This is a genomic window from Pseudomonas sp. CFBP 8770 (assembly GCF_014841705.1).
Taxonomy (GTDB): Bacteria; Pseudomonadota; Gammaproteobacteria; order Pseudomonadales; family Pseudomonadaceae; genus Aquipseudomonas.
On sequence record NZ_JACYUL010000010.1, the window covers coordinates 1 to 57,671 of the forward strand.

The 57,671-nt window shown below is 61.3% G+C and carries 47 protein-coding genes, 2 tRNA genes and 1 pseudogene (1 of these 50 running past the window's edge); 17 read left to right on the forward strand and 33 right to left on the reverse strand.

Annotation, left to right across the window (positions count from 1 at the left end; genetic code table 11):
* Positions 1 to 174: 174 nt before the first annotated feature.
* The 6 genes from msrQ to IFT98_RS19495 all read right to left on the reverse strand — a co-directional run bounded on the left by msrQ (position 175) and on the right by IFT98_RS19495 (position 6,152).
* Positions 175 to 795 (reverse strand): protein-methionine-sulfoxide reductase heme-binding subunit MsrQ, encoded by a 621-nt coding sequence (msrQ, locus tag IFT98_RS19470; protein WP_192051209.1) that lies wholly within the window; start codon positions 793 to 795, stop codon positions 175 to 177.
* Positions 795 to 1,808: a protein-methionine-sulfoxide reductase catalytic subunit MsrP gene (gene msrP / locus IFT98_RS19475; RefSeq protein ID WP_192051211.1), complete on the reverse strand. Its 1,014-nt coding sequence runs from the start codon at positions 1,806 to 1,808 to the stop codon at positions 795 to 797. The genes msrQ and msrP overlap by 1 nt, the downstream gene beginning before the upstream one ends.
* 66 nt (positions 1,809 to 1,874) lie before the next feature.
* Positions 1,875 to 2,723: a CDP-diacylglycerol--serine O-phosphatidyltransferase gene (gene pssA / locus IFT98_RS19480; RefSeq protein ID WP_192051213.1), complete on the reverse strand. Its 849-nt coding sequence runs from the start codon at positions 2,721 to 2,723 to the stop codon at positions 1,875 to 1,877.
* Positions 2,724 to 2,869: 146 nt separating this feature from the next.
* Positions 2,870 to 3,886, reverse strand: a complete 1,017-nt coding sequence (ilvC, locus tag IFT98_RS19485; RefSeq protein WP_043190697.1) for a ketol-acid reductoisomerase — start codon at positions 3,884 to 3,886, stop codon at positions 2,870 to 2,872.
* Between the two features lie 47 nt (positions 3,887 to 3,933).
* A complete protein-coding gene (ilvN, locus tag IFT98_RS19490; RefSeq protein ID WP_043190700.1) occupies positions 3,934 to 4,425 on the reverse strand; it encodes an acetolactate synthase small subunit in 492 nt (163 codons plus the stop codon).
* Between the two features lie 2 nt (positions 4,426 to 4,427).
* On the reverse strand, positions 4,428 to 6,152 hold the full coding sequence (locus IFT98_RS19495; protein ID WP_192051214.1) for an acetolactate synthase 3 large subunit: 1,725 nt from the start codon (positions 6,150 to 6,152) through the stop codon (positions 4,428 to 4,430).
* A 396-nt stretch (positions 6,153 to 6,548) separates the two neighbouring features.
* Between IFT98_RS19495 and IFT98_RS19500 the strand changes: the two genes are divergently transcribed.
* Entirely contained in the window at positions 6,549 to 6,983 is a 435-nt protein-coding gene (locus IFT98_RS19500; RefSeq protein WP_192051216.1) for a DUF4124 domain-containing protein, read from the forward strand.
* Positions 6,984 to 6,987: 4 nt separating this feature from the next.
* Here the strand turns inward: IFT98_RS19500 and IFT98_RS19505 are convergent, their stop codons facing one another.
* The 3 genes from IFT98_RS19505 to mrcB are packed head-to-tail and all read right to left on the reverse strand — an operon-like array spanning position 6,988 to position 10,424.
* On the reverse strand, positions 6,988 to 7,317 hold the full coding sequence (locus IFT98_RS19505; RefSeq protein ID WP_192051218.1) for a YqcC family protein: 330 nt from the start codon (positions 7,315 to 7,317) through the stop codon (positions 6,988 to 6,990).
* Entirely contained in the window at positions 7,317 to 8,084 is a 768-nt protein-coding gene (locus IFT98_RS19510) for a hypothetical protein (protein WP_192051220.1), read from the reverse strand. Before IFT98_RS19510 ends, IFT98_RS19505 begins: the two co-directional genes overlap by 1 nt.
* A 15-nt stretch (positions 8,085 to 8,099) precedes the next feature.
* Positions 8,100 to 10,424 carry a penicillin-binding protein 1B gene (gene mrcB / locus IFT98_RS19515; protein ID WP_122480163.1) on the reverse strand — a complete coding sequence of 775 codons (2,325 nt, stop codon included), beginning with the start codon at positions 10,422 to 10,424 and terminating at the stop codon, positions 8,100 to 8,102.
* Between the two features lie 119 nt (positions 10,425 to 10,543).
* On the opposite strand from mrcB, the gene IFT98_RS19520 reads away from it, so the two are divergent.
* Together IFT98_RS19520 and IFT98_RS19525 are read left to right on the forward strand one after the other, a co-directional pair.
* Positions 10,544 to 12,088 (forward strand): AAA family ATPase, encoded by a 1,545-nt coding sequence (locus IFT98_RS19520; RefSeq protein WP_192051222.1) that lies wholly within the window; start codon positions 10,544 to 10,546, stop codon positions 12,086 to 12,088.
* Between the two features lie 125 nt (positions 12,089 to 12,213).
* The gene (locus IFT98_RS19525; RefSeq protein WP_192051223.1) at positions 12,214 to 12,486 is read left to right on the forward strand and encodes a TfoX/Sxy family protein; all 273 of its coding nucleotides are present in this window, start codon (positions 12,214 to 12,216) and stop codon (positions 12,484 to 12,486) included.
* Positions 12,487 to 12,700: 214 nt separating this feature from the next.
* Here the strand turns inward: IFT98_RS19525 and sfsA are convergent, their stop codons facing one another.
* Positions 12,701 to 13,414, reverse strand: a complete 714-nt coding sequence (sfsA, locus tag IFT98_RS19530) for a DNA/RNA nuclease SfsA (protein ID WP_192051225.1) — start codon at positions 13,412 to 13,414, stop codon at positions 12,701 to 12,703.
* Complete coding sequence (locus tag IFT98_RS19535) at positions 13,411 to 14,586, reverse strand: pyridoxal phosphate-dependent aminotransferase (RefSeq protein WP_192051226.1); 1,176 nt, start codon at positions 14,584 to 14,586, stop codon at positions 13,411 to 13,413. The genes sfsA and IFT98_RS19535 overlap by 4 nt, the downstream gene beginning before the upstream one ends.
* A gap of 242 nt (positions 14,587 to 14,828) precedes the next feature.
* Between IFT98_RS19535 and dksA the strand changes: the two genes are divergently transcribed.
* The 13 genes from dksA (at position 14,829) to IFT98_RS19600 (ending at position 31,739) form a co-directional block, all read left to right on the forward strand.
* Positions 14,829 to 15,272 (forward strand): RNA polymerase-binding protein DksA, encoded by a 444-nt coding sequence (gene dksA, locus IFT98_RS19540; protein ID WP_122480168.1) that lies wholly within the window; start codon positions 14,829 to 14,831, stop codon positions 15,270 to 15,272.
* Between the two features lie 64 nt (positions 15,273 to 15,336).
* Entirely contained in the window at positions 15,337 to 16,224 is an 888-nt protein-coding gene (gene gluQRS / locus IFT98_RS19545; RefSeq protein WP_192051228.1) for a tRNA glutamyl-Q(34) synthetase GluQRS, read from the forward strand.
* Between the two features lie 92 nt (positions 16,225 to 16,316).
* On the forward strand, positions 16,317 to 16,493 hold the full coding sequence (locus IFT98_RS19550; protein WP_003250005.1) for a hypothetical protein: 177 nt from the start codon (positions 16,317 to 16,319) through the stop codon (positions 16,491 to 16,493).
* Positions 16,483 to 19,431 (forward strand): sensor histidine kinase, encoded by a 2,949-nt coding sequence (locus tag IFT98_RS19555; protein ID WP_192051230.1) that lies wholly within the window; start codon positions 16,483 to 16,485, stop codon positions 19,429 to 19,431. Before IFT98_RS19550 ends, IFT98_RS19555 begins: the two co-directional genes overlap by 11 nt.
* Before the next feature lie 22 nt (positions 19,432 to 19,453).
* Positions 19,454 to 20,887: a sigma-54-dependent transcriptional regulator gene (locus IFT98_RS19560; RefSeq protein ID WP_122800109.1), complete on the forward strand. Its 1,434-nt coding sequence runs from the start codon at positions 19,454 to 19,456 to the stop codon at positions 20,885 to 20,887.
* Positions 20,888 to 21,594: 707 nt separating this feature from the next.
* Positions 21,595 to 22,974 (forward strand): polynucleotide adenylyltransferase PcnB, encoded by a 1,380-nt coding sequence (locus tag IFT98_RS19565; protein ID WP_192051231.1) that lies wholly within the window; start codon positions 21,595 to 21,597, stop codon positions 22,972 to 22,974.
* A 1-nt stretch (position 22,975) separates the two neighbouring features.
* Positions 22,976 to 23,452 (forward strand): 2-amino-4-hydroxy-6-hydroxymethyldihydropteridine diphosphokinase, encoded by a 477-nt coding sequence (gene folK / locus IFT98_RS19570; RefSeq protein WP_192051233.1) that lies wholly within the window; start codon positions 22,976 to 22,978, stop codon positions 23,450 to 23,452.
* A gap of 284 nt (positions 23,453 to 23,736) precedes the next feature.
* A complete protein-coding gene (panB, locus tag IFT98_RS19575; RefSeq protein WP_122796331.1) occupies positions 23,737 to 24,537 on the forward strand; it encodes a 3-methyl-2-oxobutanoate hydroxymethyltransferase in 801 nt (266 codons plus the stop codon).
* The gene (panC, locus tag IFT98_RS19580) at positions 24,534 to 25,403 is read left to right on the forward strand and encodes a pantoate--beta-alanine ligase (RefSeq protein WP_192051235.1); all 870 of its coding nucleotides are present in this window, start codon (positions 24,534 to 24,536) and stop codon (positions 25,401 to 25,403) included. Before panB ends, panC begins: the two co-directional genes overlap by 4 nt.
* A gap of 219 nt (positions 25,404 to 25,622) precedes the next feature.
* Positions 25,623 to 27,287 (forward strand): glucose-6-phosphate isomerase, encoded by a 1,665-nt coding sequence (gene pgi / locus IFT98_RS19585; RefSeq protein WP_122796332.1) that lies wholly within the window; start codon positions 25,623 to 25,625, stop codon positions 27,285 to 27,287.
* 110 nt (positions 27,288 to 27,397) lie between these two features.
* On the forward strand, positions 27,398 to 28,414 hold the full coding sequence (locus tag IFT98_RS19590) for a class I SAM-dependent rRNA methyltransferase (protein ID WP_192051237.1): 1,017 nt from the start codon (positions 27,398 to 27,400) through the stop codon (positions 28,412 to 28,414).
* Positions 28,415 to 28,527: 113 nt separating this feature from the next.
* Positions 28,528 to 31,437: a DUF748 domain-containing protein gene (locus IFT98_RS19595; protein ID WP_192051239.1), complete on the forward strand. Its 2,910-nt coding sequence runs from the start codon at positions 28,528 to 28,530 to the stop codon at positions 31,435 to 31,437.
* Positions 31,434 to 31,739: a DUF2845 domain-containing protein gene (locus IFT98_RS19600; RefSeq protein WP_192051241.1), complete on the forward strand. Its 306-nt coding sequence runs from the start codon at positions 31,434 to 31,436 to the stop codon at positions 31,737 to 31,739. Before IFT98_RS19595 ends, IFT98_RS19600 begins: the two co-directional genes overlap by 4 nt.
* Positions 31,740 to 31,840: 101 nt before the next feature.
* On the opposite strand, the gene IFT98_RS19605 is transcribed toward IFT98_RS19600, so the two are convergent.
* From IFT98_RS19605 to rlmE, 16 genes are all read right to left on the reverse strand, one after another.
* Positions 31,841 to 32,191: a BON domain-containing protein gene (locus IFT98_RS19605; protein WP_122714829.1), complete on the reverse strand. Its 351-nt coding sequence runs from the start codon at positions 32,189 to 32,191 to the stop codon at positions 31,841 to 31,843.
* Between the two features lie 319 nt (positions 32,192 to 32,510).
* On the reverse strand, positions 32,511 to 34,616 hold the full coding sequence (gene pnp / locus IFT98_RS19610; protein WP_192051243.1) for a polyribonucleotide nucleotidyltransferase: 2,106 nt from the start codon (positions 34,614 to 34,616) through the stop codon (positions 32,511 to 32,513).
* A gap of 251 nt (positions 34,617 to 34,867) precedes the next feature.
* On the reverse strand, positions 34,868 to 35,137 hold the full coding sequence (rpsO, locus tag IFT98_RS19615; protein ID WP_043190760.1) for a 30S ribosomal protein S15: 270 nt from the start codon (positions 35,135 to 35,137) through the stop codon (positions 34,868 to 34,870).
* Between the two features lie 143 nt (positions 35,138 to 35,280).
* A complete protein-coding gene (gene truB, locus IFT98_RS19620) occupies positions 35,281 to 36,198 on the reverse strand; it encodes a tRNA pseudouridine(55) synthase TruB (RefSeq protein ID WP_122480181.1) in 918 nt (305 codons plus the stop codon).
* 5 nt (positions 36,199 to 36,203) lie between these two features.
* Positions 36,204 to 36,605, reverse strand: a complete 402-nt coding sequence (gene rbfA / locus IFT98_RS19625; RefSeq protein WP_122714827.1) for a 30S ribosome-binding factor RbfA — start codon at positions 36,603 to 36,605, stop codon at positions 36,204 to 36,206.
* 111 nt (positions 36,606 to 36,716) lie between these two features.
* Positions 36,717 to 39,233 (reverse strand): translation initiation factor IF-2, encoded by a 2,517-nt coding sequence (infB, locus tag IFT98_RS19630; RefSeq protein WP_192051245.1) that lies wholly within the window; start codon positions 39,231 to 39,233, stop codon positions 36,717 to 36,719.
* Between the two features lie 26 nt (positions 39,234 to 39,259).
* On the reverse strand, positions 39,260 to 40,741 hold the full coding sequence (nusA, locus tag IFT98_RS19635; RefSeq protein WP_122480184.1) for a transcription termination factor NusA: 1,482 nt from the start codon (positions 40,739 to 40,741) through the stop codon (positions 39,260 to 39,262).
* Positions 40,742 to 40,800: 59 nt separating this feature from the next.
* A complete protein-coding gene (gene rimP, locus IFT98_RS19640; protein WP_049858705.1) occupies positions 40,801 to 41,259 on the reverse strand; it encodes a ribosome maturation factor RimP in 459 nt (152 codons plus the stop codon).
* 131 nt (positions 41,260 to 41,390) lie between these two features.
* Positions 41,391 to 41,467: transfer RNA gene (locus IFT98_RS19645), tRNA-Met, on the reverse strand.
* A gap of 96 nt (positions 41,468 to 41,563) precedes the next feature.
* Positions 41,564 to 41,649, reverse strand: a tRNA-Leu gene (locus IFT98_RS19650).
* A 54-nt stretch (positions 41,650 to 41,703) separates the two neighbouring features.
* Positions 41,704 to 42,090, reverse strand: coding sequence for a preprotein translocase subunit SecG (gene secG, locus IFT98_RS19655; protein ID WP_122480186.1), 387 nt, complete (start codon positions 42,088 to 42,090; stop codon positions 41,704 to 41,706).
* Positions 42,091 to 42,094: 4 nt separating this feature from the next.
* Positions 42,095 to 42,850 carry a triose-phosphate isomerase gene (tpiA, locus tag IFT98_RS19660; RefSeq protein ID WP_122796339.1) on the reverse strand — a complete coding sequence of 252 codons (756 nt, stop codon included), beginning with the start codon at positions 42,848 to 42,850 and terminating at the stop codon, positions 42,095 to 42,097.
* Positions 42,851 to 42,916: 66 nt separating this feature from the next.
* On the reverse strand, positions 42,917 to 44,257 hold the full coding sequence (glmM, locus tag IFT98_RS19665; RefSeq protein ID WP_192051247.1) for a phosphoglucosamine mutase: 1,341 nt from the start codon (positions 44,255 to 44,257) through the stop codon (positions 42,917 to 42,919).
* Positions 44,258 to 44,273: 16 nt separating this feature from the next.
* Positions 44,274 to 45,125, reverse strand: coding sequence for a dihydropteroate synthase (gene folP, locus IFT98_RS19670; RefSeq protein ID WP_122480189.1), 852 nt, complete (start codon positions 45,123 to 45,125; stop codon positions 44,274 to 44,276).
* A 36-nt stretch (positions 45,126 to 45,161) separates the two neighbouring features.
* Positions 45,162 to 47,072 carry an ATP-dependent zinc metalloprotease FtsH gene (gene ftsH / locus IFT98_RS19675; RefSeq protein ID WP_122714824.1) on the reverse strand — a complete coding sequence of 637 codons (1,911 nt, stop codon included), beginning with the start codon at positions 47,070 to 47,072 and terminating at the stop codon, positions 45,162 to 45,164.
* Between the two features lie 197 nt (positions 47,073 to 47,269).
* Complete coding sequence (gene rlmE, locus IFT98_RS19680) at positions 47,270 to 47,914, reverse strand: 23S rRNA (uridine(2552)-2'-O)-methyltransferase RlmE (protein WP_192051249.1); 645 nt, start codon at positions 47,912 to 47,914, stop codon at positions 47,270 to 47,272.
* A 100-nt stretch (positions 47,915 to 48,014) separates the two neighbouring features.
* On the opposite strand from rlmE, the gene IFT98_RS19685 reads away from it, so the two are divergent.
* Positions 48,015 to 48,323: a YhbY family RNA-binding protein gene (locus tag IFT98_RS19685; RefSeq protein WP_049858703.1), complete on the forward strand. Its 309-nt coding sequence runs from the start codon at positions 48,015 to 48,017 to the stop codon at positions 48,321 to 48,323.
* A gap of 142 nt (positions 48,324 to 48,465) precedes the next feature.
* On the opposite strand, the gene greA is transcribed toward IFT98_RS19685, so the two are convergent.
* The 6 genes and pseudogenes from greA to dnaK all read right to left on the reverse strand — a co-directional run.
* A complete protein-coding gene (gene greA / locus IFT98_RS19690) occupies positions 48,466 to 48,942 on the reverse strand; it encodes a transcription elongation factor GreA (protein WP_122480192.1) in 477 nt (158 codons plus the stop codon).
* Positions 48,939 to 52,160: a carbamoyl-phosphate synthase large subunit gene (carB, locus tag IFT98_RS19695; protein ID WP_122714823.1), complete on the reverse strand. Its 3,222-nt coding sequence runs from the start codon at positions 52,158 to 52,160 to the stop codon at positions 48,939 to 48,941. Before carB ends, greA begins: the two co-directional genes overlap by 4 nt.
* Before the next feature lie 125 nt (positions 52,161 to 52,285).
* Positions 52,286 to 53,422, reverse strand: a complete 1,137-nt coding sequence (carA, locus tag IFT98_RS19700) for a glutamine-hydrolyzing carbamoyl-phosphate synthase small subunit (protein WP_122480194.1) — start codon at positions 53,420 to 53,422, stop codon at positions 52,286 to 52,288.
* A 349-nt stretch (positions 53,423 to 53,771) separates the two neighbouring features.
* Positions 53,772 to 54,494: pseudogene (gene dapB, locus IFT98_RS19705) on the reverse strand (4-hydroxy-tetrahydrodipicolinate reductase); the annotation flags it as partial.
* Between the two features lie 17 nt (positions 54,495 to 54,511).
* Positions 54,512 to 55,639 (reverse strand): molecular chaperone DnaJ, encoded by a 1,128-nt coding sequence (gene dnaJ / locus IFT98_RS19710; RefSeq protein ID WP_122480196.1) that lies wholly within the window; start codon positions 55,637 to 55,639, stop codon positions 54,512 to 54,514.
* A gap of 187 nt (positions 55,640 to 55,826) precedes the next feature.
* On the reverse strand, positions 55,827 to 57,671 hold the 3' portion of the coding sequence (dnaK, locus tag IFT98_RS19715) for a molecular chaperone DnaK (RefSeq protein WP_192051252.1). The gene runs 75 nt beyond the window's last position; only the last 1,845 of its 1,920 coding nucleotides appear in the window; its start codon lies off the right edge, out of view — the gene reads right to left on this strand; it ends in the stop codon at positions 55,827 to 55,829.

A 57,671-nucleotide genomic window follows, 5' to 3' on the forward strand; every position in this document is an offset into this window, starting at 1 on the left:
AGCGTTTCAAACCGCTGTCAACTGCCTTTTTCACCGCTTCCGACCTTGAAGATCGAAACCCTTCCGAGCTTTCTGAAACGGCCAACTTATTGATTAACAAAGAGTTTATCGTTTCGGCTGCGCCGGAAGTGGGGCGAATTATAGACAGATTGAGCGGGGCGTCAACAGGTAATTTCAGGTCTTTTTGGCAACAGGTGGTTTTCGCCCCATTACTCGGGGAATCCGCCTGGCCACAGCAGGTATGCGAAGCAACATGAGCAGAGCACCGGCTGCGGCATAGATAGACCACTCTTCCAAGTCGGCGCGGACGATCCAGAGGAAGTGCAACAGTCCCAGGCCCAGCACCACATAGATGAGGCGGTGCAGCTGTTTCCAGCGTCGACCCAGCCGACGCTGGCTGTACCGGTTGGACGTCACGGCCAACGCCAGCAGGCAAAGGAATGCAAGGCTGCCGACGATGATGTAGGGACGCTTGATCAGCTCGACCCCAAGCTGACTCCAATCCAGCCCGAGAACAAAGAACAGATAGGACGCCAGGTGCAGGCATACGTAGGCAAAACACCACAAGCCCAACTGCCGGCGCACCGCTATCCAGCCCGCCCAGCCAGACAACTTCTGCAGAGGCGTCATGCACAGCGTGATCATCACCAGTATCAGAGTGCCCAGACCCAGCCGATCGACCAGCACCTTGCCTGGATCAGGGCCCAAGGCAAATATCCAGGCTTGGTACAGCCATAGCAAAGGCCATACGCACGCCACCACGAACACACTCAAACGCCATAACGGATAACGCATCAGTAGTTCTTCCGCAGATCCATGCCGGTATAGAGGGAAGCAACCTCCTCCGCGTAACCGTTGAACATCGCGGTCTCACGCACGTTGGGGCTGAACAGCCCGCTGGGCAGACGCCGCTCACGCGCCTGTGTCCAGCGCGGGTGGTCGACTTCCGGGTTCACGTTGGCATAGAAGCCATACTCGCTGGGAGCGATGTTTTCCCAGGTCGTCTCTGGCCGTTCACTGACCAGGCTGATACGCACGATGGATTTGACGCTTTTGAACCCGTACTTCCACGGCACTACCAGGCGCAAGGGGGCACCGTTCTGGTTGGGAAGCTCGCGGCCGTACATGCCTACCCCAAGGATCGCCAGCGGATTCATTGCCTCGTCCAGACGCAAGCCTTCTACATACGGCCAGTTGATCAAGGCAAAGCCGGAGCGCTGGCCGGGCATGCTCTTGGGATCCTGCAAGGTTTCGAAGCGGATGTACTTGGCTTTCGAAGTAGGCTCGACCTGCTTGAGCAATGCCGAGATGGGAAAGCCGATCCAGGGGATGACCATGGACCATGCCTCCACGCAACGCAGCCGATAGATCCGCTCTTCGAGCTGATAGGGCTTCATGAAGTCTTCGAGGGCATAGCGCCCAGGCTTGGCCACTTCACCGTCTATGACCACCGACCAGGGTTCGGTCTTCAAGCTGCCAGCATTGGCTGCCGGATCGCCCTTGCCTGTGCCGAACTCATAGAAGTTGTTGTAGTGGGTCGCATCCTTGAAGGGCGTGATCGCCTCGCCTTGCACGGTGACCGCGCCCCAGCGCGTTTGACCCAGCTTGTCGTTCAACCAGGCAGGCGCACTGCTGGCGTCGACACCTTCATAGCGCGAGGGGTCGGCAGCGGATGCCCAGGAAGGAAGCGCCGAAACGGCCACGGCTGTTGCGGTAGCGCCGATGAGCGAGCGACGTGAGAGATAGATCGATTCGGGGGTGACTTCGGACTCTTTGCAGTCCGAAGCACGCGATAGCTTGATAAGCATGGTGCCTCCGTAGCCTTGGCTGTGTTCAACATACCAAGAGACTACGGATTATGCGTGAAATTGAATTTACTCGGCTCTTTTGTGACGACGCATGCGTAACAAATACTGTATCGGGCCGGAAGCCGCATAGGCGAGGAAGATCAGCAGCAGGATGCGGGGTGGATCGCTGAACACCACGGCGAACACCAGGACGACCGCCAGGATGGCTACGAAGGGCACACGACCCTTGAGATCCAGCTCCTTGAAGCTGTTGTACTTGATGTTGCTGACCATCAGCATGCCTGCGGCCGCTACCAGCAGGGCCACCAGGAAGGACATCTTCGAGCCCTGGATGCCGTAGTCGCTGAACGCCCACACAAGACCTGCGACCACACCGGCAGCAGCCGGACTGGCGAGGCCGATGAAGTAGCGCTTGTCGGCGGTGCCGACCTGGGTGTTGAAACGCGCCAGGCGCAGTGCTGCACCCGCAACGTAGATGAAGGCCACCATCCAGCCGACCTTGCCCATGTCGCCCAGCGCCCAGCCAAAGGCGAGCAGCGCGGGTGCAACACCGAATGCGACCATGTCGGACAGGGAGTCGTATTCCGCACCGAAGGCGCTCTGGGTGTTGGTCATGCGCGCGACGCGACCGTCCAGGCTATCGAGCACCATGGCAACGAAGATGGCAATGGCAGCGTAGGCAAAATACTTGCTGGCTTCGGCGGCGTTGCCGGCGCTCTGGGCACTGATCGAGTTGATGATCGAGTAGAAGCCCGCAAACAGGTTTGCCGTGGTGAACAGGTTGGGCAGGAGATAGATGCCGCGGTGCCGGACTTTACGTCCTTCGGCGTCATGCCCTTCTTCGACATGCTCATCGATCGGCAGGAGGCTTTCGGCGTCAGGAGCCTTGTTTGGCTCTTCGGGACGTTCGCTCATGGACAATACCTTGCAACGGTGTGGAAAGTTTCGACAGGCGCCTGGGTCGAGGGTTCGACCGCAAAACGTTGCCGCTTTATACCAGAAGCTTGCCACCATAACGAAAAAACGCGGCCGAGGCCGCGTTTTTGTCGCCTGGAACTGTATCAGTTCTTGGCTTTGTCGACGATCTTGTTGGCGGCGATCCAAGGCATCATGGAACGCAGCTGCTCGCCGATGACTTCGATGCCGTGGGCAGCGTTGTTGCGACGCTTGGCGGTCATCGAAGGGTAGTTGGTAGCGCCTTCGTTGATGAACATCTTGGCGTACTCGCCATCCTGGATGCGCTTGAGTGCATTGCGCATGGCCTGGCGCGATTCGGCGTTGATGACTTCAGGGCCGGTCACGTACTCGCCGTATTCGGCATTGTTGGAGATCGAGTAGTTCATGTTGGCGATACCACCTTCGTACATGAGGTCGACGATCAGCTTGAGTTCGTGCAGGCACTCGAAGTAGGCCATTTCAGGCGCATAGCCGGCTTCGACCAAGGTTTCGAAACCGGCCTTGACCAGTTCCACGGTGCCGCCACAGAGAACGGCCTGCTCGCCGAACAGGTCGGTTTCGGTCTCGTCCTTGAAGGTGGTTTCGATGATGCCGGTACGGCCGCCGCCCACGCCCGAAGCGTAGGACAGCGCGACGTTCTTGGCATTGCCCGACGCATCCTGGTAGATGGCGATCAGGTCAGGAATACCGCCGCCCTTGACGAATTCGGTACGCACGGTGTGGCCCGGCGCCTTGGGCGCGATCATGATCACGTCCAGGTCGGCGCGCGGCACGACCTGGTTGTAGTGAATGGCGAAGCCGTGGGAGAAGGCCAGGGTTGCGCCCTGCTTGATGTTGGGCTCGACTTCGTTCTTGTACAGCTGGGACTGGAACTCGTCCGGGGTCAGGATCATGACCAGGTCGGCACCGGCAACGGCAGTGGCGACGTCGGCTACTTTCAAGCCATGGGCCTCGGCCTTGGCGACAGTAGCCGAGCCCTTGCGCAGGCCCACGGTGACGTCGACGCCCGAATCCTTCAGGTTGCACGCCTGGGCGTGGCCCTGGGAGCCGTAGCCGATGATGGCTACTTTCTTGCCCTGGATGATCGAGAGGTCGCAATCTTTGTCGTAGTAAACTTTCATTGAATATCACCTGTTATCTAGGCCGTTTCGGCCGGTCGCTAATTGAGTTAGATGCTCAGCACTTTGTCGCCACGAGCGATACCGGTCACGCCACTGCGCACGGTTTCGAGAATCGAGGCGGTGCCGATAGACTGCAGGAAGCTATCCAGCTTGTCGCTGGTGCCCGTCAGCTGAACGGTGTAGACGCTACTGCTGACATCAACGATCTGCCCGCGGAAGATGTCCGTGGTGCGTTTGATCTCGGCGCGTTGGGCGCCAGTGGCCTTGACCTTGACCAGCATCAGCTCGCGTTCGATGTGCGCGCTTTCCGACAGGTCTACCAGCTTGACCACCTCGATCAACTTGTTGAGGTTTTTCGTGATCTGTTCGATCACTTCATCCTGCCCTACGGTGGTCAACGTCAGGCGCGACAGGGTCGGGTCTTCGGTAGGCGCCACGGTCAGGCTTTCGATGTTGTAGTTGCGCTGCGAGAACAGCCCTACCACGCGCGACAAGGCGCCGGGTTCGTTCTCGAGCAAAAGCGAAATGATGTGCCGCATGATTAAGTCCGCTCCGTCTTGCTGAGCCACATGTCGCGCATCGAGCCGTCCTTGATCTGCATCGGATAGACGTGCTCGCCAACGTCGACCTGAATGTCGAGAAACACCAGACGGTCGGTCATGGCGAAGGCTTCTTCCATTTTCGGCTTGAGATCCTTGAGATCGGTAATGCGCATGCCGACGTGGCCATACGCTTCGACCAGCTTGACGAAGTCAGGCAGGGATTCGACGTAGGAATGCGAATGGCGACCACCGTAGCTCATGTCCTGCCACTGGCGCACCATGCCGAGCACACCGTTGTTGAGCAGGATGATCTTGACCGGCAAGCCGTACTGCAGGCAGGTAGACAGCTCTTGAATGTTCATCTGGATGCTGCCCTCCCCGGTCACGCAGGCAACGTGGGCCTCGGGGAAGCTCATCTTGACGCCCATGGCCGCCGGAAAACCGAAGCCCATGGTGCCCAAACCACCGGAGTTGATCCAGCGATTGGGCTTGTTGAACAGGTAGTACTGGGCCGCGAACATCTGGTGCTGGCCGACATCCGAAGTGACGTAGGCGTCGCCTTGGGTGACCTCGCACAGCGTCTCGATGACCTTCTGCGGCTTGATCTTGGAGCCATCGCCCTTGTCGTAGGGGAACAGGCCGTTTTCGCCACGCCACTCCTCGACCTGCTTCCACCAGCTGGCAACGGTGTCCTTGTTCGGCGTTTCACCGATGTCCTTGAGGGTGGCGAGCATTTCGGTCAGAACGCTGTCGACCGGACCGACGATGGGTACGTCCGCCTTGATGGTCTTGGAGATCGAAGCCGGGTCGATGTCAATGTGGATGATCTTGGCATTGGGGCAGAATTTCGCCGCACCGTTGATCACCCGATCGTCGAAGCGTGCACCTACGGCAAGGATCACATCGGCGTGGTGCATGGCCAGGTTGGCGGTGTAGCTGCCGTGCATGCCGAGCATGCCGACGAACTGACGATCCATGCCTGGGTAGGCGCCCAGCCCCATCAGCGTGTTTGTGACCGGCAGGTCGAGAATCTGTGCCAGTTCGGTCAAGGCAGCGGAGGCTCCGCCGAGGATGACACCGCCACCGGCGTACATGACCGGGCGCTTGGCCGCCAGCAGCATTTCCACAGCCTTGCGGATCTGTCCGGAATGGCCACGGACCGCCGGGCTGTAGGAGCGCAGCTTGGCCTTCTTGGGATAGACGTATTCGAATTTCTCGGCCGGGTTGGTCATGTCCTTGGGAATATCGACCACGACCGGGCCTGGCCGACCGGACTGCGCCAGGTAGAAGGCCTTTTTCAGGACTTCGGGGATCTCCGAGGCGTGCTTGATCATGAAGCTGTGCTTCACGATGGGCCGGGAGATGCCGATCATGTCGGTTTCCTGAAACGCGTCGGTGCCGACCAGCGTACTGGCCACCTGACCAGACAGGATCACCATGGGAATGGAGTCCATGTAGGCAGTGGCGATACCCGTGATTGCGTTGGTGGCGCCCGGGCCGGACGTCACCAGCACGACGCCGGCCTTGCCGGTGGCACGGGCATAGCCGTCGGCCATATGAGTGGCCGCCTGCTCGTGACGGACCAGCACGTGCTCGACAGCGGGCTCCTTGAACAGGGCATCGTATACATGCAGGAGGGCACCGCCGGGGTACCCGTAGATGTGCTTAACGCCTTCGTCGCGCAAGAAGCGGACGACCATTTCAGCGCCAGATAAAAGCTCCACGTTGTTCACCTCTAAAACGCCAGGATACCGCTCCATGGGAACGGGTCTTAATAGGTTTACTGCCAGCAGAGCATGAGCGACGGTGGTCGCCGACGTACGTCAGCACTGACTGAGCAAGTATTGGGAGTACCCAAGTGTCACGGGTGTTTCCCACCCAGCGCGAGGTAACGCGTTGCGGGTATTACGGGTCGGCGCTGGTGTGCGCCTGTGCTCTGCTGTGTGGGTCTGCTTCTGGCAGTCCCTGTACAGCGGACTTTCGATTGTTGTGATTCGTCTGCTGCAAGTCAAGCGATGCGTGCATTTTATTGCGCACCTGCACCCAAACGGCGCAATAAACCCTGCCGAGTCATCAGGCTATGGTAGTTTCATGCGTAACCAACCCTCAGAGAAGGCGCCATGCGTTCAACCGTTGCCGCAAGTTTCCTGCTGATTGCCCTGTCGCCACTGGTGATGGCGGGACAAATCTACAAATGGGTCGACAGCCAGGGCGTGACGCATTTTGATGCACGACCGCCCAACGGTGTTGAAGCGACTGCCGTGGAAGGTGTGAAGCCGGTGACCCCACCCGAGCCGATCTCCAACGAAGCGGTGATGAAAGCCAGCGGCGAGGCCGAGCAACGCAGGATCGACCGCAAGGTGAAGTCGCAGGTTGCCGACGAGACGGCGCGGCGCAACGAGTTCTGTACGGGCGTCAGAACCAACCTGGCGCAACTCAAGAACAACCCTCGGGTGCTTCAGCAGGTCAACGGCGAGGCCAAGCGCCTGACAGAGCAGGAGCGTCAGGCGAGGATCGAAGAAGTGCGCAAGGTGATCGACGAGCAATGCACGTGAAGGGCTAGCGCACCTGCCCGATCAGTTCGTCGAAGCGCGCCAGGCTGGCGCGCAGGCCGCGACTCTGCTCGATGCGATCGACATAGACCGTTTCGGCCATCGCCAGGATGCCCGAAGCGCTGGGCAATGGCAGGTCCTGCTCGATGATGGCTTTCATGCGCGGCAGAAAGATCCACTGCAGCCACTGATCGAAATCCAGGGTGTCCACGCTGAACGGCTCGACACTGGCGAGCGCTTCGGCGCTGGGTGGCACGTCCTGCCACCACCCCTGCTCGCGCAGCTCGCGTTCGATCAACAGCAGATGCTCGGCAATCGCCAGGAAACGACTATCCATCAAGACGCGCTCTTGGCTTTCTGACGGGCCAGATTGGCCCCCGCGGCATCACCCTGCTTGTCGCGCGACTGGGCAATGGTGTTCCACAGGCTCGCCTGCAGATCCGGACGGCCATTGGCATAGGTCAGCGCCCGACGGGCCAGTTGCTCGGCCTGGGCTGCATCACCCTGGGCCAGGCGCACCTGAGCCAGCTTGTACAGAACCTGCGGTTCGCGCGGTGCGATCCGCTGTGCACGCTCCAGGCTCGATGACGCACCGTTCAAGTCGCCACCGCCCTGCTGTTGCTGGGCCGTGGTCAACAGGGCAAGCACCGGCCCGTCCAACTGCTCATCGGCGGACAGGCCGGCGCTGTTGCCACTGGCACGCGGAATCCCGCTTGGCGCGCTGGCCGGCATGTTGTAGGTCGTGCTGGGCGCCGGCGGGGCATAGGCCGGGGCCGAGCTGCTCGGGCCGGGCACGATCGGGCCTGATGTGATCGGGCCGGTGCTGATCGGCGCGCTGTTGCCCGGCGCCGGAAAGCTCTGGATCGGTTGCGAGCCTGCACCCTGCGGGACCATGACCACCACGCCGGAATCTTCGGTGATCGCCTGGGCCTGCGCCTTGGGCCGGACCACGGTGGTCTGGCGGAAGCCGCCGGTACGCGACACGCGTTCGCCATTGGTGACCGCAGAGCCGGAATCGACCACTGGAATGGAGCCACGCTCCACGCTGGCGCAACCGTTGAGCAAAGCCAATGCCGTCAAGGCAGGAAACCACCACTTGTTCACTTCATTCCCCTTTGCTTAGTTCAACCAGCCTTTGACCCAATCCATCACCGAATCGTCGGCCGCCGGATTGGCACCGCCGCATGCGGTGCCTGGCGTCGGTTCGCTGCCACGAATATACGGCATCTGCACAGCGTTGGGGCAGCTGGCATCCGAGCCTTGTCCGGTCTTGGCGTCGATCCAGGCCTGTACCACGTTTTCCGGCACCGGCGTATCCAAAGGCAAGGGATCGGCTTTCTTCATGAAGCTGGTCCAGACCTGCAGCGCACCGGTGGCACCGGTGAACGGGGTCTTGCCGTTGTCGTCACGGCCCAGCCAGACCACCGCCAGCACGTCCTGGCTGAAGCCGGCGAACCAGCTGTCGCGCGAGTCGTTGCTGGTGCCGGTCTTGCCGGCCAGGTTCAGGCTGCTCGGCAGCACGTTGTAGACCGAACGTCCGGTACCTTCGCGCATCACGCGCTGCATGGCGTTCTGGATCAGGTAGATGGAGGCAGGATCGAAGCGCTGCTGGATCTGGAATGGGTAGCGCTTGAGCGGTTCGCCTTCGGCCGTCAGGACACTGCGAATGCCGCGCATCGGCGTATTGAAACCGCCGTTGGCCAGGGTCTGGTACATGGTCGCCACTTGCATGGGCGACAAGCCGCCGGCACCGAGCAACATCGACGGGTAGGCTGGCCAGTCGACCTGCACGCCCAGCTCGCCGAGGGTCTTGAGCACATTGGGCACGCCCAGCTCCAGACCCAGTCGGGCCGTCGACAGGTTGTAGGAATGGGCCAGGCCCTGATACAGGAACACCGTGCCATTGGAGGTACGTTCGTAGTTCTGTGGCTTCCAGATCTGGCCGTCCGCGCCCTTGACCGAGAACGGTACGTCCTGCACCCAACTGGTCAGGGTGTATTTGCTTGGCTGCTCCAGCGCGGTCAGGTACACCGCCGGCTTGATCAGCGAGCCGATCGGGCGTACGGCGTCGAGCGCCCGGTTGAAGCCGGCAAAACCCGGTACGCGGCTGCCGACCAGCGCCTGGACCTCACCGCTTTCAGGGTTGGTGACGACCATGGCCGCCTCGACCTCGTCCGACCCCTTGCGCCCGGCCAGGCGCTTGAAGGTATCGGTCACAGACGATTCGGCCTTGGTCTGCAGGATAGGGTCGAAACTGGTGAAGATCCGCAGGCCTTCTTCGGTCAAGTCTTCGTCGCGGTAGTCGTCGCGCAGCTGGCGCTTGACCAGGTCGAGGAAGCCAGGGAACGAGCTGTCCGCCAGGCTGCCGCGCTTGGTCACGCCCAATGGCATCTTCTTGGCCGCATCGACTGCCTCCTGGGTCGCCACGCCCTGTTGGGCCAGCAGATCGAGCACCAGGTTGCGGCGTTCCATCGCCCGTTCCGGATTGCGCCGCGGGTTATAGGAAGACGGCCCCTTGACCATCCCCACCAGCAAAGCCACTTGATGCAGCTTGAGTTCGGACAAGGGCTGGCTGAAGAAGAACTGGCTGGCAAGGCCGAAGCCATGCACGGCGCGCTGGCCGTCCTGACCAACGAAGACTTCGTTGAGGTAGGCCTCGAGGATTTCACCCTTGTCGTAGTGCAGCTCCAGCAACACCGCCATCATTGCTTCGGTCAGCTTGCGGGTCAGGCTGCGCTCGTTGGTCAGGTAGAAGTTCTTGACCAACTGCTGAGTCAGGGTACTGCCGCCCTGGCGCATGGCACCCGAGGACGTGTTGACCCAGATGGCGCGTGCGATCGACTTGGGCGAGACGCCAAAGTGGTGGTAGAAGTCGCGATCTTCGACCGTGACCAGTGTGTCGAGCAGGTAAGGTGGTACCTGGTCGAGCTTTATGAGGATGCGGTCTTCGAGGTTTTTCGGGTACAGGCCGCCGATCAGCAACGGCTCCAGACGCACCACCGCGACCTTCTTGCCTGCGCCGCCACCCAGTTCCGAGACGTAGTCGCCGGAAAACTTCACGCGCACCGCCTGCGGCTGCTCGAGCCCTTCGTAGAACTGGAAGCCGCGGGTATTCAGGTCGACGGTGTTGCCACTGACCGAGGCGGTGCCGGGACCGTCGACGGTCGTTTGCCGACGGTAGCCGAGCGCATCGAGCTCGGTGAGGAAATCATTCTTGGCCAGTTTCTGACCGACGAACAGCTCGAGCGGGCGTGCGTAGACCTTGGCGGGAATGGTCCAGCGCTTGCCGGAGAATTTTTCCTGGACAACGGCGTCGAGGTAGACGGCAAAGCCGGCCAGGATCACCAGGCCTACCAGACCAAGCTTGAGGCCCCAGCCAAGCCAGGTGCGCAAGCCGCCGGAAGGAGGTTTTTTGGGGGTACGGGAAGATCGGGTTCGAGTCATGGCGGCGGATTATACGCACTTTGAATTGTCGCGGGCAGGGACCGTCGGCGGTTTGCATCATCGGTGGCAGTGGCCATAATGACCGCCTTGAAATCACCTCTGCCAATGAAGGATCGCCTGTGAGCCAGACCCTGATCGCCGCCCTGCAAAACCCGGCCCTGTACCCGCATCCGGTGGAAGGGTTCCAGGTCATCGAGACGCATATCTCCTGGGTGATACTGACCGGGCCTTACGCCTACAAGATCAAGAAACCGATGAATTTCGGCTTTCTGGACTTCACCGAACTGTCCGCCCGCGCCCACTTCTGCGCCGAGGAACTGCGACTGAACCAGCGCCTGACTACCGACCTTTACTTGCAGGTTCTGCCGATCAGCGGCAGCGCGGAAACGCCTCGACTGGGCGGCGAAGGCGCACCCATCGAGTATGCCTTGCAGATGCGCCAATTCGAAGGCGGCAACCTGCTGAGCACCCTGCAGGCCAATGGTGAGCTGACCCAGGAGCATGTGGATTCGCTGGCGCGGCAGATTGCCGATTTCCACCGGGCCGCACCCGTGGTGCCGGAGGCACACGAGGCTGGTACGCCGAAGGCAGCAATGACCCCGGTCGAGCAGAACTTCGAACAGATCCGGCCGTTTCTTTCCGACAAGGATGACCTGGCACAGCTCGACGCCCTGCAGGCCTGGGCGCAAAGCAGTTACGTGCGACTGGAACCGCTGCTGGCGCTGCGCAAGCAGGAAGGCTTCATTCGCGAATGCCATGGCGACATACACCTGGGCAACGCCACTGTTATCAATGGCGAAGTGGTGATCTTCGACTGCATCGAGTTCAACGAGCCTTTCCGTTTCACCGATGTATATGCCGATATCGCCTTCCTCGCCATGGACCTCGAGGACCGCGGGCTGAAAAGCCTGGCGCGGCGCTTCGTCAGCCAGTACCTGGAGCTGACCGGGGATTACCAGGGGCTCGAGCTGCTCAATTTCTACAAGGCCTACCGCGCGCTGGTACGGGCCAAGGTGGCCCTGTTCAGCATGTCGCCGGATGCCAGCGGCGTACAGCGCGCCACGACACTGCGCCAGTACCGCAACTACGCGAACCTGGCGGAAAGCTACAGTGCCATTCCTTCGCGCTTTCTGGCCGTCACCAGCGGCGTGTCGGCGGTGGGCAAGAGCCATGTCGCGCTGCGTCTGGTAGAAGCCCTGGGCGCCATCCGCCTGCGCTCGGACGTGGAGCGCAAACGTCTGTTCGGTGCCCAGACCGCCGAAACGGGCCTGTACGACGCCAGCACCAGCGAAGCGACCTACCTGCACCTGCACGCGTTGGCCGAGCACATACTGCGCGCCGGCCTGCCGGTGGTGATCGATGCGACCTACCTCAAGGCTGATCAGCGGGCGGCGGCGGCTCGAATCGCCGAATCGACTGGAGTGCCGTTCCTGATCCTGGACTGCAACGCGCCCGCAGCCGTGATCTCCAGCTGGTTGCAGCAGCGCCAGGCGCGTGCCGAGGACCCTTCGGATGCGACTCAGGCGGTGATCGACGCTCAGCAGGCCGGTCGTGAACCGTTGAGCGAAGCCGAGCTGCTGCAGACCCGCCGTGTGGAAACCAACGAAAGCGGCAGCCTGGACAAGCTGGTCGAACAGATCCGCCAACGCCTGCCGGGCCTGTAACACACTCTCAAGCCTTGCAAAGGCAGATCGGCCGTTCGGCAGGCCGCTCTGCCACCGCTACACTGCCAGATTGGCACCTGCTTCGTGGTCCCCCGCTCATTGCTTGGCCGAGGCCAGGAGGTTTGATGACCGATGAACTGCTGGCCCTGAAGAATCTGGGCAAGACATCTGCTCAATGGCTGCATGCTGTCGGCATCCACAGTGCTTCCGACCTGCGCCGGGCAGGTGCCGTGCAGGCTTACTGCGCGGTGAGGCAGCGTGGCTTCCGCGCCTCGAAAGTGCTTCTTTATGCCATCGAAGGGGCGCTGCGCAATGTGCATTGGAGTGAGCTGTCGTGCGAACAGAAAAACAGTCTCAATAGCCAGGTCGAAGCGCTATCGCTTCCGCGCAGGCTCTAGATCGACGGTCCGCAGGCGGATGAAATAATTGCACATGGCGCTTGACTCTCAAATGAGAATCGTTATGATTATCACATCCAGTCGCGAGACTGGTGATCTCTGAAAGGCCCTTGGTTCGGACTTTCAGATGTCTCCTCATCAGGCTAATCACGGTTATTGACCCGGCACTTTGCCGGGTCTTTTTTTGCCTCGACTTTTGTGGAGGCCCGTCCACTCAGCCTTGCAGATTCACCGGCAGGCGCCGGTCGATGAAAATCTCGCATGTATCCAGATGCACACCGTAGGCCAGTACTTCAACACCGGCGTCCACTGCCTGGCGCAATGCCAATGCGTAGCCTGGGTCAATCTCGGTGGCCGGGCGTACAGCGTCCACCCCATCGAGGTTGACGCAATACAACTGCACGGCCCGCACCCCGCCCCGCGCCAATACGGCCAGCTCGCGCAGGTGCTTCGCACCGCGTTGGGTGACAGCGTCGGGAAACGCCGCGACACGGCTGTCGGCAAAGCCCAGGGTCACACTCTTCACTTCAACCCACGCCACGGCATCCGGGTAATCCAGGCGAAAGTCGATACGGCTCCGCTCTTGGCCATAAGGCACTTCGCGTTTGAGCGCAACGAAGCCGGCAAGCTCCGGTATGCGACCTGCGTGCAACGCCTCCTCGACCAGAGCGTTGGCCCGCGCGGTATTGATGCATGCCAGCCGACCTTGCGGTGTTTCGCCGATCTCCCATGTGCCTGGAAGCTTGCGCTTGGGGTCGCTGGAGCGGGTGAACCACACGCGGCCACCGGGCATCATGCAGTTGAGCATCGAGCCGGTGTTGGGACAATGGATGGTCATCCGCTCACCGCTCTCAAGTTCGATGTCGGCCAGAAACCGTTTGTAGCGCTGGATCAGACGCCCCTGCTCCAGGGCCGGCGAAAAAATCATCGCGCCTGCCAGCTTTGCAGGCCACGGGCAATCCGCGCGACAGCCTGCTCCAACCGCGGGAGACTTTGGGTATAGGCGAAACGGACATGGTGACTGGCCTTGTAGCGGCCGAAATCCAGGCCGGGCGTGAAGGCCACGTGCTCGGTTTCCAGGAAATGCTGGCAGAACGCAAAGGCATCGTCGCTGAATGCACTGATATCGGCATACAGGTAGAACGCACCTTCAGGCTCCACTGCAATCGCAAAGCCCAGGGCACGCAAGGCGGGCAACAGATAGTCACGGCGGTGACCGAAGGCTTCGCGGCGCTGCTCGAAGATCTCCAGCGTAGCCGGTTCGAAGCAGGCCAATGCTGCATACTGCGCCATGCTCGGTGCGCTGATGTACAGATTCTGCGCCAGTTTTTCCAGCTCAGGGATGGCTTGGGGCGGCGCGACCAACCAGCCGAGCCGCCATCCGGTCATTCCGAAATACTTGGAAAAACTATTCAGGACGAAAGCGTCGTCGTCCACTTCGAGCACGCTGGTGGCCGTCGTGCCATAGGTCAAGCCGTGGTAGATCTCGTCGACCACCAGATGACCCTGCCGCGCCTTGACGGCTTGGCTCAATGCGCTCAGTTCGGCCTTGTTCAGGAGCGTGCCGGTAGGGTTGGCAGGCGATGCCACCAAGGCACCGACGCTGTGCTCGTCCCAGTGCTGCTCCACCAGTTGGGCATTGAGCTGATAGCGTTGTTCGGGGCCTACCGGCACCAGGTGCGCGGCGCCCTCGACCAAGCGCAGAAAATGCCGATTGCACGGGTAGCCGGGGTCTGCCAGGAGCCAGTGCTTGCCCGGATCGACCAGCAGGCTGGCGGCCAGCAGCAAGGCTCCAGAGCCGCCCGGCGTGATCATGATGCGCTGCGGGTCGATGTCCAGGCCGTAACGCTGCCGGTAGAAACCGGCGATCGCCTCGCGCAGCGCCGGCAGCCCTCGTGCTGCGGTGTAGCGGGTATGGCCAGCGGCCAATGCGGCCTGGCCGGCGGCAACGATAGGGGCCGCCGTGGTGAAGTCTGGTTCACCGATTTCCAGGTGGATCACGTCATGACCCTGGCTCTGCAGTTCATTGGCACGGGCCAGCAGCGCCATCACGTGAAAAGGTTCGATGGCGCGACTGCGGGCGCTGTAGAGCGGAGCCATGGGTATTCCCTGCGACGAAGAAAAGCCGATTCTACCCAACCTTTGCATCGAACGTTTCGCCGAACGTGCGATCGAAACCCACCACATCGTGCCTGCGACGCAGGCGTTCCGGGCACGACAACCGGGAGTAGCGCGTGCTGGTTCGATCTGGTAAGTTCGCCGGCTTGCAGTCGCAGGGCCGGCGGGTGTCGGAGAGGGATCATCCTGCGCAATGGATTAGTAGAGCGAGAGGCGGTTGATTCATGCCCACCAATGAAAAGCAACAAAGTACTGGCAACTTTTCCGGCTTCGCTCCCTACGTTGCGACGAAGGGCGAGGAATACATGGGCGCGCCGATGCGTGCTCACTTCACCAAGATCCTGAACAAGTGGAAACAAGACTTGATGCAGGAAGTGGATCGCACTGTCGACCACATGAAGGATGAAGCCGCCAACTTTCCAGACCCGGCCGACCGGGCCAGCCAGGAAGAGGAATTCAGCCTCGAACTGCGCGCGCGCGATCGCGAGCGCAAGCTGATCAAGAAGATCGACAAGACGCTGCAGTTGATCGAAGACGAAGAGTACGGCTGGTGCGAATCCTGCGGCATCGAGATCGGCATTCGCCGTCTCGAGGCACGTCCGACCGCCGATCTGTGCATCGACTGCAAGACCTTGGCGGAAATCAAGGAAAAACAGGTCGGCAAATGACCTGTCGACAAAGGGACGCCACGGCGTCCTTTTGTTTTTGTATTGCCCGTAGAATCCCGCACCCATGACTACCCTTCCTTATATAGGTCGCTTTGCTCCGACCCCGAGCGGCTACCTGCATTTCGGCTCCCTGGTGGCCGCCCTGGCCTCATGGCTGGACGCGCGCGCCGCAGGTGGTCGCTGGCTGCTGCGCATGGAGGACCTGGATCCGCCCCGGGAAGTCGCCGGTGCGCAGACGGCCATCCTCAAGACCCTGGAACGCTACGGATTGCAGTGGGATGGCGAGGTGGTCTACCAGAGCCAGCGGCATGCGGCCTACCAACAGATAATCGACCGCCTGTTGGCACAGGGACTGGCTTATGCCTGCACCTGCTCACGCAAGCAGCTTGAACCTTATGGAGGGATCTACCCCGGCACGTGCCGCAATGCCGGACACTCCACGCAGGCTGCCGCCATCCGCGTGCGCGTCCCCGAACTGCGGTATCGATTCGAGGACCGCGTACAGGGGATGTATTCACAACATTTGGGAGACGAGTCGGGGGATTTTGTCATTCGTCGTCGCGACGGCCTGTATGCCTATCAATTGGCGGTGGTGCTGGACGACGCGTGGCAGGGAGTGACCGACATCGTTCGCGGTGCCGATCTGCTCGATTCGACGCCGCGCCATTTGTATCTGCAGGAGCTGCTTGGGTTGCCGCAGCCGCGTTACCTGCATGTTCCCCTGATCATCCAACCCGATGGCAACAAGCTGGGCAAAAGCTACCGGTCGCCGCCTTTGGATGCGGATCAGGCCGCTGCGCTGTTGGTGCGGGCCTTGCGCGCGCTGGGCCAGCGGCCCGACGCAGACCTGGCGCATGGCGGTGTGCAAGACGTGTTGCGCTGGGGTGTGGAGCACTGGGACAGCGGTGCGATTCCCCGTGTGCGCACGGTGGCAGAGGCGCAGTTGGAGTAGTGATCCGCTGGTGCCCGGCTCTTCGCAGCGACACGCCGATCCGCTACCATCGCCGCACTGTTTCCGCACACTTACCCTACCCCGAGGCCAGCATGTATATCTATCGTTTGGTCCTGCTTCTGGTGGTGGGGATCTACCTGTTCTCCCCCGCCATCATGGACTGGTGGATCGAGCCCACCGGCGCGTGGTACCGACCTTACCTGCTGTGGCTGATTCTGATCGTGGTGACCTTTATCCTGCAGAGCCAGCGTGACGCCGATGAGCTTTAGCCTTACCCAGATGCTGCTGGTCAGCGCAGCCTACCTGCTGGTGCTGTTCGCCGTGGCCTGGGTCAGCGAGCGCGGCATGATCGCCCGGGCAATCATCCGCCATCCGCTGACCTACACCTTGTCGCTGGGTGTCTACGCGAGCGCCTGGGCGTTCTACGGCACCGTGGGCCTGGCCTATCAGTACGGCTATGGTTTTCTGGCCTGCTACCTGGGGGTTTCCGGCGCGTTTCTGCTGGCGCCGGTGTTGCTGTATCCGATACTCAAGGTCACCCGCACCTACCAGCTGTCGTCGCTGGCGGACCTTTTCGCGTTTCGCTTTCGCAGCACCTGGGCCGGCGCGCTGACCACGGTGTTCATGCTGGTCGGCGTACTGCCCCTGCTTGCGTTGCAGATTCAGGCCGTGGCCGATTCGATAGGCATCATGACCCGCGAACCGGTACAGAACCGCGTGGCGTTCAGCTTTTGCGTGCTGATCACGCTGTTCACGATCTTCTTCGGCTCACGCCACATCGCCACCCGCGAGAAGCATGAAGGCCTGGTATTTGCCATCGCCTTCGAATCCGTCATCAAGCTGATCGCCCTGGGCGGGATCGGTCTGTATGCCCTGTACGGGGTGTTCGACGGCCCGCACGATCTGGAGCAATGGCTGCTGCAGAACCAGGCGGCCCTGGCTTCGCTGCATGCGCCGCTGCAAGAGGGACCTTGGCGCACGCTGCTGCTGGTGTTCTTCGCCTCGGCGATCGTCATGCCGCACATGTATCACATGGTCTTCACCGAAAACCTCAATCCGCGTGCGCTGGTCAGTGCCAGCTGGGGCCTGCCGCTGTTCCTGCTGCTGATGAGCCTGGCGGTGCCGCTGATCCTGTGGGCCGGCCTGCGCCTGGGCGCGACGACCAGTCCGGAGTTCTTCACCCTGGGCATCGGCATTGCCGCCAACAGCAAATCGTTGGCGCTGCTGGCTTATGTGGGCGGGCTTTCCGCGTCCTGCGGGCTGATCATCGTCACCACCCTGGCGCTGTCCGGCATGATGCTCAACCACCTGGTGCTGCCGCTGTATCAGCCGCCGGCCGAAGGCAACATCTACCGCTGGTTGAAATGGACACGGCGCGCGCTGATCGTCGCCATCATCATGGCCGGCTATGCCTTCTACCTGCTGCTGGGCGCCAAGCAGGACCTTGCACACCTGGGGATCGTCGCCTTTGTCGCCACGCTGCAGTTTTTGCCGGGCGTGCTGTCGGTGCTGTACTGGCCCACCGCCAACCGACGCGGATTCATCGCCGGTCTGCTGGCCGGCATGGCTGTCTGGCTGGTGACCATGCTGCTGCCGCTGATCGGCAACCTGCAAGGCTTCTACATTCCGCGCTTGAACATGATCTACGTGCTCGACGATACCAGCTGGCACATGGCAGCCATCGCTTCGCTGGCTGCCAACGTGCTGCTGTTCACGCTGATCTCGCTGTTCACTGCCGCCAGCAGCGAAGAAGTCAGTGCTGCCGAAGCCTGTGCGGTGGATAACGTGCGCCGCCCGCAGCGACGCGAACTGCATGCTGCCTCGCCCCAGGAGTTCGCCACGCAACTGGCCAAACCACTGGGCGCCAAGGCCGCCCAGCGCGAGGTGGAACAGGCCCTGCGCGACCTCTACCTGCCCTTCGACGAGCGCCGACCCTACGCATTGCGGCGTCTGCGCGACCGGATCGAGGCCAACCTGTCCGGGCTCATGGGCCCCAGCGTGGCGCAAGACATGGTCGAGACGTTCCTGCCCTATAAATCAGGCAGCGAGAACTATGTCACCGAGGACATCCACTTCATCGAAAGCCGGCTGGAAGATTATCACTCGCGCCTGACCGGCCTTGCCGCCGAGCTCGATGCGCTGCGTCGCTATCATCGGCAGACCCTGCAGGAACTGCCCATGGGCGTTTGCTCGCTGGCCAAGGACCAGGAGATCCTGATGTGGAACAAGGCCATGGAAGACCTGACCGGCGTGCCCGCCCAGCGTGTGGTCGGCTCGCGCCTGGTAACCATCAGCCAGCCATGGCGCAGCCTGCTGATCGACTTCATCAACGTGCCCGATGAGCACCTGCACAAGCAACGCCTGGCACTGGATGGGCAGACACGCTGGCTGAACCTGCACAAAGCCGCCATCGACGAGCCGCTCGCTCCGGGCAACAGCGGGCTGGTAGTGTTGGTCGAGGACCTTACCGAAACGCAGATGCTCGAGGACAAGCTGGTGCACTCCGAGCGCCTGGCCAGCATCGGCAGGCTGGCGGCCGGGGTCGCCCACGAGATCGGCAACCCGATCACCGGCATCGCCTGCCTGGCGCAGAACCTGCGCGAGGAGCGCGAGGAAGACAACGAGATCACCGAACTGAGCAGCCAGATTCTCGAGCAGACCAAGCGTGTGTCGCGCATCGTCCAGTCGCTGATGAGCTTTGCCCACGCCGGCGGCCACCAGCACAGCGACGAGCCGGTCAACCTGGCCCAGGTGGCGCAAGATGCCATCGGCCTGTTGGCGCTGAACAGGCGCAACTTCGAGATCCAGTTCTACAACCTGTGCGATCCGGAGCACTGGGCCGTGGGTGATCCACAACGCCTGGCCCAGGTGCTGATCAATCTGTTGTCCAATGCCCGGGATGCCTCGGTGGCCGGAGGCGCGGTACGGGTCAAGACCGAAGCGTGCGAACACACCGTCGACCTCATCGTCGAAGACGAAGGCAGCGGCATTCCCAAGAACATCATGGATCGGTTATTCGAACCGTTCTTCACTACCAAGGACCCGGGCGAAGGAACCGGACTGGGGCTCGCTCTGGTCTATTCCATCGTTGAAGAGCATTATGGACAGATCACCATCGACAGCCCGGCCGATCCCCAGAGCCAGCGCGGTACCCGAATTCGGGTGACATTGCCGCGTCATGTCGAAGCGACGTCCGCTGTGAACTGAGACCGTCGAGAGAATTGAATCAATGCCGCATATTTTGATCGTCGAAGACGAAACCATCATTCGATCTGCCCTGCGTCGCCTGCTCGAACGCAACCAGTATCAGGTCAGTGAGGCCGGCTCCGTGCAGGAAGCGCAGGAGCGGTTCAGCATCGCATCGTTCGACCTGATCATCAGCGACCTGCGCCTGCCGGGTGCCCCAGGCACCGAACTGATCAAGCTGGGCGAGGGCACACCGGTGCTCATCATGACCAGCTACGCCAGCCTGCGCTCGGCAGTGGACTCGATGAAAATGGGCGCAGTCGACTACATCGCCAAGCCCTTCGACCACGATGAAATGCTGCAGGCCGCCGCGCGTATCCTGCGCGATCGCCACAACGCACCTGCGGCAGCGGCAGAGCGCCCGGCGAACAAGGCCGGCGCGGAAAAGCCCGCCGCGCAGAATGCCAATGGCGATATCGGCATCATCGGCTCCTGCCCGCCCATGCAGGACCTCTACAGCAAGATTCGCAAGGTCGCCCCGACCGATTCGAACGTGCTCATCCAGGGTGAGTCCGGCACCGGCAAGGAGCTGGTCGCGCGGGCACTGCACAACCTGTCCAAACGTGCCAAGGCGCCGATGATCTCGGTGAACTGTGCGGCGATCCCGGAAACACTGATCGAATCCGAGCTCTTCGGTCATGAGAAAGGCGCGTTCACCGGCGCGAGCGCCGGACGCGCCGGGCTGGTCGAGGCTGCCGATGGCGGAACGCTGTTTCTCGACGAGATCGGCGAGTTGCCCCTCGAGGCCCAGGCGCGCTTGCTTCGCGTGCTGCAGGAAGGCGAGATTCGCCGCGTGGGTTCGGTGCAATCGCAGAAGGTCGACGTTCGCCTGATTGCCGCAACCCACCGGGACCTGAAAAGCCTGGCCAAGCTGGGGCAGTTTCGCGAGGACCTTTATTACCGACTGCACGTGATTGCCTTGAAGTTACCCCCCCTGCGCGAGCGCGGCGCCGATGTCGGCGAAATTGCCAAGGCGTTCCTGATTCGCCAGAGCGCCCGGATCGGACGTACCGACCTGCGTTTCGCCGCCGACGCCGAGCAGGCGATTCGTCAGTATTCCTGGCCGGGTAACGTGCGCGAACTGGAAAATGCCGTCGAGCGCTCGGTGATCCTCAGCGAGAGCACCGAGATATCGGCCGAGTTGCTGGGCATCGACATCGAACTGGCCGACCTGCAGGACACCGACGACTTCGTCGGCCTGCCTTCCCAGCAGAACGGGGCAAACAATACCGCCCACGACCCTACCGAAGATCTTTCTCTGGAAGATTACTTCCAGCACTTCGTGCTGGAGCATCAAGACCACATGACCGAGACCGAACTGGCGCGCAAATTGGGCGTCAGCCGAAAGTGCCTGTGGGAGCGTCGTCAGCGCTTGGGGATCCCACGGCGCAAGTCGAGCGTGGCCAGCGAAAGCTGATACGTTTCAGCTCTAGCCCGCGGGTTTGCGCGGGTTGACGGGTAGCCGTGACAAACTGTTACCCTAGGCTTGCGACGTAACAAGACACGGTTCCATCGGTAACGAATCCAGGGTCGATTTCAGCCTTCGAGCACCGCCCTGGGACACGCAAAGCCCTGTTCTGCAAGGGTTTGCAAAAGTTGGCATGGGACCTGCTATATCTCTGGTACAAGAACAACAACAAGCAAGCAAATCCATAACAAGAACAAGACGAATCGACTCACGCATAACAAGAACAACACGGCGGAGGCGCAGCTAACTGATTCTTTTGGAGAGGCGTTGTATTCGGGGAAACCCGCAGCCAGGCAGAGAACTACAACAACTGCTTTGAAGCAGATGCCAGAACTGGTTGGATCACATTGATCATCACAGCACAGCGACCAAAGCAATCCGTTTGCTCTTGCTCCCGAATAGGGAGACACCCCCGAACCCAGGTTCGGTGGGCTGGGCACTCAACAAAAACAAAAAGCCCGACAAAAAACAAAAACAGAGCACGCGACTACTTCTTGGGGAGCTTCGGCTCCCCTTGTAGTTTCCGGCTTTTGTCCTGCCGCTTGCGCCGACCGGTGCAGCCTCCTACACCATCCCTCGACTAAATGCTAGAATCCCCGCCCATCATGCGGTCGTTCTTCGTATATGGCCGAAAATCCCTTCAAACAGTGCATCCCATGCTGAAGAAGCTGTTCAAGTCTTTGAATACTCCCGCGCGTCATCCGCAGCACCGGCGTACCACGCCCGAAGTGCTCAATGCTGGCCAACACTCGCTGCAGCGCAGCCAGTTCAGCCGCCACGCCGTGGGCATCGTCGAACGCCTGCAGACTGCCGGCTACCAGGCCTATCTGGTGGGCGGTTGCGTACGTGACCTCATGCTGGGCATCGTGCCCAAGGATTTCGACGTCGCTACCAGCGCCACGCCCGAGCAGGTACGTGCCGAGTTTCGCAACGCCCGAGTGATTGGCCGACGCTTCAAGCTCGTGCACATCCATTTCGGCCGCGAGATCATCGAAGTCGCGACTTTCCGGGCCAATCACCCGGAAGAAGATGACGAACAGGATGTGCATCGCTCCTCGAGCAGCGAGAGCGGACGCATCCTGCGCGACAATGTCTACGGCACCCTGGAAGACGACGCCCAGCGCCGCGACCTCACCATCAATGCGCTGTACTACGATCCGGTCAGCGAGCGCATTCTGGACTACGCCAATGGCGTACACGACGTGCGCAACCGTCTGATTCGCCTGATCGGTGATCCGACCCAGCGTTACCAGGAAGATCCGGTGCGCATGCTGCGCGCCGTGCGCTTCGCCGCGAAGCTGGATTTCGGCATCGAGAAGCACACGGCCACGCCGATTCGCGAGCTGGCGCCGATGCTGCGCGAAATACCCTCGGCGCGGCTGTTCGAAGAAGTGCTCAAGCTGTTTCTGTCCGGTCATGCCGCCGACACGTTCGAGATGCTGGTCGACCTGCACCTGTTCGATTCGCTGTTTCCAGCCACCACGCAGGCGCTGGAAGACACCCCGACCTATACCCATACGTTGATCAGCGAAGCACTGCGCAACACTGACTTGCGCATCAAGCAAGGCAAGCCGGTCACGCCAGCCTTCCTGTTCGCCGCCCTGCTCTGGCCAGCGTTGCCGGCGCGCGTACTGCGTCTGCAGAGCCGCGGCATGCCGCCGATCCCGGCAATGCAGGAAGCAGCCCATGAACTGGTTGCCGAGCAATGTCAGCGCGTCGCCATTCCCAAGCGTTTCACCATCCCGATTCGCGAGATCTGGGACATGCAGGAGCGCCTGCCGCGCCGCAGCGGCAAACGTGCCGACCTGTTGCTCGACAATCCGCGTTTCCGCGCCGGCTACGATTTCCTTCTGCTGCGCGAAAAGGCCGGCGAAGAGACCGAAGGCCTGGGTGAGTGGTGGACCGACTATCAGGACTGCAACGACAGTGAACGCCGCGAGATGATCGCAGACCTGGGCGGCAAGGACGAGACCGGTGCGCCACGCAAACGTCGCCGTACCGGCACCAAGCGCAAGCGCGCGGATGGCGACGAGTAACATGCAGCGCGTGCACATCGGCCTGGGCAGCAACCTGGACAGCCCGCAACGGCAACTGCATGAGGCGCTGCGGGCCCTGGCTGCCTTGCCGGACACCACGTTGACAGCGGTTTCTTCGTTCTACACCAGCGATTCACTGTTACCCGGCCAGCCCCGCTATACCAATGCCGTGGCAGCCCTTGACACCGAGCTGGCTCCCCTGCCGCTGCTCGATGCACTGCAGGCGATCGAGAACGAGCAGGGTCGTGAACGTATCGAGCGCTGGGGGCCGCGCACCCTGGACCTGGATATCATCACCTATGCCGATCGGGTGATCGACGAACCCCGTTTGAAGGTGCCGCACTATCATCTGCAAGCGCGCGCGTTCGTGCTGTACCCGTTGGCCGAACTGGTGGACGAGGGCTTCATACTGGCGGACGGCCGCAGCCTGCGCGCGCTGCTGGCCGCCTGCCCGTTCGCGGGGCTGGAAAGACAGTAGCTCAGGTAGGGCCTCTTCGCGGGCAGAGCCCGCTCCCACAGGGAACCTGTGGGAGCGGGCTCTATGCACAAAGAGGTGGATCCCACACGGAACCCGTGGCAGCGGGCTCTGCCCACGCAGAAGCCTTCAACCCAATTGACATCCCCGGTCGTGCTCACGACTATAGGCGGCCCGTCGCACCCCCGAGGTGCCAAACGGCGCGAAACCAACCTTTATGAGTGGGTTTCCAAACATCACGACAGATGATGTTGTGTCGATACAGCGCCAGCCCGAGGATACTTTTCATGCCCGAACTTACCCTGACCGCCCTGCAGAGCCTCAAGCTCAAGGGTGAAAAGATCACCATGCTGACCTGCTACGACGCGACGTTCGCCCACGCCGCCTGCGCGGCCGGCGTCGAAGTATTGTTGGTGGGCGATTCGCTGGGCATGGTGCTGCAGGGGCATGACAGTACGTTGCCCGTGACCGTGGCGGACATGGCCTACCATGTCGGCTGCGTGAAACGTGGCAACCAAGGCGCCTTCATCGTTGCCGACCTGCCTTTCATGGCCTATTCCACCTGCGAGCAAACCCTTGCCAACAGTGCGCTGTTGATGCAGGCCGGCGCGCACATGGTCAAGCTCGAAGGCGCTGCCTGGCTCGCCGAGTCGGTGCGCCTGCTGGCCGAGCGTGGCATTCCGGCCTGCGTTCACCTGGGGCTGACCCCGCAATCGGTGAACCTGCTGGGCGGCTACAAGGTACAGGGCCGCCAGGACATCCAGGCACGCCAGATGCGTGCCGATGCCATTGCCCTGGAGCAGGCCGGAGCGGCCATGCTGCTGCTCGAATGCGTGCCCGTGGAGCTGGCTGCCGACATTGCCCAGGCGGTGAAGATCCCGGTAATCGGCATTGGCGCCGGCAGCGCAGTCGACGGCCAGGTGCTGGTGCTGCACGACATGCTCGGGCTCTCCCTGAGCGGCCGCGTGCCGCGGTTCGTGAAAAACTTCATGACCGGGCAGAGCGATATTCACGGCGCCCTGCGCGCCTATGTCGCCGCCGTCAAGGCGGTGGATTTTCCCGCACCCGAACATGGATTCGCCTCATGAACACCGTCAAGACCGTACGAGAACTGCGCGCCGCCGTGGCCCGTGCCCGTGGCGAAGGCAAGCGTATCGGGCTGGTACCGACCATGGGCAACCTGCACAGCGGTCATGCCGCGCTGGTCGCCAAGGCCACCCAGCGTGTCGATTTCGTCGTGGCGAGCATCTTCGTCAACCCGTTGCAATTCGGCGCCGGCGAAGACCTGGACAAGTACCCGCGCACCCTGGCGGCCGATCAGGAACGGCTGGTGCAGGCAGGCTGCAGCCTGCTGTTCGCACCTTCGGCGGCGGAAATGTACCCCGACGGCATGGCCGGGCAGACCCGAGTGAGCGTTCCGCAGTTGTCCGAGGGCTTGTGCGGCAGCAGTCGTCCGGGTCATTTCGAAGGCGTGGCGACGGTGGTCAGCAAGCTGTTCAACATGGTCCAGCCGGACCTGGCCGTGTTTGGCCAGAAGGACTACCAGCAACTGGCCGTGATTCGCGCGCTGGTGCGCGATCTCAACATGCCGATTCAGATCATCGGCGAGCCGACCGTGCGCGCCGAAGATGGCCTGGCGCTGTCGTCGCGCAATGGGTATCTGAGCCAGGAGCAGCGTGCTCAGGCGCCACTGTTGTATCGGGTGCTCAGCCAGGTGGCGGCCCAGATCAGCCAGGGCCGTCGCGATTACCCGCTGCTGCTGGACCATGCCAAACAGGTCATTGCCCAAGCCGGCTTCGCTCCTGAGTACCTGGAAATCCGGCATGCGGTGACCCTGCGTCCGGCCACCGCCGAAGACCGCGACCTGGTAATTCTGCTCGCGGCGAATCTGGGCACTACACGACTGATCGACAACCTGCATCTGGACCTCGATCACGACACTCAACACGGCTGACCCGCGACAGCCTGAAAGTCCCTCGCGCATCGTTCACTAGGCGCAGACAGAACGCGCGCGGCGGTTTAAGGTGGTGCAGCGTCCGTACCGTGCATTGGCAGCCGATCAGCGGCCCGCAACCACCCTGGCCGCCTGTTGGATCTTTTGATGCAGCAGGCACGCAACCGGCCGAGCGTTCCAATGTCCAAAGGCAGTTCAAGAAAAAGGAAATTTGCAGCGATGGCGTACTACCGAACCCCGCATGACGTGACCACCCTGCCCGCTTGGCAGGCGCTAACCGAGCACCGCGCTGCCATGCAAGACTTCAGCATGCGCGATGCCTTCAATGCCGACCCACAGCGCTTCGAACATTTCTCCCTGAGCGCCTGCGGCCTGTTCCTCGACTATTCGAAAAACCTGATCGACACCCAGACCCGCGACCTGCTGGTGCAACTGGCCAACGAAGTCGACCTGCAAGGCGCGATCAAGGCGATGTTTGCCGGCGAACTGCTCAACGCGTCCGAAGGCCGTCCAGCCTTGCACACCGCATTGCGCCGCCCTGTGGGCGATAAGCTCAATGTCAACGGTGTCAACGTGATGCCGGACGTGCACAAGGTGCTCAACCAGATCACCGAGCTGGTCACGCGCATCCATGACGGCCTGTGGCGCGGCTATACCGAGAAGCCGATCACCGACGTGGTGAACATCGGTATCGGTGGCTCCTTCCTCGGCCCGGAACTGGTGTCCGAAGCCCTGCTGCCGTACGCCCAGAAAGGTGTGCGCTGCCACTACCTGGCCAACATCGATGGCAGCGAATTCCACGAGCTGTCGGCCAAGCTGCGTGCCGAGACGACCCTGTTCATCGTTTCCTCGAAATCGTTCAGCACCCTGGAAACGCTGAAGAACGCCCAGGCTGCGCGTGGCTGGTACCTGGCCCAGGGTGGCTCGGAAGCCGAGCTTTACCGCCACTTCATCGCGGTGTCGAGCAACAATGCCGCAGCCGTCGAGTTCGGGATCCGCGAAGAAAACATCTTCCCGATGTGGGACTGGGTGGGCGGGCGTTATTCGCTGTGGTCGGCCATCGGCTTGCCGATTGCCATGTCGATCGGCATGGCCAACTTCAAGGAGCTGCTATCGGGCGCCTACACCATGGACCAGCATTTCCAGTCGGCGCCGTTCGAACAGAACATGCCGGTGCTGCTGGCCTTGCTGGGGGTCTGGTACGGCAATTTCTGGGATGCCAAGAGCCACGCGATCCTGCCGTACGACCATTACTTGCGCAATATCACCAAACACCTGCAGCAGTTGGACATGGAGTCCAACGGCAAGAGCGTGCGCCAGGACGGCACGCCGGTGAACATCGATACCGGCCCGGTGATCTGGGGTGGCGTCGGCTGCAACGGCCAGCATGCCTATCACCAGTTGCTGCACCAAGGCACCCACATGATCCCGGCCGACTTCATCGTCCCGGTGGTGAGCTTCAATCCGGTCGCCGACCATCACCAGTGGTTGTTCGCCAACTGCCTGTCGCAGAGCCAGGCGCTGATGCTGGGCAAGAGCCGCAGCGAGTCCGAAGCCGAACTGCGCGAGCGTGGCATGGCCGAAGACGAGGTGCAGAAACTGGCGCCGCACAAGGTCATTCCCGGCAACCGTCCGAGCAATACGCTGGTGGTCGAGCGCATCAGCCCGCGTCGCCTGGGCGCCCTGGTGGCCATGTATGAACACAAGGTCTTCGTGCAGAGCGTGCTGTGGGGCATCAACGCCTTCGATCAGTGGGGCGTGGAACTGGGCAAGGAGCTGGGCAAGGGTGTCTACCAGCGCCTGATCGGTGAAAACGAATCGCTGGCCGAAGATGCTTCTACCCAGGGCCTGATCAACTATTTCCGCGGTCGTCATCGCGGCTGACCCTGAATATCCCGCGGCGCTGCAAGCCAGCGTCGCGGTGGTTCGATACCCCGTTGCACCGGGCAATTGATGTAGAATTGCCACCCTTCTTTTTGCGTCAGGCACCGTGCATGTCCGCTTTGATCCAGGCGCTGCGCGCCGCCCTCGACGTCCGCTCCTCGCTGCTCGAGCAACTGCATGAACAGGGCACTGATTGCTATCGCCTGTTCCATGGCAGCCAGGAAGGTGCCGGTGGCTTGACCGTCGACCGCTACGGTCCGCAACTGCTGATCCAAAGCTTTCATCAGACGCTGACACGCGAAGACCTGCTGGCCCTGCACGGCGCCGTCGAGCAATACCTGCAGACGCCGCTGCTGCTGGTGTACAACGACCGTTCACGAGGCAACTCGCGGATCGATCGGGAAGACAGGGTGTATCGTGCCGAAGAGGCGGCGCTGGTCGACATGATCGGACACGAATGGGGCTTGAATTATCGCGTACGCGGACGGCATCCCGGCCAGGACCCTTTGCTGTTCCTCGACCTGCGTAACGCGCGCGGCTGGGTCAAGCGACACAGTGCTGGCAAAAGCGTGTTGAACCTGTTCGCCTACACCTGCGGCGTGGGCCTGAGCGCGGCGGCGGGCGGCGCCCGCGAGGTGTGCAACCTGGACTTTGCCGAAGGCAACCTGGCGGTCGGTGCGGAGAACGGCACGCTGAACCCCGATCTTGCGCCCATGCAGTTCATCCAGTCGGATTACTTTCCCGCCATTCGGCAGCTGGCCGGCTTGCCCATCACTGCGCGTCGCGGGCAGAAACTGCCGGACTATCCGCGCCTGCAGCAACGTCAATACGATCTGGTCTTTCTCGACCCGCCCGCCTGGGCGAAGAGTGCGTTCGGCACGGTCGACCTGCTGCGCGATTACCAGAGCCTGCTCAAGCCCGCGATCCTTGCCACGGCCGACAACGGCGTATTGGTCTGCTGCAACAATTTGGCCAAGGTCAGCCTGGACGACTGGCGCGATCAAGTGCTGCGCTGCGCCGAAAAAGCCGGACGGCCTGTGCGTGAATACGCGGTGCTGAGCCCAGCCGCCGATTTCCCTTCCAGCGACGGCCATCCACCGTTGAAGACGCTGATCCTGAATTTCTAGTTTTCCTACAGCAACTGGTGAAAATTCCATGACTTACGCGGCCTGAGTCATAGGAACCGCATTGACGTGCCATACTCCAAGCACCTCCGATCACGTCAGATGGCCTCTTTTCCATGTCCAAAGGATTGAAACGCACCGCCGCCACCCTTGTGGCACTGGTAGCGCTGTACGCTCTGCTCGGATTCCTGATCCTGCCCGGCATCGCGCTGCGGGTTGCCAATCAGCAACTGGCAGACTATTCCACTGTTCCTGCCCAGTTGCAGCGCCTGGAATTCAATCCGTTCAGTCTCGAGCTGACCTTGTGGGGGCTGAAAATCGGTGAGCCTGGCGCCGAGCAGGTCGGTTTTGACCGGCTGTACGCCAATCTGCAACTGGACAGCCTGTGGACCGGCGCGCTGCATCTGGTTGCCGTGGAGCTGGAAAAGCCCCGCACCGAAGTGCTGTTCGACAAAGGCGGCAAGCTCAATCTGAGCACCTTGTTCAAGCTTCCCGCCAGCGACCCTGCCGCGCAAGACGCGCCGTCCGAACCTTTCGCATTGCGCATCGGCAGTATCAAGCTGGTCGACGGCTATCTGCACTTCAAGGATCTGCGTCCCAGCCAGCCGATCGAGTTTCTCTACGACTCGATGAACCTGGAGCTGCAGAACCTCAGCACCTTGCCGGACGATCACGCCGACATGACCCTGGTGGCCAACAGTCCTCAAGGCGGTCGTATCGACTGGCGCGGGCGAATTGGTCTGAGCCCGGTGTCTTCCCAAGGCTCGCTGAAGGTGACCGATGCGCAGATGAGCGTCTGGTGGCCGTACGTGCGTGACAGCGTGCCCCTGGTTCTGGAAAAGGGCATGTTCACCCTCAGTGCCGACTACAACCTGAACCTGGCCAAGCAGACCGAACTCACCCTGAACAAGGTAGCCCTGACCGTTGCGCCCTTCGCGATCGCCGCTCCCGATGGCCGCCCCCTGGCGCGGCTCGAGCGCCTGGAGATCAGCGACACATCGGTCGATCTGGTCAAGCAGTTGGTCAGGGTCGGCCAGATACGCAGTCGCGGCCTGGAAACCTGGGCCGCCCGCGAAGCGAATGGGCAGCTCGATTGGCAAAAGCTGTTCGCCAGCCCGACGACGGCGCAGGTGCAGGCACAGACGCCAGCACCCAGCAAGCCGGCAGCCGCGCCAGCCAAGCCCTGGCAGGTTCTGCTCAAGGATGTGCAATTGCGTGACTACCGCGTGCATCTGGCAGACCGCGTGCCGACCGACAACGTAGCGGTGGAGCTTGGCCCCCTCAACCTGGATCTGCGCGATTTCGACAGCCTCAATGGCGCTCCCTTCACCCTCAAGCTGGACACCGGGCTGGGCAAGCAAGGCCACTTGCAGGCCAGCGGCGAGGTCAGCCTCGCCCCGGTTGCCGCACGCCTGAAGGTCAGCACCCAGGACATCGACCTGCGGGTCGCTCAGGCCTACATCAGCCCGCTGATTCGCCTGGAACTGCGCAGCGGCATGCTCGACAGCGAATTTGCTGTGCAACTGACCAGCACCGAACCCTTGGCGATGACGGTGTCCGGCCGCGCCGAAATCGATCAGTTGCACACGCTCGATACACTCAAGGAACGCGATTTCGTCAAATGGCAGCACCTGACTCTGGACGGTCTCGACTATCGCCATGGCGATCGTCTGGAGATCGAGCGGGTGCAGCTGCAACAGCCTTACGCACGCTTCATGATCAACGAAGACCGTACCACCAATATCGACGACCTGCTGATCCCGCAACCCGCGCAGCCCGCCAACTCGGCCAGTGCGGGGAAACCCGCAGGTGCTGAAAAACCTCTCGGTATTCGTATCGGCGCCGTGGACATCGACAATGGCTCGGCCAACTTTGCCGACTTCAGCCTCACTCCGAACTTTGCCACGGCGGTTCAGCAACTCAACGGGCGCATCGGTACGATCGACAACCGTCAGGCCAAGCCAGCACGCATCGACATCCAGGGCAAGGTCGACCGCTACGCACCGGTGACCATCGCCGGTGCGCTGAATCCGTTCGACCCGATGGCCAGCCTGGATATCACCACCAGCTTCAAACGCGTCGAGCTCACTACCCTGACACCCTACTCAGGCAAGTTCGCCGGGTATCGCATCCGCAAGGGCCGTCTGAACCTCGACTTGCACTACTTGATCACCAAGGGTCAGCTCAAGGCAGAGAACAAGCTGCTGGTGGAACAGCTGCAACTGGGTGACAAGGTCGACAGCCCCGATGCGGTCGATCTGCCGCTGCGGCTGGCCATTGCACTGCTCAAGGACTCCCAAGGCAGGATCGCCATCGAACTCCCGGTGAGCGGCGATCTGAACAGCCCGCAGTTCAGCGTTATGCCGATCGTCTGGCAGACCCTGCGCAATCTGATGGTGCGTGCGGCCCAGGCGCCGTTCAAGTTCATCGGTGGACTGGTCAGTGGCGGCGGCTCGGAAGACCTCAGCACGGTGTCGTTCCTTCCCGGGTCGGATGAATTGAGCGCCGAGGCCCAGGCGGCCTTGATGAAGCTTGCGGCGGCCTTGAAGGAACGCCCCACACTGCGTCTGGAAATCGAAGGCACCAGCGCTCAAGCCAGCGACGGGCCGCTGATTGCCCAACAGCGCCTGGAGCGCGAGTATCAAAGCACCTACTATAAGATGGCTCAGCGCCGCGGCGACAAAGTCCCCGCCACCGCCGCCGAGATGCAAGTACCCGAAGACGACAAGCCTGCGATGCTCGAGGCCATCTACCGCACTCGCCTCAAGGGCCAGCCGCCGGTGGAATGGCAGCAGCTGGAAAGCAAGGTCCGCACCGACAGGCTGCGCGAGGCGGTACTCAAATCATGGGCGTCGAACAATGCCCTGCTGCGTCAGTTGGGCCAGGCGCGTGCAGGCAGTATCAAGGACTTTCTGGTCGACAAGGGCCAACTGGCGGACGAGCGTGTGTACTTCATCGATGCAGCCCTGGGCCAGGCCGAAAAAGATGGGCGCATCATCACTCCCCTGCATCTGGATGCCGAATGAACAAATTGACTTGGATCACCTGCGTACCGTTGCTGCTGGCACTGTGCACCACAGCCAGCGCCGCCTCGACGATGCGTTGTGGCAATACTCTGGTGTCGCTGAACGACCGCACGGTCCAGGTCGAACAGAAATGCGGCGCGCCTGCGAGCAAGGCTCAGACGGGCTTCGAACGATCGGGGCCGATCAATCGCCGCGTCGAACTGCCGATAGAAGAGTGGGTGTACGGACCTTCGAACGGTATGAGCCAATACCTGAAGTTCGTCGGCAGCAAACTGGTGCAGATCGAAAGCAGCCGCAACTGACTCATCATTGTCAGGGGCGGTGAACGACGCTCATAAAAAAAGCCCCGGCGCATGGCACCGGGGCTCTCAGTGGCCACGTCCCTGTGGCCTTCGCATGAAACTTACTCGGCTTTCAGGCCATCGGCGGAAACTGCTTTCACGCCTTTGATTGCCTTGGTGATACGCACGGCAGTAGCTTTCTGAGCATCGGTCACAGCAACGGTCGACGACAGGGATACCACGCCTTTGTTGGTTTCTACCTTGATGTCGGTGCCTGGAATGCCTTTCTCGGTGACCAGATCGGACTTGACCTTGGTGGTGATCCAAGTGTCGGAGGTTGCTTCTTTGGCGTGAGTCACTTCACCAGCAGCAACAACCATTGGAGCCTGGGTGGACTGTTGAGCGAAAGCAGCGTTGGCCATGGTCATGGTCAGCGCGGTAGCAGCAGCGGCAGCAATAGCGAACTTCTTCATACGAGTCACTCCTGTTTTTTAAAAGGTCTGCACCATTTAATGTCTTGGTGGCAGGTGACAAGGATATTGCAGACCTCGTGCCAACCCGCCAATACCGATAAAGTCTTTTATTATCAACAACTTGAAATTCTGCCTAAAAACGTCGTTCGTGCAAGTTGCACGTCTGCGGGTAATTTTGCGTGCAAGTTGCAAGTTCGCAAAAGTTCCCTGACGTTTCAGAACGCCTTGACTGAGCACTCCCAACAAAGCGCAAGCTACTGAGCAAACTCTAGTCGAAAAAAAAGAGCCCCGAAGGACTCTTTTTCTCAAGCCGGCGAGTTTAGGCGCCCGAAGCCTTTGCAGCAGCAACGTCCTTGATGGACAGCTTGATACGGCCGCGGTTGTCCACGTCCAGTACCAGTACTTCCACTTCTTCGCCTTCCTTGAGGATGTCGGTCACTTTCTCGACGCGCGCATCGCTGAGCATCGAGATGTGAACCAGACCGTCCTTGCCTGGCAGGATGTTGACGAAAGCACCGAAGTCGACGATGCGCTCGACCTTGCCCACATAGATCTTGCCGATCTCGGCTTCTGCGGTAATACCCAGAACGCGCTGACGCGCCGCTTCAGCCGCTTCCTTGGATTCGCCGAAGATCTTGATCGAGCCGTCGTCTTCGATGTCGATCGAAGCTTTGGTTTCCTCGCAGATGGCGCGGATGGTGGCGCCACCCTTGCCAATCACGTCGCGGATCTTGTCGGTGTCGATCTTCATCGCGATCATGGTCGGCGCGTTTTCCGACAGCTCGGTACGCGAAGTGCCGATGATCTGGTTCATCTGACCGAGGATGTTCAGGCGCGCTTCCAGCGCCTGGCCCAAGGCGATTTCCATGATCTCTTCGGTGATACCGTTGATCTTGATGTCCATCTGCAGCGCGGTAACGCCCTTGGCGGTACCGGCTACCTTGAAGTCCATGTCGCCCAGGTGGTCTTCGTCACCGAGGATGTCGGTGAGGATGGCGAACTTGTCGCCTTCCTTGACCAGGCCCATGGCGATACCGGCAACCGGCGCCTTCATCGGCACACCGGCGTCCATCAGTGCCAGGGAAGCACCGCAGACCGAAGCCATGGAGCTCGAACCGTTCGACTCGGTGATTTCCGACACTACGCGGATGGTGTACGGGAACACGTCGGCGGCCGGCAGCATGGCCTGTACCGAACGACGGGCCAGACGGCCGTGGCCGATTTCACGACGACCCGCGCCGCCCATGCGACCACACTCGCCCACCGAGAACGGAGGGAAGTTGTAGTGCAGCATGAAGGGGTCTTTCTTCTCGCCTTCCAGGGTGTCCAGCAACTGAGCGTCGCGGGCAGTGCCCAGAGTCGCCACGACCAGCGCCTGGGTTTCACCGCGGGTGAACAGGGCCGAACCGTGGGTTTTCGGCAGAACACCAACTTCGATGTTCAGCGGGCGCACGGTCTTGGTGTCGCGACCGTCGATACGCGGCTTGCCGTTGACGATGTTTTCGCGAACGGTGCGGTATTCGATCTCGCCGAAGATTTCCTTCACTTCGGCTGCGGTCGGCTTGCCTTCTTCGCCGGAGAACTTGGCGATCACCTGGTCACGCAACTCGCCCAGCTTGGCGTAGCGATCGGCCTTGATGGTAATGGTGTAAGCCTGGGAAACGGCATCGCCGAATTCGCCACGGATTGCGCCCAGCAGCTCGGTGTTCCAGGCTTTCGGAGTCCAGTTCCAGGTGGGCTTGGCGGCCTCTGCAGCCAGCTCGCCGACGGCCTTGATGACCGATTGGAACTCATCGTGGGCGAACAGCACGGCGCCCAGCATCTGGTCTTCGGTCAGCTCTTTGGCTTCCGATTCAACCATCAGCACGGCGTCTTTGGTACCGGCCACGACCATGTCCAGGCTCGAAGCCTGCTGCTGCTCGTAAGTCGGGTTCAGCAGGTAGCCAGTGCTCTCGTGGAAAGCCACGCGCGCAGCGCCGATCGGGCCGTCGAACGGAATGCCGGAAATGGCCAGGGCCGCCGAGGTACCGATCATCGCAGCGATGTCCGGATCGGTTTTCTTGCTGGTGGAAACGACGGTGCAGACGACCTGCACCTCGTTCATGAAGCCTTCGGGGAACAGCGGGCGGATCGGGCGATCGATCAAACGCGAGGTCAGGGTTTCTTTCTCGGAAGGACGGCCTTCACGCTTGAAGAAACCACCGGGAATCTTGCCGGCAGCGTAGGTCTTTTCCTGGTAGTGCACGGACAGCGGGAAAAAGCCTTTGCCTGGATCGGCTTGCTTGGCACCTACCACGGTGACCAGTACGGTCACGTCGTTATCGACGGTAACCAGCACAGCGCCGGAGGCTTGACGGGCAATACGGCCCGTTTCGAGGGTTACGGTCGATTGACCGAATTGAAACGTCTTGATTACCGGGTTCACGGTTTCCTACCTTCTGTTGGCTCTTGGGGGAACTGGTTTCTTGCGAAATTCTTGGGCAGAGCGGGGAATCGGCCCCGTTGACCGTCCAGATACAACTTGAGGCTGGAAACCTGCCCGCCCCCGCGGAAAACCCGCTGGGGTACGACAGACAACCAACCTCAGGATTGCGCGTGGCGCCCTCGCAGGCCCGGACTTGAGCCCAGGCCTGCGAACATGGCAAACCACGCTTGTCACCGCGTGTCGAGCCGCTATTAGCGACGCAGACCCAGACGACCGATCAGGGCGCTGTAACGGGTGACGTCCTTGCCCTTCAGGTAATCCAGCAGCTTGCGGCGCTGGTTGACCATACGGATCAGGCCACGACGCGAGTGGTGGTCCTTGCCGTTGGCCTTGAAGTGACCCTGCAGCTTGTTGATGTTGTGCGTCAGCAGTGCAACCTGCACTTCTGGCGAACCGGTATCACCAACGGCTTGCTGGTAGTCGGCAACGATTTGAGCTTTGTCTTCAACGCTAAGAGCCATGAGGCATCTCCACTATCAAGGGCACTGCATGCAGTGTCCAACAGGCCAGGGCAAAACCCTGTTTTCATGAGAAGAGGTGCGACCGTGCCTGTTGACAGCCGTCCTCGACCAGCCGTCACGAACACCGTGACGACCGGGATCGGTCATTCCGACCGAATCAAGCGACGTGGCGCAATGCGCCCGTCTTCGCTCACTTCACCGATACCGATGAAGCGACCATTGTGATCCTGTACCCGCACCATGCCGAACTTGGGAGCTTCGGGAGCCCTCACCGGCTGGCCGTGTAGCCAGTAGAACGCGCTGTGCTCCGAGAACTGCAGCAGAGGCCAATCCTGCAAGCCGCTGTCCGAAGGCAGCAGGAACCTGTCCACTGCCTCGTTACCGCCCTCGGCATGCACGGCTTCGAGCTCTTCGAGCGTAACCGTCTGCGCCAGGCTGAACGGGCCCGCTTGCGTGCGACGCAATTCTGCCACGTACGCACCACATCCCAACGCCTCGCCGATGTCTTCGACCAGGGTCCGAATGTACGTGCCTTTGCTGCAGTCCACAGCGAACCTCGCGGTGGTCTGCTCGCAGCCGAGCAATTGCAGCCGCGCAATAGTAACAGAACGCGGCTCGCGCTCCACTACTTCACCGGCACGTGCCAGCTTGTACAACGGCTGCCCATCGCGCTTGAGCGCCGAGTACATCGGCGGTATCTGGCTGATCTGGCCGCGGAAACGAGGCAATACCGCCTCGATGTCGGAGTGACCGACGGTCACCTCGCGGGTCTGCAGAACCTCGCCCTCGGCATCGGCCGTGGTCGTGGTCTTGCCCAGCTGCGCCAGGGTCTCGTAGCCTTTGTCGGATTCGAGCAGGTACTGGGAAAACTTGGTCGCCTCGCCAAAGCACAGCGGCAGCACACCGGTCGCCAATGGATCGAGACTGCCGGTGTGACCGGCCTTCTCGGCATTGAGCAGCCAGCGCACTTTCTGCAGCGCGGCATTGGAAGTGAACCCCAGTGGCTTGTCCAGCAGGATGATGCCACTGACATTGCGACGGATACGCTTGACCTGAGCCACCGGGATTACTCCTTGGGCTCTTTGGCCGACTCGTCCGCGTGATGCTGGCTGTCCTCGGCCACGGCACGCTCGATCAACGCCGACAGATGAGCGCCGCGGCTCACGCTTTCGTCGTAGTGGAAGTGCAACTGCGGCACGCTGCGCAGCTTCATTTCCTTGGCCAACTGCATGCGCAGGAAACCGGCGGCCGAGTTCAGCACCTTGATGCTCTGGGCGATATCGGCAGCGCTGTCCTGGCCCATGACGGTGATGAAGATCTTGGCATGACCGACATCGCGGCTGACTTCGACCGCTGTGATGGTGACCAGGCCAACGCGCGGATCCTTGACCTCGCGACGGATCAGTTGCGCCAGCTCGCGCTGCATCTGATCGCCGATACGCTGGGTACGGCTGTATTCTTTTGCCATGTTTCATTACCTGTAACTAGAGCGGCAAACGCCCGATCAGGCTGGGCCGGATCGGGCGTTGCGTTTAGAACCGGCCCGGCACTGGCCGGACAGGTTCCTGGAGGTCGCAGCTTAGAGAGTACGAGCCACTTGGACTTTCTCGAAGACTTCGATCTTGTCACCGACCTTGACGTCGTTGTAGCTCTTGACGCCGATACCGCATTCCATGCCGGCACGCACTTCGGACGCATCGTCCTTGAAGCGACGCAGCGATTCCAGCTCGCCTTCGAAGATCACGATGTCTTCGCGCAGTACACGGATCGGACGGTTGCGGAAAACCACACCCTCGATGACCATGCAGCCCGCGATCGCACCGAACTTCGGCGAACGGAACACGTCACGCACTTCGGCGATACCCAGGATGTTCTCGCGAACATCGCTGCCCAGCATACCGGTCAGGGCTTTCTTGACGTCTTCGATGATGTCGTAGATCACGTTGTAGTAACGCATATCCAGACCTTCCTGCTCGACGATCTTGCGCGCGCCGGCATCGGCCCGCACGTTGAAGCCGAACAGTACCGCTGTCGAAGCCAGCGCCAGGTTGGCATCGGATTCGGTGATACCACCGACGCCGCCACCGACCACACGCACTTGCACTTCGTCGTTGCCCAGGCCGTTCAAGGCACCCTGCAACGCTTCCAGCGATCCACGGACGTCGGATTTGAGGACGATGTTGAGCGTCTTCTTCTCTTCCTGGCCCATGTTCTCGAAGATGTTCTCCAGCTTGCCGGCGTGAGCACGGGCCAGCTTGACTTCGCGGAACTTGCCTTGACGGAACAGAGCCACTTCACGGGCTTTCTTCTCGTCGGCAACCACGCTCATCTCGTCGCCCGCATCCGGGGTACCGTCAAGGCCGAGGATCTCGACCGGGATGGCCGGACCGGCTTCCTTGATCGGCTTGCCGTTCTCGTCGAGCATGGCACGTACGCGGCCGTAGTTCGAACCGACCAGCACCATGTCGCCCTGACGCAGCGTACCGTCCTGAACCAGCACGGTGGCCACTGGGCCACGGCCCTTGTCCAGGCGCGATTCGACGACCACACCGCGGCCAGGAGCCGATGGCGTTGCGGTCAGTTCCAGTACTTCAGCCTGCAGCAACACGGCTTCGAGCAATTCGTCGACGCCAGTACCCTGCTTGGCCGAAACCGGTACGAACGGGGTGTCGCCGCCCCACTCTTCCGAAGTCACACCGTGAACCGACAGCTCGCTGCGGATACGGTCCAGGTCGGCACCTGGCTTGTCGATCTTGTTCACTGCAACCACCAGTGGCACGCCAGCGGCTTTCGCATGCTGAACGGCTTCGATGGTTTGCGGCATCACACCGTCGTCCGCCGCGACCACCAGGATCACGATGTCCGTCGCCTTGGCACCACGGGCACGCATCGCGGTAAACGCGGCGTGGCCCGGGGTGTCGAGGAAGGTGACCATGCCGCGTTCGGTTTCGACGTGGTAGGCACCGATGTGCTGGGTGATACCGCCGGCTTCGCCCGCCGCAACCTTGGCACGACGAATGTAGTCGAGCAGCGAGGTCTTGCCGTGGTCGACGTGGCCCATGACGGTCACGACCGGTGCACGAGCGAACGCCTCACCCTCGAACTTCAGCGATTCGGCCAGGGAATCTTCCAGGGCGGTGTCGCTGACCAGAGTCACCTTGTGACCCAGCTCCTCGGCAACCAACTGGGCAGTTTCCTGATCCAGCACCTGGTTGATGGTGGCTGGCGTGCCCAGCTTGAACATGAACTTGATGATCTCGGCAGCCTTGACCGACATCTGTGCGGCCAGATCGCCAACAGAGATGGTCTCGCCGATTTTCACGTCACGTACCAGCGGCCCGGTAGGGCTCTGGAAACCGTGAGCGTTGCGCTTCTTCAGCTTGCCCTTGCCACGACCGCCACGACGGAAGCCATCGCTCTCTTCGTCGGTGGTACGCGGTGCGGCACGCGGAGTCGGAGCCTTTTCCTTGACGGTGGCACGGTGAGGCTGGTTCTTGCGCTCGCCATCACTGTTGCCACTGCCGCTGCGACGGTCGTCGTTGCGCGGCTTGTCGGGACGACGAGGCTCTTCCTTCTTGCGCTCGGGAGCCGGTGCAGGTGCCGGGGCGACCGCAGCCACTTCGACGCTTGGCGCCGCAGGAGCCTGGGTCGCGACGGCAGGGGCGTCGGCCTGAGCGGTGCTAGGCTGCTTGCGTGTTTCTTCGTCGGTACGCGAACGCGTGTCCTGCTCAACCTTTTGACGGGCAGCATCATTCGCTGCGCGACGCTCGTCGAGCTCGCGCTTCTGCTCGGCCTGGATCTCTTCCGGGCTGCGCTGAACGAATACCTTCTTCTTGCGTACTTCTACGCTGATGCTCTTGCTACCGGCCACACGCAGGGTGCTTTGGGTCTTGCGCTGCAAGGTAATCTTGCGCGGTTCTTCCGCTTTCGCCTTGTGGCTGCTTTTCAAATGAGTCAGCAGAGCCTGCTTCTCATTGTCGGTCACAACTTGTCCGGCGTCGGTGTGCGGCAGACCTGCCTCACGCATCTGCTGAAGCAGGCGCTCTACCGGTGCGGCGACCTCTTGGGCCAATTCTTTCACCGTGACTTGCGTCATGCACTTCTCTCCTCAGGCCGCGCCAATTACTCGAACCAATGGGCTCGGGCGGCCATGATCAACTTGCCGGCACGATCTTGGTCAATGCCGTCGATGTCGAGCAGGTCGTCAATCGACTGCTCGGCCAGGTCTTCGCGGGTAACTACGCCGCGCACCGCCAGTTCCATCGCCAAATCCTTGTCCATACCCTCAAGCGAGAGCAGGTCTTCGGCCGGATGGGCGTCTGCCAGCTTTTCCTCTGTAGCGATGGCTTTGGTCAACAAACGATCCTTGGCCCGAGCGCGAAGCTCGTTGACGATGTCTTCGTCAAAGCCGTCGATGTTGAGCATCTCTTCCAACGGTACGTAGGCAATTTCTTCCAGGCTCGTGAAGCCTTCGTCGACCAGTACCTGGGCCAGTTCTTCATCGACTTCCAGCTCGTCGATGAAGTTGCGCAGGATGTCACCGGTTTCCGCTTGCTGCTTGGCCTGAATGTCCGACTCGGTCATCACGTTCAGGGTCCAGCCGGTCAACTGGCTGGCCAGACGCACGTTCTGCCCGCCACGGCCAATTGCCTGGGCCAGGTTGTCGGCACCCACGGCGATGTCCATGGCATGGGCGTCTTCGTCGACGATGATGGCCGCGACTTCCGCCGGGGACATGGCATTGATGACGAACTGTGCCGGGTTATCGTCCCAGAGGACGATGTCGACGCGCTCGCCGCCCAACTCGCCGGACACAGCCTGCACACGCGATCCGCGCATGCCGATACAGGCACCTTGCGGGTCGATGCGCTTGTCCTTGGAGCGAACGGCGATCTTGGCGCGCGAACCCGGATCACGGGATGCGGCCATGACTTCAATGAGGCCTTCAGCGATTTCCGGCACCTCGATGCGGAAAAGCTCGATGAGCATTTCCGGCGCGGTACGCGAAAGAATCAGCTGAGGACCCCGGTTTTCGGTACGAATTTCCTTGAGCAGCGCGCGCAAGCGCACACCGACACGGAAGGTTTCGCGCGAAATGATATCTTCCCGAGCCAGCAAGGCCTCGGCGTTGTTGCCCAGATCGACGATAACGTTGTCACGGGTCACTTTCTTGACCGTGCCAGAAATGATCTCGCCCAGTCGTTCACGGTAAGCATCCACCACCTGGGCGCGCTCGGCTTCGCGAACTTTCTGCACGATCACCTGCTTGGCGGTCTGGGCAGCGATGCGACCGAACTCGATGGAGTCGATCTTCTCTTCGATGACATCACCCACCTTGGCTTCGGGGTGCGTCAGTACAACCTTGCTCGGCCAGGTTTCGATGGCCGGATCGTCCAGGTCGTCTTCTTCGACGACTGTCCAGCGACGGAAAGTTTCATAGGAGCCAGTGTGGCGATTGATTTCCACACGAAGATCCACTTCGTCTTCGAAGCGTTTCTTGGTCGCGGTCGCCAGAGCAATCTCCAGCGCTTCGAATATTACGCCTGCCGGTACACCCTTTTCATTGGATACCGACTCAACAACCAGCAGTACTTCTTTGCTCATCGTACGCCTCGCCTTTCGCAAGCCATTGGATCCGCGGGACCCGCAGTATCTGGCACGTCTCAGTCAAAACTGGGAATGATATTGGCCTTGTCGATCGAATCGATCGGCAGCAGGAACTCGTGTTCGTCTACTCGAATCACGACATCCTGGTCCTCCACACCATGGAGAAGGCCCTGAAAGTTGCGTCGTCCTTCGAAAGGGGCGCGCAGCTTTATCTTTACTTGTGCTCCGGCGTACGCGGCAAACTGTTCGATGGTGAACAGCGGGCGTTCCATGCCTGGAGAAGAAACTTCAAGGGTGTATTCGACGGTGATTGGATCTTCAACGTCCAGTACACCACTGAGCTGGCGGCTGACAATGGCGCAATCGTCCACCAGCACTCCGCCCTCTTTATCGATATAGACACGCAAAAGTGAATGGCGGCCTTGAGCCGAAAACTCAATACCCCAGCATTCATAGCCAAGGGCCACGACCACCGGGGCCAACAAGGCCTGCAACTGTTCTAGCTTGCTCGACACCTGAACCCCCTCGTGCATGCTGTGCAAATAAAAAATGGGCGAAGCGCCCATCCCGGATACGCCGTTGAATACCGGCGCTAAGAACTGTCCAGCTAACAAAAAGCCCCTTTGAAAAGGGGCTTTGCTAAAACTGGTTGCGGGAGCTGGATTTGAACCAACGACCTTCGGGTTATGAGCCCGACGAGCTACCAGACTGCTCCATCCCGCGACAAAGCTGGGGCGAAAGTATACGACCGAACCCGTTTTGGGTCAATCCAAGCTTCCACCGACAAGAAAGCCCGCAACAGCGGGCTCTCCTGATAATTGGTACCGAGAAGGGGACTCGAACCCCTACACCCTATGGGCACAACCACCTCAAGGTTGCGTGTCTACCAATTCCACCACCTCGGCAATACAACGTGTGAAACACTTACCGCTTTTGTAACCCTGACACTCTTGCGAGTATCACTTTTGCCCTTGAGCCTGAGGAACGTCGGTAGCAGGAGCTACGTCGGTCTTTTGCTCTTGGAGCACCGGAACATCATCTGCTGCCGGCTTTTGCCTAGGTGCTTCGATGACCGCTGGATCTGGCAAACCTACTTGAGTCAGCTGTTGAGCTTTCTCTTTAGCAAAGTAACCTAAACCCAAGCTGGTTATGAAGAAACAGGCGGCAAGTATAGCAGTAAACTTACTAAGAAAGGTAGAGGAACCTTGGCTTCCGAAGACAGTATTTGATGCACCTGCCCCGAATGACGCGCCAGCGTCCGCACCTTTGCCCTGTTGCAGCAAAACCAGAGCCACAACGCTCAGTGCACCCAACAGATGAAGAACGACTACGACTGTTTCCAGCATTTTCTCAGTTTCCCGCGGCGCGACAGATCGCACCGAAATCATCTGCATTCAGGGAAGCACCACCAATGAGGCCCCCATCGATATCCGGCATGCCGAACAGTTCGGCCGCATTGGCCGCTTTGACGCTACCGCCGTACAACAGCCGCACAGCTTGTGCGACCTTGGCATCTTCTGCCGTCAACTGAGCCCGGATGGCGGCGTGCACATCCTGAGCCTGTTGCGGCGTGGCAGTCAGCCCGGTGCCAATGGCCCAGACCGGTTCGTAGGCAATCACCGCATGGGTGAAGGCTTCGATACCCAAGGCTGCAATGACGCTGCCCAGCTGACGACCTACAATTTCCAAAGTCTGACCGGCTTCGCGCTCCTCAAGGGTTTCCCCCATGCAAAGCACTGGCGTCAGGCCGGCCGCTTGCGCGGCGCGGAATTTCTCGATCAGTTGCTGCTCGCCTTCGCCGATGACCTGGCGACGCTCGGAGTGACCGATCAGAACCAGCGAACAACCGGCATCGACCAACTGGCTCGAGGCGGTTTCGCCGGTCAGTGCACCTTGCTCGGCCTGAACCGCGCAGTTCTGCGCACCGACAGCGATGCGGCTGCCTTGCAGACCCTCGACCACACGGTCGACGAACAACAACGGCGGGAACACCGCAACCTCGACAGAGTCGGGCAAGGACTGTTCGGACAGACCCTTGATCAGCTCGGCGACGCTGGCGCGGGTACCGTGCATTTTCCAGTTACCAGCTACCATGGGGCGACGCATGCTGTACCTCGTCGATCAAAGTGGGCGCAGATGTTACCCAACGCAACGTTCACTGGCAAGCCGTATTCAGGCGCAAACTTCACTCACCAGCCTGGCAAGCTCATCGGCGTAGCCACGCACGACTTTTTCGTCGTCGCCCTCGACCATTACCCGCACCAGCGGCTCGGTCCCGGACTTGCGCAACAGCACGCGCCCACGACCACCCATGGCCTCGGTCACCCGCGCGCAGGCTTGCTTGACCGAGGGGTGCTCGACCGGATTGGCGTCGCCACCGGCAAAGCGCACGTTGACCAATACCTGAGGACACTTGCGCAGCCCCTGACGGGCATGTGCGAGGGTTTCGTCACGACGCTTGAGGGCCAGCAGCACCTGCAGCGCAGCGATGATGGCATCGCCCGTGGTGGTGTGATGGCAGCAGACGATGTGGCCGGAATTCTCGCCACCCAGCTGCCAGTCACGCTCCTTGAGCTCGGCCATCACGTAGCGGTCGCCAACGCTGGCGCGAACGAACGGGATGGACAGGTCCTGGAAGGCCAGCTCAAGGCCCAGGTTGCTCATCAGGGTACCGACCACGCCACCGTGCAGCTTGCCTCGCTCGTGGAGATCGCGGGCGATGATGAACAGCAAGTCGTCACCATCGACGATGGCGCCCGTATGGTCGACCATCAATACGCGGTCACCGTCTCCGTCGAAGGCAATGCCCAGGTCGGCATGGCCTATCAACACGGCAGCCTGCAACGCTTCCATGTGGGTCGAGCCGCAGTTGTCGTTGATGTTCAGGCCATCGGGCGCGGCAGACAGCACGGTGACCTGCGCGCCCAGCTCGCGAAAGACATTGGGCGCGACCTTGTAGGTGGCGCCATGGGCACAATCGATCACCAGCTTGAGGCCGGCGAAATCGGTGGTGGTGGGCACGCTGCTCTTGCAGAACTCGATATAGCGGCCAGCGGCGTCGTTGATACGCGAGACCTTGCCCAGCTTGCTGGACTCGGCCACCGTCATCGGTGCATCCATGAGCTCTTCGATCATCGACTCGACTTCGTCGGGCAGCTTGGTGCCCTGACCGGAGAAGAACTTGATGCCGTTGTCATCGTGCGGATTGTGCGATGCACTGATGACGATCCCGGCTTCGGCATGAAACGTACGCGTCAGGTAGGCAATGGCGGGCGTGGGCATCGGGCCGAGCAACAGGACGTCGGCGCCGGCCGCGGACAGACCGGCCTCCAGCGCCGATTCGAACATGTAGCCGGAGATCCGCGTGTCCTTGCCGACCAGCACGCGGCAGGCGCCCATCTTGCGGAACGCCATGCCGGCCGCCCAGCCCAGCTTGAGCATGAAATCAGGGGTAATCGGGTACTCGCCGACACGACCACGAATGCCGTCGGTGCCAAAATATTTCCTGCTCATAAGTACTCCGTAATTCTTATTCGGCCGCTTCAACGGCGGCGATCATCCGAACGACATCAATCGTTTCGGCCACATCGTGGACGCGCAAGATCTTCGCACCCTTGGTCATCGCCAAGGCCGCCAGAGCCAAGCTGCCATTTAGGCGCTCGGCCACCGGCTTGTTCAGGGCCAACCCAACCATGCTCTTGCGCGAAACACCTACCAGCAAGGGCCGCCCAAGCGCATGCAGCGCCTGCATATGCTTGAACAGGCTGAGATTGTGCGCATGCGACTTGGCGAAACCGAAGCCTGGGTCGAGCAGTATACGCTCTGCAGGGATGCCGACCGAAGCACAGGCGTGCATGCGTTCGGACAGAAAGCCGGCCACCTCGCCCAGCAGGTCGTCGTAGTGGGGATGATCCTGCATGGTGCCAGGCTCGCCCACCATGTGCATCAGACACACCGGAAGGCCGGTGGCCGCAGCAGCGTCCAGTGCGCCGTCGCGGCGCAGCGCGCGCACGTCGTTGATCAAACCGGCGCCAAGCCGTGCACTTTCGCGCATGACCGCAGGCGTGGAAGTGTCCACCGAAATGATCACATCCAGCTCGCGATTGATCGCTTCCACCAAAGGTGCGACACGCTCAAGCTCTTCCACGGCGGATACGGCCCGCGCACCGGGGCGCGTTGATTCGCCGCCGATGTCGATCAAGGTTGCGCCTGCATCGACCATGGCCTGTGCATGGCGCAAGGCCAGATCGCGCTGGTTGAAGCGGCCACCGTCGGAAAAGGAGTCGGGAGTGATATTGAGAATGCCCATGACATGCGTCTGGGCCAGATCAAGAACTCGGTTGCCGCAAGGCAACCGAGTGGGGTATTGCGAAGGGGTCATGTCAAACCTTAGGTATCGAGCGTTGAGGCGTCTGTGTCAGACCTCGGCCGCTGGCCCACCGATGGGTGTTTCAGGACGTGGATCCGGGGCGATGGTCGTGCCCGACGAACCCGAACCACCGCCGGACCAATCGCGAGGCTCACGTGGTGTGCGGCCTGCCATGATGTCATCGATCTGATCGGCATCGATCGTCTCGTACTTCATCAGCGCGTCCGCCATTGCATCCAGCTTGTCACGGTTGTCCGTAAGGATCTGCCTGGCCGTGCCGTAGCACTGGTCGATGATGCTGCGCACTTCGGAGTCGATCACCTTGGCAGTTTCGCCCGACACCGCAGCCGCACCACCGCCGCCGCCACGACCCAGGTAACCCTGGTCTTCGTCTTCCGCGTAGAGCAATGGCCCCAGCTTCTCGGATAAGCCCCACTTGGTAACCATGTTCCGAGCGATCTGGCTGGCGCGCATGATGTCGTTGGACGCACCGGTGGTAACGCCATCGAAGCCCAGCGTCATCTCTTCGGCAATACGCCCCCCGTACAGCGAGCAGATCTGACTGATCAGGGCGCGCTTGGACAGGCTGTAGCGATCTTCTTCAGGAAGGAACATGGTCACACCCAGCGCGCGACCGCGCGGGATGATCGAGACCTTGTAGACCGGGTCGTGCTCGGGCACGACGCGACCGACGATGGCATGGCCCGCTTCATGGTAAGCCGTGTTCTGCTTCTCTTTCTCGGACATGACCATGTTTTTGCGCTCGGCGCCCATCATGATCTTGTCCTTGGCGAGCTCGAATTCCTTCATCTCGACAAGGCGCTTGCCATTGCGGGCAGCGAACAGCGACGCTTCGTTGACCAGGTTGGCCAGATCGGCACCGGAGAAACCCGGTGTACCGCGAGCGATGACCGCAGGGTTCACGTCGTCGCCCAAGGGCGCTTTCTTCATGTGAACCTTGAGGATCTGCTCGCGACCGCGGATGTCCGGCAGGCCTACCACGACCTGGCGGTCGAAACGGCCCGGGCGCAGCAGCGCAGCGTCGAGCACGTCCGGACGGTTGGTCGCGGCAATGACGATGATGCCGTCATTCATTTCGAAGCCGTCCATCTCGACCAGCAACTGGTTGAGCGTCTGCTCGCGCTCGTCGTGACCACCGCCCATGCCGGCGCCACGATGGCGACCCACGGCATCGATTTCGTCGATGAAGATGATGCAAGGCGCGTGCTTCTTCGCCTGTTCGAACATGTCACGTACACGGCTCGCACCGACACCGACGAACATCTCGACGAAGTCCGAACCGGAAATGGTGAAGAACGGTACCTTGGCTTCGCCGGCAATGGCCTTGGCTAGCAGTGTCTTACCCGTACCGGGCGGGCCGACCATCAGCACGCCGCGGGGAATGCGACCGCCCAGGCGCTGGAACTTGCCTGGATCGCGCAGGAACTCGACCAGCTCGCCGACTTCCTCCTTGGCTTCGTCGCAACCGGCCACGTCGGCCAGGGTGGTCTTGACCTGATCTTCGGAGAGCAGGCGCGCCTTGCTCTTGCCGAAGCTCATCGGGCCGCCCTTGCCACCCGCCCCGCCCTGCATCTGGCGCATGAAGAACATGAACACCGCGATGATCACCAGGATCGGGAAGCTGGCTACCAGGAGCTGGGTCCAGATGCTTTGCTGTTCAGGCTGCTTGCCCTCGACCACGACCTTGTTGTCCACCAGGTCGCCGATCAGGCCGTTGTCCTGAATGGCGGGCCGTATGGTCTTGAAGGCATCGCCATCGGTACGCTTGCCGGTGATGACATAGCCATCCACGGCAACGCGCTCGACCTTGCCGTCCTTCACCTGCTGGATGAAGTCGGAATAGTTGAGGGTCTGCGGCTCATTGGGGCTGGAGAAGTTGTTCATGACCGTCACCAGGACGGCGGCGATGATCAACCACAGGATCAGATTCTTTGCCATATCGTTCAATTCGCTACCCTCTGAAGCCTGCTACCCGCAACCCGCGCAGGCGTGCTTCGCATGATGTTCACCGGCCAAACTTACTACATTGCCTACGGCTCCGCAGGCGGCGTCTGTAACCTTTTGTGAAACTTTGACTGCGTAATCTTCGTTTATGCTCAGCATGCCGCGCCATTTAATAAAAGCTATCGACAGCCTCAGACCTCAAGGTCCGGCTTTTCCACGCCCTTGAAACCACGGCCCAGCAGGTACTGCTCGCGCGAGCGGTCACGGGACGAGGAAGGCTTGCGCATCTGGACCTTCTCGAACATCTGCCGAACGGTCTTGTGATACACGTCGAAACCTTCACCCTGGAAGACCTTGATCAGGAAATCACCGCCCGGACGCAGGACCCGGCTGGCCAGGTCGAGCGCCAGCTCGCAGAGGAACATTGCACGGGGCATGTCGACTGCGGCCAGTCCACTCATATTGGGGGCCATATCGGAAATCACAAGGTCGACCTGCGAATTACCGACGGCCTCGAGGATCTGCGCCAGCACTGCATCCTCGGTGAAGTCGCCCTGAATGAAGGTGACATCGGGGATGCTGTCCATTTCCAGGATATCGGACGCGATGAGTCGACCCTGGCCACCAATCAGACGACTGGTCACCTGGGACCATCCGCCAGGCGCGGCGCCCAGGTCGATGACACTCATGCCGGGGCGGATCAGGCGGTCGCGCTCCTGTATTTCCAGCAGCTTGTAGCTTGCACGCGAACGATACCCGTCTTTCTGCGCCATCTTGACGTACGGATCGTTGAAGTGTTCTTTCAGCCAATTGAGGCTTGTCTTGGAACGGGCCACGGGGCACCTCGAATAACGGGTCGTGATTAACTGGGCGGAGCCGAGGGCGCTCGGGTAAACTGGCCGCCGCTTTTTACAAGATCAGATGAAGGGTCAGATTATGCCGCTCACTCAAGAGCAGAAGAAACAGTACAAATCGATTGGTCACCATCTGAAGCCGGTTTTGATGGTTGCCGACAATGGTTTGACTGAAGGTGTTTTAGCAGAATTCGAGCGCGCCTTGAGCGATCACGAGCTGATCAAGATCAAACTCAACATCCTCGACCGCGAACAGCGCCTGCAAGCCGTTGCCGAACTGTGCAAGGTCGGCCGTGCCGATCTGGTCCAGGTCATCGGCAAGATGGCACTGGTTTACCGCAAAAATCCGCAAGTGAACAAGCAACTGTCGAACGTGCATCGCTTTCGCTGATGCCCGGGCCGACCCTCGAGGTCGCGCCATGCGCGCCGCCGAGGGGCCCGGCTGCCCTACCAGCACCCGGCTGGTAACGCCCGATAGCTGGTAGCACTACAGCTGCCAGATGGCGGCGCTCACGCGCCGCCACGGTAGCCGATCAAACGTGGGCAACTTCGACGATCTCGTACTCGATCACGCCGCCGGGGGTTTTCACCGTGACCACGTCGCCTTCTTCCTTGGCGATGAGGGCACGCGCGATGGGCGAGCCATGGGACAGCTTGCCGCCCTTGATGTCGGCTTCGTCCTCACCGACGATCTTGTACTTCACGCGCTCGTCGGTTTCGACATTGGCGATTTCCACGGTCGTGCCGAAAATCACCTTGCCGGTTTTCGGAATCGTGGTGACGTCGATCACCACAGCGTTCTGCAAGCGCCCCTCGATGTCACGGATACGCGCCTCGACCATGCCCTGCTCCTCGCGGGCCGCATGGTATTCGGCGTTCTCCTTGAGGTCGCCCAGCTCGCGCGCCTCGCCGATGGCCTGGCTCAAGCGCGGGCGCTCGACCTTGCTGAGTTTTTCGTGTTCTTCCTCCAGGGCACGATGGCCCTGGACGGTCATTGGGTACTTGATCATGCGTTGAGTCCTGCGTGGAGATCCTGCAAACGGCGCACGGTCTTTTCAGGACCGAACTTGAGCGCTTCACAGATCGCTTCGCCAGCGGCAATGGTCGTGGTGCAGTAGATCTTGTGCTGCAAGGCGTTGCGACGGATCGAGTAAGAATCGGCGATCGACTGACGGCCTTCGGTGGTGTTGATGATCAAGGTGACTTCGTCGTTCTTGATCATGTCGACCACGTGCGGGCGACCTTCGGTCACCTTGTTGACACGACGGACCTTCAAACCGGCTGCTTCGATGACGCGTGCGGTGCCTGCGGTGGCAACCACTTCGAAGCCCAATGCGATCAGGTCGCGGGCCACGCCAGCTACCAGCGGCTTGTCGTCGTCACGCACGCTGATGAAGGCCGTGCCGCCGGTCGGCAGCACTTCGCTGGCGCCCATCTGCGCCTTGGCGAAGGCTTCGCCGAAGGTGTCGCCGACACCCATCACTTCACCCGTGGATTTCATTTCCGGGCCAAGGATCGGGTCGACGCCAGGGAACTTGGCGAACGGGAACACCGCTTCCTTGACGCTGTAGAAGTTGGGAATGATTTCCTTGGTGAAGCCGATTTCCTTCAGGGTCTTGCCGGCCATGACGCGTGCGGCAATCATCGCCAGCGACGTGCCGATGCACTTGGACACGAACGGTACGGTACGCGAGGCGCGCGGGTTGACTTCGATCACGTAGATCTTGTCGCCCTGCAGCGCCAGCTGCACGTTCATCAAGCCGATGACACCCAGTTCCAGGGCCATCTTCTTGACCTGCTCGCGCACTTCGTCCTGCACGTGGGCCGGCAGCGAGTACGGCGGCAGCGAGCAGGCCGAGTCACCGGAGTGAACACCGGCCTGCTCGATGTGCTGCATGATCGCGCCGATGACCACGTCGGTGCCGTCGCACACCGCATCCACGTCCATCTCGATGGCGCAGTTGAGGAAGTGGTCGAGCAGTACCGGGCTGTCGTTGGACACCTGTACGGCTTCACGCAGGTAGCGCTTGAGCTCGTCGAGTTCGTAGACGATCTCCATGGCGCGGCCGCCCAGCACGTACGACGGGCGCACGACCAGTGGGTAACCGATCACGCCGGCGGCGCGAATGGCTTCTTCTTCGCTGCGCACGGTCGCGTTCGGCGGCTGCAGCAGGTTCAGGCGCTGGACCATCTGCTGGAAACGCTCGCGGTCTTCGGCGCGGTCGATGGAATCAGGGCTGGTGCCGATGATCGGCACGCCGGCTTCTTCCAGGGCGCGGGCCAGTTTCAGCGGGGTCTGGCCGCCGTACTGGACGATGACGCCCTTGGGCTTCTCGACGCGCACGATTTCCAGCACGTCTTCGAGCGTCAATGGCTCGAAGTACAGGCGATCGGAGGTGTCGTAGTCGGTGGACACGGTTTCCGGGTTGCAGTTGACCATGATGGTCTCGTACCCGTCGGCGCGCAGGGCCAGGGCCGCGTGAACGCAGCAGTAGTCGAACTCGATGCCTTGGCCGATACGGTTCGGGCCACCGCCCAGGATCATGATCTTGTCGCGGTCGGTCGGGTTGGCCTCGCACTCTTCCTCGTACGTGGAGTACAGGTAGGCGGTGTCGGTGGCGAACTCGGCGGCGCAGGTGTCGACGCGCTTGTAGACCGGGAACACGTCCAGCTTGTGACGGTGACGACGCAGATTCTTGTCGGTGATGCCCAGCAGCTTGGCCAGACGCTGGTCGGAGAAACCCTTGCGCTTGAGGCGGAACATCAAGGCCTTGTCGATATCGGCCAGACCCAGGGTCTTGACCTTCTCTTCTTCCTTGATCAGGTCTTCCATCTGCACCAGGAACCAACGGTCGATCATGGTCAGGGCGAAGATGTCGTCCACGCTCATGCCGGCGCGCATGGCGTCGGCGACGTACCAGATGCGCTCGGCGCCCGGCACGGTCAGTTCGCGCTTGAGGATGCCGTTGGCTTCGGGGCTGCTCAGGTCGACTTTAGGGTCCAGGCCACTGACGCCCACTTCCAGGCCGCGCAGGGCTTTCTGCAGGGATTCCTGGAAGGTCCGGCCGATGGCCATGACTTCACCCACGGATTTCATCTGGGTGGTCAGGCGCGCGTCGGCTTTCGGGAATTTCTCGAAGGCGAAGCGTGGCAGCTTGGTGACGACGTAGTCGATCGACGGTTCGAACGACGCCGGGGTCTTGCCGCCGGTGATGTCGTTCTGCAGTTCGTCGAGGGTGTAGCCGACGGCCAGCTTGGCCGCGACCTTGGCGATCGGGAAGCCGGTGGCCTTGGAAGCCAATGCCGAGGAGCGCGACACGCGCGGGTTCATCTCGATCACGACCATGCGGCCAGTGTCCGGGCAGATACCGAACTGCACGTTGGAACCGCCGGTTTCCACGCCGATCTCGCGCAGCACTGCCAGCGAGGCGTTGCGCAGGATCTGGTATTCCTTGTCGGTCAGGGTCTGCGCCGGTGCGACGGTGATCGAGTCACCGGTGTGCACGCCCATCGGGTCGAAGTTCTCGATGGAACAGACGATGATGCAGTTGTCCTTTTTGTCGCGGACCACTTCCATCTCGTACTCTTTCCAACCGATCAGCGATTCGTCGATCAGCAGTTCCTTGGTTGGCGACAGGTCCAGACCACGGGCGCAGATCTCTTCGAACTCTTCACGGTTGTAGGCGATGCCGCCGCCGGTACCGCCCATGGTGAACGATGGACGAATGATGCACGGGAAGCCGAGCTTCTCCAGCACGGCATTGGCTTCTTCCATGCTGTGGGCGATACCCGAGCGTGGGCAGGCCAGGCCGATGGATTTCATGGCCTTGTCGAAACGCGAACGGTCTTCGGCCTTGTCGATGGTGTCGGCATTGGCACCGATCATTTCCACGCCGAACTTGGCCAGAACGCCTTCGCGCTCCAAGTCCAGGGCGCAGTTCAGGGCAGTCTGGCCACCCATGGTCGGCAACACGGCGTCCGGACGCTCTTTCTCGATGATCTTGGCCACGGTCTGCCACTTGATCGGTTCGATGTAGGTGGCGTCGGCCATGTCCGGGTCGGTCATGATGGTGGCCGGGTTGGAGTTGACCAGAATGACGCGGTAACCCTCTTCGCGCAGGGCCTTGCAGGCCTGGGCGCCGGAGTAGTCGAATTCGCAGGCCTGGCCGATGACGATCGGGCCGGCGCCAAGAATCAGGATGCTTTTCAAGTCTGTACGTTTTGGCATGGTTCTCACTCAATTGCGCAGTTCAGCCGGCTGCCCGCCTGAACTTTATTGGGCGGCGCCCTGGCGGCCTGTCCGTCTTCGACGGGGCCGGCCGGGGCGCGCGTTACACACGGGTCCGACAGTGATCAGCGGCGCTTGGCCATCGATTCGATGAAGCGGTCGAACAGCGGCGAGACGTCGTTCGGACCGGGGCTGGCTTCAGGGTGACCCTGGAAGCTGAACGCGGCCTTGTCGGTCAGCTCGATGCCCTGCAGGGTGCCGTCGAACAGCGATTTGTGGATCGCGCGGACATTGCTCGGCAACGTCGCTTCATCCACCGCAAAGCCGTGGTTCTGGCTGGTGATCATCACCACGCCGCTGTCGATATCCTGCACCGGGTGGTTGGCACCGTGGTGACCATGACCCATCTTGACGGTCTTGGCGCCGGCGGCCAAAGCCAGCAACTGGTGGCCCAGGCAGATGCCGAAGACCGGAATCTCGGTCTGCAGCACTTCCTTGATCGCCTGGATAGCGTAGTCGCAGGGCTCTGGATCGCCAGGGCCGTTGGACAGGAACACGCCATCGGGGTTGAGCGCCAGCACGTCGGCGGCCGGGGTTTGCGCAGGTACCACGGTGAGGTGGCAGCCGCGCTCGACCAGCATGCGCAGGATGTTGACCTTGACGCCGTAGTCGTAGGCGACCACGTGGTAAGGCAGCTCGCTGTTAGGCACATCGGGGTGGCTGTCGGATTTCAGTTCCCAGACACTGGAACGCCACTGGTAGGTGTCCTTGGTGCTGACTTCCTTGGCCAGGTCCATGCCCTTGAGGCCGGGGAAGGCACGCGCGGCGGCAATGGCGGCCTCTTCGCTGATGTCGTCACCGGCCATGATGCAGCCGTTCTGCGCGCCTTTCTCTCGCAGGATGCGGGTCAGGCGGCGGGTGTCGATGCCGGCGATGGCAACCACGTTGTTGGCTTTCAGGTAGTCGTCCAGGGCCATGGTGTTACGCCAGTTGCTGGCCACCAATGGCAGGTCGCGGATCACCAGGCCTGCGGCCCAGACGCGATCGGACTCGGCATCTTCCGGGGTGGTGCCGGTGTTGCCGATGTGGGGGTAGGTCAGGGTGACGATTTGCTGGGCATAGGAAGGATCGGTAAGGATTTCCTGATAGCCGGTCATGGCGGTGTTGAACACCACCTCTCCAACGGTTTGCCCGTCGGCTCCAATGGCTTCGCCGCGAAAGATGCTGCCATCGGCAAGGGCGAGTATGGCTGGCTTAGTCAAGAAGACCTCCCGTAAATAAAGCCTGAAAGGGCGATCGCAGGTTGTAAAAAAGCGGAATGCCGTATGGATACGTCACCCCGCTTCTTTTCATCGAATTATCTGCGCGCTTTTAGTGGACACACTAAAGCTGTAGCTTACAGAAAAGAGGGGTTTTGGTCTACCGCGAATGCGGTGCAGACTTGAGGGAATGCGACTTTGGCGCGCCTCCCCCTTGTAGGAGCGGTCATCGGCCGCGAAGAGGCACCGCGGTGTGTCAGCAAGACCGCGGCGCCTGGTTCGCGGCCGATGACCGCTCCTACGGGAGGAGCGAGCCTGGCGCAGCTGGATCAATGCAGGTCCAGCACGTCCNCTTGGCGAACGTCATGCGGCTGGAGGCCTTGTGGGTGATCTCGACGCGCTCGCCGTCGGCGGCGAACAGCACGGTGTGGTCACCCACCACGTCGCCCGCGCGCACGGTGGCGAAACCAATGGTCTGGCGCTCGCGCGCGCCGGTCTGGCCTTCACGGCCATACACCGCCACCTTTTTCAGATCGCGACCCAACGCGCTGGCGATCACTTCGCCCATGCGCACGGCCGTGCCCGAGGGCGCATCGACCTTGTGCCGGTGATGGGCTTCCATGATCTCGATATCGACGTCGTCGCCCAACACGCGCGCAGCGGTGTCGAGCAACTTCAGGCACAGGTTGACGCCAACGCTGAAGTTGGCGGCGAAGACGATGGGGATATCCTTGCCCGCCTCGGCCAGCAACGCCTTTTCTTCGGCACTGAAACCGGTGGTGCCGATGACCATGGCCTTGCCCGCCTTGCGGCAGAACGCCAGGTTCCTCAGCGTCACGGTTGGGTGGGTGAAGTCGATCAACACATCGAACTCCTCCGCCACCTTGGCCACGTCGCCCGACAGCGGTACGCCGATCCGCCCCAGCGCAGCCAGCTCGCCGGCATCGGCGCCCACCAGCGTGCTGTCCGGCCGATCGACCGCCGCCGTCAAACCGGCGCCGGGCGCCAGCTGGACCGCTTCGATCAAGGTCTTGCCCATGCGCCCGGCGGCGCCCATCACAGCTATACGTCGCATGCTCGAATCCTTATGCCTTACAGGTCGCCGAAGAAACGCTTCACACCCTCGAACCAACCATTGGCCTTCGGCGAATGGGATTCGTTACCCTCAAGCGAAGTGCGGAACTCTTCCAGCAACTCACGCTGACGACGATCGAGGTTGACCGGCGTTTCCACCGCCACTCGGCACATCAGGTCGCCGGCACCGCCGCCGCGCACGGGCGCGACGCCCTTGCCACGCAGGCGGAACTGCTTGCCGGTCTGGGTGCCTTCCGGGATCTTCAGCTTGACCCGACCGTCGAGGGTCGGCACTTCCAGCTCGCCGCCCAATGCCGCGTCGGTGAAGCTGATCGGCACTTCGCAGTACAGGTGCTTGCCGTCGCGCTGGAAGATCGCGTGCTCGCGCACGTTGATCACCACGTAGAGGTCGCCGGTCGGGCCACCCTGCATGCCCGCCTCGCCTTCACCCGACAGGCGAATGCGATCACCGGTGTCGACGCCCGAAGGCACCTTGACCGAGAGGGTCTTGTACTCTTCGACACGGCCTTCGCCATGGCACGAATCGCACGGGTCGGAGATGATCTTGCCCTGGCCATGGCAGCGCGGGCAGGTCTGCTGCACCGAGAAGAAGCCCTGCTGCATACGCACCTGGCCGATACCGCCACAAGTCGGGCAGGTGATCGGCGCCGAGCCTTTCTTCGCGCCACTGCCGTCGCAGGGCTTGCAGTTGACCAGCGTCGGCACACGGATGCTGACCGTGGTGCCGCGCACGGCTTCTTCCAGGTTCAGTTCGAGGGTGTAGCGCAGGTCGCTGCCACGCTGGGCGCCACCGCGGCCATTGCCGCCGCGACCGCCACCGAAGAAATCGCTGAACACATCGCCGAAGATATCGGAGAAATTCTGGCCGCCGAAACCCTGGCCACCACCCCCCATGCTCGGGTCTACGCCGGCATGACCATACTGGTCGTACGCCGCGCGCTTGCTCGCATCGGACAGCACTTCATAGGCCTCGTTGGCCTCTTTGAACGCTTCTTCCGATTCCTTGCTGTCGGGGTTGCGATCCGGGTGATGCTTCATCGCGAGGCGGCGATAGGCCTTCTTCAGATCTGCTTCGCTGGAGCCGCGCTCCACCCCCAGAACCTCGTAATAGTCACGCTTTGCCATAAGTCTTTTTACTCTTTTGGGAGCCAGCACGCAGGGGCGCCGCTGACCGCGCCGCCAACATCCGATCGCTGTCGCATGTTGTTAAAATTCGTGTATTCCAGACACGCCAACGCGGGAGCAAGCCCCCGCGCGGCGACATCCTACCAGTCACCGTGCAAGCACAGTCAACTGGCCGACCAACAAGTGTTTACTTGTTGTCTTTGACTTCTTCGAACTCGGCATCGACAACGTCGTCGTGCTTGCCGGCTTCTTCCGCTGGCTGGGCAGCAGCACCTTCAGGCTTCTCGGCCTGGTCGGCGTACATCTTCTGCGCCACTGGAGCGGAGACCTTGGACAGCTCTTCGACCTTGGCATCGATGGCAGCCTTGTCGTCGCCCTTGACCGCAGCTTCCAGCGCCACGACGGCCGCTTCGATGGCAGTCTTCTCCTCGGCGGTGACCTTGTCACCCGCGTCGGCGACCATCTTGCGCGTCGAGTGCACCAGTGCATCACCCTGGTTGCGGGCAGCGGCCAGCTCTTCGAACTTGCGGTCTTCTTCGGCGTTGACTTCAGCGTCACGCACCATCTGCTGAATCTCGTCCTCGGACAGACCGGAGTTGGCCTTGATCACGATCGACTGGGTCTTGCCGGTAGCCTTGTCCTTCGCGCCGACGTGCAGGATGCCGTTGGCGTCGATGTCGAAGGTCACTTCGATCTGCGGCACGCCACGTGGTGCTGGCGGGATCTCGGCCAGGTCGAACTTACCCAGCGACTTGTTCTGCGCGGCTTGCTTGCGCTCGCCCTGCAGGACGTGAATGGTCACGGCGCCCTGGTTGTCGTCGGCCGTCGAGAACACCTGCGATTTCTTGGTAGGAATCGTGGTGTTCTTCTCGATCAGCGCAGTCATCACGCCGCCCATGGTTTCGATACCCAGGGTCAGCGGGCTGACGTCGAGCAGCAGCACGTCTTTCACGTCACCGGCCAGTACGGCGCCCTGGATGGCAGCACCCATGGCAACGGCTTCGTCAGGGTTGACGTCCTTGCGGGCTTCTTTGCCGAAGAAGTCGGTGACCAGCTTCTGGACCAGCGGCATGCGGGTCTGACCACCAACCAGGATCACGTCGTTGATCGCGCCAACGTCGATACCGGCGTCTTTCATGGCGATGCGGCAAGGCTCGATGGTGCGCTGAACCAGGTCTTCGACCAGCGATTCCAGCTTGGCGCGGGAGATCTTCACGTTCAAGTGCTTCGGACCGGTCGCGTCTGCAGTGATGTACGGCAGGTTGACGTCGGTCGACTGGCTCGAGGACAGCTCGATCTTGGCTTTCTCAGCGGCTTCTTTCAGGCGCTGCATGGCCAGCGGGTCACCCTTGAGGTTCATGCCGCTTTCTTTCTTGAATTCGTCTACGAGGTAGTCGATCAAGCGGATGTCGAAGTCTTCGCCACCCAGGAAGGTGTCGCCGTTGGTGGCCAACACTTCGAACTGGTGCTCGCCATCGACTTCGGCGATTTCGATCACGGACACGTCGAAGGTACCGCCACCCAGGTCATAAACGATGACGGTGTGGTCGCCCTTGGCTTTGTCCATGCCGTATGCCAGTGCAGCGGCAGTCGGCTCGTTGATGATGCGCTTGACGTCCAGACCGGCGATACGACCGGCGTCTTTGGTGGCCTGACGCTGGCTGTCGTTGAAGTAGGCCGGCACGGTGATGACCGCTTCGGTGACTGCTTCGCCGAGGTAGTCTTCGGCGGTCTTCTTCATCTTTTTCAAGATTTCAGCCGAGATCTGCGGCGGTGCCATTTTCTGGCCGTTGACTTCGACCCAGGCGTCCTTGTTGTCGGCTTCGACAATTTTGTACGGGACCATCTGAATGTCTTTCTGCACGACGTCTTCGGCGAAACGACGGCCGATCAGGCGCTTCACTGCATACAGCGTGTTATGCGGGTTGGTGACGGCCTGACGCTTGGCCGACTGACCGACGAGAATTTCGCCGTCGTTGGCATAAGCGATGATCGAAGGTGTGGTCCGAGCGCCTTCGGCGTTCTCGATGAC

What these genes read in the sequence shown, in the direction of transcription:
- IFT98_RS19500 (WP_192051216.1), top strand. Translation starts at nt 6,549, where the DNA reads ATGCGTTCAACCGTTGCCGCAAGTTTCCTGCTGATTGCCCTGTCGCCA.
- pgi (WP_122796332.1), top strand. Translation starts at nt 25,623, where the DNA reads ATGGCGTACTACCGAACCCCGCATGACGTGACCACCCTGCCCGCTTGG.
- carB (WP_122714823.1), bottom strand. Translation starts at nt 52,160, where the DNA reads ATGCCAAAACGTACAGACTTGAAAAGCATCCTGATTCTTGGCGCCGGC.
- glmM (WP_192051247.1), bottom strand. Translation starts at nt 44,257, where the DNA reads ATGAGCAGGAAATATTTTGGCACCGACGGCATTCGTGGTCGTGTCGGC.
- greA (WP_122480192.1), bottom strand. Translation starts at nt 48,942, where the DNA reads ATGATCAAGTACCCAATGACCGTCCAGGGCCATCGTGCCCTGGAGGAA.
- IFT98_RS19550 (WP_003250005.1), top strand. Translation starts at nt 16,317, where the DNA reads ATGTATATCTATCGTTTGGTCCTGCTTCTGGTGGTGGGGATCTACCTG.
- ftsH (WP_122714824.1), bottom strand. Translation starts at nt 47,072, where the DNA reads ATGGCAAAGAATCTGATCCTGTGGTTGATCATCGCCGCCGTCCTGGTG.
- IFT98_RS19590 (WP_192051237.1), top strand. Translation starts at nt 27,398, where the DNA reads ATGTCCGCTTTGATCCAGGCGCTGCGCGCCGCCCTCGACGTCCGCTCC.
- dksA (WP_122480168.1), top strand. Translation starts at nt 14,829, where the DNA reads ATGCCCACCAATGAAAAGCAACAAAGTACTGGCAACTTTTCCGGCTTC.
- ilvN (WP_043190700.1), bottom strand. Translation starts at nt 4,425, where the DNA reads ATGCGGCACATCATTTCGCTTTTGCTCGAGAACGAACCCGGCGCCTTG.
- secG (WP_122480186.1), bottom strand. Translation starts at nt 42,090, where the DNA reads ATGCTGGAAACAGTCGTAGTCGTTCTTCATCTGTTGGGTGCACTGAGC.
- infB (WP_192051245.1), bottom strand. Translation starts at nt 39,233, where the DNA reads ATGACGCAAGTCACGGTGAAAGAATTGGCCCAAGAGGTCGCCGCACCG.
- IFT98_RS19535 (WP_192051226.1), bottom strand. Translation starts at nt 14,586, where the DNA reads ATGGCTCCGCTCTACAGCGCCCGCAGTCGCGCCATCGAACCTTTTCAC.
- folP (WP_122480189.1), bottom strand. Translation starts at nt 45,125, where the DNA reads ATGACCCCTTCGCAATACCCCACTCGGTTGCCTTGCGGCAACCGAGTT.
- tpiA (WP_122796339.1), bottom strand. Translation starts at nt 42,850, where the DNA reads ATGCGTCGCCCCATGGTAGCTGGTAACTGGAAAATGCACGGTACCCGC.
- panC (WP_192051235.1), top strand. Translation starts at nt 24,534, where the DNA reads ATGAACACCGTCAAGACCGTACGAGAACTGCGCGCCGCCGTGGCCCGT.
- IFT98_RS19595 (WP_192051239.1), top strand. Translation starts at nt 28,528, where the DNA reads ATGTCCAAAGGATTGAAACGCACCGCCGCCACCCTTGTGGCACTGGTA.
- mrcB (WP_122480163.1), bottom strand. Translation starts at nt 10,424, where the DNA reads ATGACTCGAACCCGATCTTCCCGTACCCCCAAAAAACCTCCTTCCGGC.
- IFT98_RS19555 (WP_192051230.1), top strand. Translation starts at nt 16,483, where the DNA reads ATGAGCTTTAGCCTTACCCAGATGCTGCTGGTCAGCGCAGCCTACCTG.
- sfsA (WP_192051225.1), bottom strand. Translation starts at nt 13,414, where the DNA reads ATGATTTTTTCGCCGGCCCTGGAGCAGGGGCGTCTGATCCAGCGCTAC.
- ilvC (WP_043190697.1), bottom strand. Translation starts at nt 3,886, where the DNA reads ATGAAAGTTTACTACGACAAAGATTGCGACCTCTCGATCATCCAGGGC.
- dnaJ (WP_122480196.1), bottom strand. Translation starts at nt 55,639, where the DNA reads ATGGCAAAGCGTGACTATTACGAGGTTCTGGGGGTGGAGCGCGGCTCC.
- IFT98_RS19525 (WP_192051223.1), top strand. Translation starts at nt 12,214, where the DNA reads ATGACCGATGAACTGCTGGCCCTGAAGAATCTGGGCAAGACATCTGCT.
- IFT98_RS19605 (WP_122714829.1), bottom strand. Translation starts at nt 32,191, where the DNA reads ATGAAGAAGTTCGCTATTGCTGCCGCTGCTGCTACCGCGCTGACCATG.
- msrP (WP_192051211.1), bottom strand. Translation starts at nt 1,808, where the DNA reads ATGCTTATCAAGCTATCGCGTGCTTCGGACTGCAAAGAGTCCGAAGTC.
- panB (WP_122796331.1), top strand. Translation starts at nt 23,737, where the DNA reads ATGCCCGAACTTACCCTGACCGCCCTGCAGAGCCTCAAGCTCAAGGGT.
- rpsO (WP_043190760.1), bottom strand. Translation starts at nt 35,137, where the DNA reads ATGGCTCTTAGCGTTGAAGACAAAGCTCAAATCGTTGCCGACTACCAG.
- msrQ (WP_192051209.1), bottom strand. Translation starts at nt 795, where the DNA reads ATGCGTTATCCGTTATGGCGTTTGAGTGTGTTCGTGGTGGCGTGCGTA.
- gluQRS (WP_192051228.1), top strand. Translation starts at nt 15,337, where the DNA reads ATGACTACCCTTCCTTATATAGGTCGCTTTGCTCCGACCCCGAGCGGC.
- folK (WP_192051233.1), top strand. Translation starts at nt 22,976, where the DNA reads ATGCAGCGCGTGCACATCGGCCTGGGCAGCAACCTGGACAGCCCGCAA.
- IFT98_RS19560 (WP_122800109.1), top strand. Translation starts at nt 19,454, where the DNA reads ATGCCGCATATTTTGATCGTCGAAGACGAAACCATCATTCGATCTGCC.
- nusA (WP_122480184.1), bottom strand. Translation starts at nt 40,741, where the DNA reads ATGAGCAAAGAAGTACTGCTGGTTGTTGAGTCGGTATCCAATGAAAAG.
- rbfA (WP_122714827.1), bottom strand. Translation starts at nt 36,605, where the DNA reads ATGGCAAAAGAATACAGCCGTACCCAGCGTATCGGCGATCAGATGCAG.
- IFT98_RS19565 (WP_192051231.1), top strand. Translation starts at nt 21,595, where the DNA reads ATGCTGAAGAAGCTGTTCAAGTCTTTGAATACTCCCGCGCGTCATCCG.
- IFT98_RS19505 (WP_192051218.1), bottom strand. Translation starts at nt 7,317, where the DNA reads ATGGATAGTCGTTTCCTGGCGATTGCCGAGCATCTGCTGTTGATCGAA.
- pssA (WP_192051213.1), bottom strand. Translation starts at nt 2,723, where the DNA reads ATGAGCGAACGTCCCGAAGAGCCAAACAAGGCTCCTGACGCCGAAAGC.
- IFT98_RS19600 (WP_192051241.1), top strand. Translation starts at nt 31,434, where the DNA reads ATGAACAAATTGACTTGGATCACCTGCGTACCGTTGCTGCTGGCACTG.
- IFT98_RS19685 (WP_049858703.1), top strand. Translation starts at nt 48,015, where the DNA reads ATGCCGCTCACTCAAGAGCAGAAGAAACAGTACAAATCGATTGGTCAC.